The sequence below is a fragment of the Aquicoccus sp. genome, assembly GCF_041686535.1.
Classification (GTDB): Bacteria; Pseudomonadota; Alphaproteobacteria; order Rhodobacterales; family Rhodobacteraceae; genus Aquicoccus.
Genome location: NZ_JAWLDS010000018.1, coordinates 1 through 52,655, shown reverse-complemented (window position 1 = coordinate 52,655; position 52,655 = coordinate 1). Strand labels below are relative to the sequence as shown.

General features: G+C 63.8%; 53 protein-coding genes. 26 read left to right on the top strand and 27 right to left on the bottom strand.

The window, feature by feature from the left end:
- Positions 1 to 4: 4 nt before the first annotated feature.
- Genes ACESL9_RS06575 through arcC form a run of 4 tightly spaced genes read left to right on the top strand, consistent with a single transcriptional unit; the run spans position 5 to position 3,316 of the window.
- Positions 5 to 163: a hypothetical protein gene (locus ACESL9_RS06575; RefSeq protein ID WP_372674628.1), complete on the top strand. Its 159-nt coding sequence runs from the start codon at positions 5 to 7 to the stop codon at positions 161 to 163.
- A complete protein-coding gene (locus ACESL9_RS06570; RefSeq protein ID WP_372674626.1) occupies positions 160 to 1,389 on the top strand; it encodes an arginine deiminase in 1,230 nt (409 codons plus the stop codon). Before ACESL9_RS06575 ends, ACESL9_RS06570 begins: the two co-directional genes overlap by 4 nt.
- A 9-nt stretch (positions 1,390 to 1,398) precedes the next feature.
- Positions 1,399 to 2,400: an ornithine carbamoyltransferase gene (gene argF, locus ACESL9_RS06565; protein ID WP_372609576.1), complete on the top strand. Its 1,002-nt coding sequence runs from the start codon at positions 1,399 to 1,401 to the stop codon at positions 2,398 to 2,400.
- A gap of 4 nt (positions 2,401 to 2,404) precedes the next feature.
- Positions 2,405 to 3,316: a carbamate kinase gene (gene arcC, locus ACESL9_RS06560; protein ID WP_372609574.1), complete on the top strand. Its 912-nt coding sequence runs from the start codon at positions 2,405 to 2,407 to the stop codon at positions 3,314 to 3,316.
- A 391-nt stretch (positions 3,317 to 3,707) separates the two neighbouring features.
- On the opposite strand, the gene ACESL9_RS06555 is transcribed toward arcC, so the two are convergent.
- Positions 3,708 to 4,181, bottom strand: coding sequence for a host attachment protein (locus tag ACESL9_RS06555; protein ID WP_372609572.1), 474 nt, complete (start codon positions 4,179 to 4,181; stop codon positions 3,708 to 3,710).
- 286 nt (positions 4,182 to 4,467) lie between these two features.
- Between ACESL9_RS06555 and ACESL9_RS06550 the strand changes: the two genes are divergently transcribed.
- The 4 genes from ACESL9_RS06550 to ligD (ACESL9_RS06535) all read left to right on the top strand — a co-directional run bounded on the left by ACESL9_RS06550 (position 4,468) and on the right by ligD (ACESL9_RS06535) (position 7,618).
- Entirely contained in the window at positions 4,468 to 5,046 is a 579-nt protein-coding gene (locus ACESL9_RS06550; RefSeq protein ID WP_372609570.1) for an HPF/RaiA family ribosome-associated protein, read from the top strand.
- Between the two features lie 81 nt (positions 5,047 to 5,127).
- Entirely contained in the window at positions 5,128 to 5,733 is a 606-nt protein-coding gene (locus tag ACESL9_RS06545) for a DNA polymerase ligase N-terminal domain-containing protein (RefSeq protein ID WP_372609568.1), read from the top strand.
- Positions 5,730 to 6,725 carry a non-homologous end-joining DNA ligase gene (ligD, locus tag ACESL9_RS06540; RefSeq protein WP_372609566.1) on the top strand — a complete coding sequence of 332 codons (996 nt, stop codon included), beginning with the start codon at positions 5,730 to 5,732 and terminating at the stop codon, positions 6,723 to 6,725. Before ACESL9_RS06545 ends, ligD (ACESL9_RS06540) begins: the two co-directional genes overlap by 4 nt.
- The gene (gene ligD / locus ACESL9_RS06535) at positions 6,722 to 7,618 is read left to right on the top strand and encodes a non-homologous end-joining DNA ligase (RefSeq protein WP_372609564.1); all 897 of its coding nucleotides are present in this window, start codon (positions 6,722 to 6,724) and stop codon (positions 7,616 to 7,618) included. The genes ligD (ACESL9_RS06540) and ligD (ACESL9_RS06535) overlap by 4 nt, the downstream gene beginning before the upstream one ends.
- 92 nt (positions 7,619 to 7,710) lie before the next feature.
- On the opposite strand, the gene ACESL9_RS06530 is transcribed toward ligD (ACESL9_RS06535), so the two are convergent.
- From ACESL9_RS06530 to ACESL9_RS06460, 15 genes are all read right to left on the bottom strand, one after another.
- Positions 7,711 to 7,947, bottom strand: coding sequence for a hypothetical protein (locus ACESL9_RS06530; protein WP_372609562.1), 237 nt, complete (start codon positions 7,945 to 7,947; stop codon positions 7,711 to 7,713).
- Positions 7,948 to 8,310: 363 nt separating this feature from the next.
- The gene (locus ACESL9_RS06525; RefSeq protein ID WP_372609560.1) at positions 8,311 to 8,997 is read right to left on the bottom strand and encodes a TetR family transcriptional regulator C-terminal domain-containing protein; all 687 of its coding nucleotides are present in this window, start codon (positions 8,995 to 8,997) and stop codon (positions 8,311 to 8,313) included.
- A gap of 94 nt (positions 8,998 to 9,091) precedes the next feature.
- Positions 9,092 to 10,540, bottom strand: a complete 1,449-nt coding sequence (locus ACESL9_RS06520) for an amidase (protein WP_372609558.1) — start codon at positions 10,538 to 10,540, stop codon at positions 9,092 to 9,094.
- Between the two features lie 81 nt (positions 10,541 to 10,621).
- Complete coding sequence (locus ACESL9_RS06515; RefSeq protein WP_372609556.1) at positions 10,622 to 11,686, bottom strand: extracellular solute-binding protein; 1,065 nt, start codon at positions 11,684 to 11,686, stop codon at positions 10,622 to 10,624.
- Positions 11,687 to 11,688: 2 nt separating this feature from the next.
- Entirely contained in the window at positions 11,689 to 12,819 is a 1,131-nt protein-coding gene (locus tag ACESL9_RS06510; RefSeq protein ID WP_372609554.1) for an ABC transporter ATP-binding protein, read from the bottom strand.
- A gap of 7 nt (positions 12,820 to 12,826) precedes the next feature.
- Positions 12,827 to 13,636: an ABC transporter permease gene (locus ACESL9_RS06505; RefSeq protein WP_372609552.1), complete on the bottom strand. Its 810-nt coding sequence runs from the start codon at positions 13,634 to 13,636 to the stop codon at positions 12,827 to 12,829.
- Positions 13,633 to 14,448: an ABC transporter permease gene (locus tag ACESL9_RS06500; RefSeq protein ID WP_372610067.1), complete on the bottom strand. Its 816-nt coding sequence runs from the start codon at positions 14,446 to 14,448 to the stop codon at positions 13,633 to 13,635. The genes ACESL9_RS06505 and ACESL9_RS06500 overlap by 4 nt, the downstream gene beginning before the upstream one ends.
- An 82-nt stretch (positions 14,449 to 14,530) precedes the next feature.
- Positions 14,531 to 15,922 carry an aminotransferase gene (locus ACESL9_RS06495; RefSeq protein ID WP_372609550.1) on the bottom strand — a complete coding sequence of 464 codons (1,392 nt, stop codon included), beginning with the start codon at positions 15,920 to 15,922 and terminating at the stop codon, positions 14,531 to 14,533.
- A gap of 170 nt (positions 15,923 to 16,092) precedes the next feature.
- Positions 16,093 to 17,007, bottom strand: a complete 915-nt coding sequence (locus ACESL9_RS06490; RefSeq protein ID WP_372674625.1) for a CobW family GTP-binding protein — start codon at positions 17,005 to 17,007, stop codon at positions 16,093 to 16,095.
- Positions 17,004 to 18,506, bottom strand: coding sequence for an amidohydrolase family protein (locus ACESL9_RS06485; protein WP_372609546.1), 1,503 nt, complete (start codon positions 18,504 to 18,506; stop codon positions 17,004 to 17,006). The genes ACESL9_RS06490 and ACESL9_RS06485 overlap by 4 nt, the downstream gene beginning before the upstream one ends.
- The gene (locus ACESL9_RS06480; RefSeq protein ID WP_372609544.1) at positions 18,503 to 19,969 is read right to left on the bottom strand and encodes a M81 family metallopeptidase; all 1,467 of its coding nucleotides are present in this window, start codon (positions 19,967 to 19,969) and stop codon (positions 18,503 to 18,505) included. The genes ACESL9_RS06485 and ACESL9_RS06480 overlap by 4 nt, the downstream gene beginning before the upstream one ends.
- Entirely contained in the window at positions 19,966 to 20,490 is a 525-nt protein-coding gene (locus ACESL9_RS06475) for a TRAP transporter small permease (RefSeq protein WP_372609542.1), read from the bottom strand. The genes ACESL9_RS06480 and ACESL9_RS06475 overlap by 4 nt, the downstream gene beginning before the upstream one ends.
- A gap of 3 nt (positions 20,491 to 20,493) precedes the next feature.
- A complete protein-coding gene (locus tag ACESL9_RS06470; protein WP_372609540.1) occupies positions 20,494 to 21,465 on the bottom strand; it encodes a TRAP transporter substrate-binding protein in 972 nt (323 codons plus the stop codon).
- Between the two features lie 33 nt (positions 21,466 to 21,498).
- Complete coding sequence (locus ACESL9_RS06465; protein ID WP_372609538.1) at positions 21,499 to 22,782, bottom strand: TRAP transporter large permease; 1,284 nt, start codon at positions 22,780 to 22,782, stop codon at positions 21,499 to 21,501.
- Positions 22,779 to 23,921: an NAD(P)/FAD-dependent oxidoreductase gene (locus ACESL9_RS06460; protein ID WP_372674624.1), complete on the bottom strand. Its 1,143-nt coding sequence runs from the start codon at positions 23,919 to 23,921 to the stop codon at positions 22,779 to 22,781. Before ACESL9_RS06460 ends, ACESL9_RS06465 begins: the two co-directional genes overlap by 4 nt.
- A 150-nt stretch (positions 23,922 to 24,071) precedes the next feature.
- Here ACESL9_RS06460 and ACESL9_RS06455 point away from each other — a divergent pair, with 150 nt between their 5' ends.
- Positions 24,072 to 24,686, top strand: coding sequence for a helix-turn-helix domain-containing protein (locus tag ACESL9_RS06455; protein ID WP_372609534.1), 615 nt, complete (start codon positions 24,072 to 24,074; stop codon positions 24,684 to 24,686).
- A gap of 24 nt (positions 24,687 to 24,710) precedes the next feature.
- Here the strand turns inward: ACESL9_RS06455 and ACESL9_RS06450 are convergent, their stop codons facing one another.
- From ACESL9_RS06450 to ACESL9_RS06435, 4 genes are all read right to left on the bottom strand, one after another.
- Positions 24,711 to 26,222: a sugar ABC transporter ATP-binding protein gene (locus ACESL9_RS06450; protein ID WP_372609532.1), complete on the bottom strand. Its 1,512-nt coding sequence runs from the start codon at positions 26,220 to 26,222 to the stop codon at positions 24,711 to 24,713.
- Positions 26,219 to 27,220 carry an ABC transporter permease gene (locus ACESL9_RS06445; RefSeq protein WP_372609530.1) on the bottom strand — a complete coding sequence of 334 codons (1,002 nt, stop codon included), beginning with the start codon at positions 27,218 to 27,220 and terminating at the stop codon, positions 26,219 to 26,221. Before ACESL9_RS06445 ends, ACESL9_RS06450 begins: the two co-directional genes overlap by 4 nt.
- 13 nt (positions 27,221 to 27,233) lie before the next feature.
- On the bottom strand, positions 27,234 to 28,208 hold the full coding sequence (locus tag ACESL9_RS06440; protein ID WP_372609528.1) for an ABC transporter permease: 975 nt from the start codon (positions 28,206 to 28,208) through the stop codon (positions 27,234 to 27,236).
- A 258-nt stretch (positions 28,209 to 28,466) separates the two neighbouring features.
- On the bottom strand, positions 28,467 to 29,417 hold the full coding sequence (locus ACESL9_RS06435) for a sugar ABC transporter substrate-binding protein (protein WP_372609526.1): 951 nt from the start codon (positions 29,415 to 29,417) through the stop codon (positions 28,467 to 28,469).
- Between the two features lie 257 nt (positions 29,418 to 29,674).
- On the opposite strand from ACESL9_RS06435, the gene ACESL9_RS06430 reads away from it, so the two are divergent.
- The 8 genes from ACESL9_RS06430 to ACESL9_RS06395 all read left to right on the top strand — a co-directional run bounded on the left by ACESL9_RS06430 (position 29,675) and on the right by ACESL9_RS06395 (position 39,318).
- Positions 29,675 to 31,453: an extracellular solute-binding protein gene (locus tag ACESL9_RS06430; protein ID WP_372674623.1), complete on the top strand. Its 1,779-nt coding sequence runs from the start codon at positions 29,675 to 29,677 to the stop codon at positions 31,451 to 31,453.
- A 10-nt stretch (positions 31,454 to 31,463) separates the two neighbouring features.
- A complete protein-coding gene (locus ACESL9_RS06425; protein WP_372609522.1) occupies positions 31,464 to 32,273 on the top strand; it encodes an SDR family NAD(P)-dependent oxidoreductase in 810 nt (269 codons plus the stop codon).
- 57 nt (positions 32,274 to 32,330) lie between these two features.
- A complete protein-coding gene (locus tag ACESL9_RS06420) occupies positions 32,331 to 33,641 on the top strand; it encodes a M24 family metallopeptidase (protein ID WP_372609520.1) in 1,311 nt (436 codons plus the stop codon).
- A 105-nt stretch (positions 33,642 to 33,746) separates the two neighbouring features.
- On the top strand, positions 33,747 to 34,724 hold the full coding sequence (locus tag ACESL9_RS06415) for a thiamine pyrophosphate-dependent dehydrogenase E1 component subunit alpha (protein WP_372609518.1): 978 nt from the start codon (positions 33,747 to 33,749) through the stop codon (positions 34,722 to 34,724).
- Between the two features lie 11 nt (positions 34,725 to 34,735).
- Entirely contained in the window at positions 34,736 to 35,731 is a 996-nt protein-coding gene (locus tag ACESL9_RS06410; RefSeq protein ID WP_372674622.1) for an alpha-ketoacid dehydrogenase subunit beta, read from the top strand.
- Entirely contained in the window at positions 35,721 to 36,989 is a 1,269-nt protein-coding gene (locus ACESL9_RS06405; RefSeq protein ID WP_372609514.1) for a biotin/lipoyl-containing protein, read from the top strand. The genes ACESL9_RS06410 and ACESL9_RS06405 overlap by 11 nt, the downstream gene beginning before the upstream one ends.
- Positions 36,990 to 37,005: 16 nt before the next feature.
- Entirely contained in the window at positions 37,006 to 38,430 is a 1,425-nt protein-coding gene (locus ACESL9_RS06400; RefSeq protein WP_372609512.1) for an NAD-dependent succinate-semialdehyde dehydrogenase, read from the top strand.
- A 12-nt stretch (positions 38,431 to 38,442) separates the two neighbouring features.
- The gene (locus tag ACESL9_RS06395) at positions 38,443 to 39,318 is read left to right on the top strand and encodes a 2-oxo acid dehydrogenase subunit E2 (protein ID WP_372609510.1); all 876 of its coding nucleotides are present in this window, start codon (positions 38,443 to 38,445) and stop codon (positions 39,316 to 39,318) included.
- A gap of 36 nt (positions 39,319 to 39,354) precedes the next feature.
- On the opposite strand, the gene ACESL9_RS06390 is transcribed toward ACESL9_RS06395, so the two are convergent.
- The gene (locus ACESL9_RS06390; protein WP_372674621.1) at positions 39,355 to 40,263 is read right to left on the bottom strand and encodes a transglycosylase SLT domain-containing protein; all 909 of its coding nucleotides are present in this window, start codon (positions 40,261 to 40,263) and stop codon (positions 39,355 to 39,357) included.
- A 124-nt stretch (positions 40,264 to 40,387) separates the two neighbouring features.
- On the opposite strand from ACESL9_RS06390, the gene ACESL9_RS06385 reads away from it, so the two are divergent.
- Positions 40,388 to 41,677: a hypothetical protein gene (locus ACESL9_RS06385; RefSeq protein ID WP_372674620.1), complete on the top strand. Its 1,290-nt coding sequence runs from the start codon at positions 40,388 to 40,390 to the stop codon at positions 41,675 to 41,677.
- 23 nt (positions 41,678 to 41,700) lie between these two features.
- Here the strand turns inward: ACESL9_RS06385 and ACESL9_RS06380 are convergent, their stop codons facing one another.
- Positions 41,701 to 41,877: a hypothetical protein gene (locus tag ACESL9_RS06380; protein ID WP_372609504.1), complete on the bottom strand. Its 177-nt coding sequence runs from the start codon at positions 41,875 to 41,877 to the stop codon at positions 41,701 to 41,703.
- A 158-nt stretch (positions 41,878 to 42,035) separates the two neighbouring features.
- On the opposite strand from ACESL9_RS06380, the gene gatB reads away from it, so the two are divergent.
- The 4 genes from gatB (at position 42,036) to ACESL9_RS06360 (ending at position 45,394) form a co-directional block, all read left to right on the top strand.
- The gene (gene gatB / locus ACESL9_RS06375; RefSeq protein ID WP_372609502.1) at positions 42,036 to 43,547 is read left to right on the top strand and encodes an Asp-tRNA(Asn)/Glu-tRNA(Gln) amidotransferase subunit GatB; all 1,512 of its coding nucleotides are present in this window, start codon (positions 42,036 to 42,038) and stop codon (positions 43,545 to 43,547) included.
- Positions 43,548 to 43,880: 333 nt separating this feature from the next.
- Positions 43,881 to 44,294 (top strand): CopD family protein, encoded by a 414-nt coding sequence (locus ACESL9_RS06370; RefSeq protein WP_372609500.1) that lies wholly within the window; start codon positions 43,881 to 43,883, stop codon positions 44,292 to 44,294.
- 5 nt (positions 44,295 to 44,299) lie between these two features.
- Positions 44,300 to 44,779: a thioesterase family protein gene (locus ACESL9_RS06365; protein WP_372609498.1), complete on the top strand. Its 480-nt coding sequence runs from the start codon at positions 44,300 to 44,302 to the stop codon at positions 44,777 to 44,779.
- Positions 44,780 to 44,995: 216 nt separating this feature from the next.
- Positions 44,996 to 45,394, top strand: a complete 399-nt coding sequence (locus tag ACESL9_RS06360) for a DUF4177 domain-containing protein (RefSeq protein WP_372609496.1) — start codon at positions 44,996 to 44,998, stop codon at positions 45,392 to 45,394.
- Positions 45,395 to 45,397: 3 nt separating this feature from the next.
- On the opposite strand, the gene ACESL9_RS06355 is transcribed toward ACESL9_RS06360, so the two are convergent.
- The gene (locus ACESL9_RS06355; RefSeq protein WP_372609494.1) at positions 45,398 to 45,652 is read right to left on the bottom strand and encodes a BolA family protein; all 255 of its coding nucleotides are present in this window, start codon (positions 45,650 to 45,652) and stop codon (positions 45,398 to 45,400) included.
- 77 nt (positions 45,653 to 45,729) lie between these two features.
- Between ACESL9_RS06355 and ACESL9_RS06350 the strand changes: the two genes are divergently transcribed.
- Entirely contained in the window at positions 45,730 to 46,356 is a 627-nt protein-coding gene (locus ACESL9_RS06350) for a J domain-containing protein (RefSeq protein ID WP_372609492.1), read from the top strand.
- 88 nt (positions 46,357 to 46,444) lie between these two features.
- Here ACESL9_RS06350 and msrB read toward each other — a convergent pair whose 3' ends face one another.
- The 4 genes from msrB to ACESL9_RS06330 all read right to left on the bottom strand — a co-directional run bounded on the left by msrB (position 46,445) and on the right by ACESL9_RS06330 (position 48,942).
- Positions 46,445 to 46,915, bottom strand: coding sequence for a peptide-methionine (R)-S-oxide reductase MsrB (gene msrB, locus ACESL9_RS06345; RefSeq protein ID WP_372609490.1), 471 nt, complete (start codon positions 46,913 to 46,915; stop codon positions 46,445 to 46,447).
- A 143-nt stretch (positions 46,916 to 47,058) separates the two neighbouring features.
- Positions 47,059 to 47,601: a fasciclin domain-containing protein gene (locus tag ACESL9_RS06340; RefSeq protein ID WP_372674619.1), complete on the bottom strand. Its 543-nt coding sequence runs from the start codon at positions 47,599 to 47,601 to the stop codon at positions 47,059 to 47,061.
- Between the two features lie 88 nt (positions 47,602 to 47,689).
- The gene (locus ACESL9_RS06335; RefSeq protein ID WP_372609486.1) at positions 47,690 to 48,388 is read right to left on the bottom strand and encodes an anti-sigma factor domain-containing protein; all 699 of its coding nucleotides are present in this window, start codon (positions 48,386 to 48,388) and stop codon (positions 47,690 to 47,692) included.
- A complete protein-coding gene (locus ACESL9_RS06330) occupies positions 48,385 to 48,942 on the bottom strand; it encodes a sigma-70 family RNA polymerase sigma factor (protein WP_372674627.1) in 558 nt (185 codons plus the stop codon). The genes ACESL9_RS06335 and ACESL9_RS06330 overlap by 4 nt, the downstream gene beginning before the upstream one ends.
- 179 nt (positions 48,943 to 49,121) lie before the next feature.
- Here ACESL9_RS06330 and cobS point away from each other — a divergent pair, with 179 nt between their 5' ends.
- From cobS to ACESL9_RS06315, 3 genes are all read left to right on the top strand, one after another.
- Positions 49,122 to 50,108, top strand: coding sequence for a cobaltochelatase subunit CobS (gene cobS / locus ACESL9_RS06325; protein WP_372609484.1), 987 nt, complete (start codon positions 49,122 to 49,124; stop codon positions 50,106 to 50,108).
- Positions 50,109 to 50,193: 85 nt separating this feature from the next.
- Positions 50,194 to 52,068: a cobaltochelatase subunit CobT gene (gene cobT / locus ACESL9_RS06320; protein ID WP_372609482.1), complete on the top strand. Its 1,875-nt coding sequence runs from the start codon at positions 50,194 to 50,196 to the stop codon at positions 52,066 to 52,068.
- 195 nt (positions 52,069 to 52,263) lie between these two features.
- On the top strand, positions 52,264 to 52,655 hold a 392-nt coding region (locus tag ACESL9_RS06315), incomplete at its 3' end, for an aminopeptidase P family N-terminal domain-containing protein (RefSeq protein WP_372674618.1).

Genomic DNA, 52,655 nt, shown 5'->3' with positions numbered 1-52,655 from the left:
GAACCTGATCAACCCGACATTCGCGGTGGTGATTGGCGGGCTGGCCATCGGGCGGGTGCCCTATGACCGCTGGATCGTCTTCATCTGGCCGCTGCTGGTCATCCTGACAGTGTTCATCATGGGTGCATTGGCGGTTGGTGCCGCAATGGGAGGTGCGGCATGAGCGATCTGGAACTTGGCGTGCATTCGGAAACCGGCCGACTGCGGCAGGTGATCGTCTGCAAACCCGGTCGCGCGCACCGGCGTTTGACACCGGAAAACTGCGAGGATCTTCTGTTCGACGATGTGTTCTGGGTCAAGCAGGCGCAGAAAGACCATGACGTCTTTGCCGACCTGATGCGTGGCGAGGGTGTCGAGGTGCTCGATACCGGACTGCTGCTGGGCGAGGTGATGGATATGCCGGAAGCGCGTGGCTGGGTGCTCGATCACCGGGTCACGCCGCAGGAAATCGGAGTCGGCATGCTCGACGATCTGCGCGGCTGGATGGACGAATTGCAGGGACCGGAGCTTGCCGAATTCCTGATGGGCGGGTTGACTGTAGACGATCTGCCGTTCGAGCCGGCAGGCATGTTCGGATCGTATCTCGGGCGACTCGGCTTCGTGCTGCCGCCGCTGCCCAACACGCTTTTCTCCCGCGACAACAGCGCCTGGATCTATTCGGGCGTCACCCTCAATCCGATGTATTGGCAGGCGCGGCGGCCCGAGACGCTGCTGACCGCTGCGATCTACCGGTTCCACCCCAAATTCGCGGGCCGGGCCGAAGTGCTCTGGGGCGATCCCACGCACGATTTTGGCCGTGCCACGCTGGAAGGCGGTGACGTGATGCCGGTGGGCGATGGATTGGTCCTGATCGGCATGGGTGAGCGAACCTCGCCACAGGCCGTGGGTCTTCTGGCCGAGGCGCTTTTCGATCAGGGCCGTGCGACCCGCGTTCTGGCCTGCCAGCTTCCAAAATCGCGCGCCGCGATGCATCTCGATACGGTCTTCACCTTTTGCGGCGGCGAGGTGGTGACCAGCTTTACCGAGGTCGCCGCCGAAATGACGGTCTACGACCTGCACCCCGGCGAGGGGCGCGCGCCGCTTGATATCCGCCGCATCGACCGGCCGCTGTTCGACGTTCTGGCCAAGGCGATGGGCCTGAAGAAGCTCACCGTCGTGCCGACCGGCGGCGCCGACACGTTCGAGGCATCGCGCGAGCAGTGGAACGATGGCAACAACGTACTGGCGCTGCGACCCGGTGTCGTTGTCGGCTATGATCGCAATGACGACACCAATGCCGCACTGCGCGCCGAGGGCATCGAGGTGCTCGAGGTGCCGGGCGCCGAACTTGGGCGCGGCCGCGGCGGGGGGCGCTGCATGAGTTGCCCGACGATCCGTGACCCCGCATAGGAGCATCCCATGGCCTACAATCTCAAGAACCGCCATTTCCTGACCCTGCGGGATTTTACACCCGCCGAGATCGCGTTTCTGCTGAAGCTTTCAGCGGACCTCAAGGCCGCGAAATACGCCGGCACCGAGCGCGAATTGCTCAGGGGCAAGGAAATCGCGCTGATCTTCGAAAAGGACAGCACCCGCACCCGCGCGGGGTTTGAGGTGGCGGCCCATGATCAGGGGGCGAATGTCACATATCTCGGCCCCTCGGGTTCGCATATCGGGCGCAAGGAGACGGTGAAGGACACCGCCCGCGTTCTGGGCCGCATGTTCGACGGGATCGAGTATCGCGGCTTTGGCCAGGAGGTTGTGGACGAGTTGGCCAGACATGCCGGCGTGCCGGTCTGGAACGGGCTGACGGACGAGTTCCATCCGACGCAGATCCTGGCAGATTTCCTGACGATGCAGGAACACGCACAGAAACCCTGGCGAGAGATTGCCTTCTGCTTTCTTGGGGATGCGGCCAACAACATGGGTGACAGCCTGCTGATCGGCGGGGCAAAGATGGGCATGGATGTGCGCCTCTGCGCGCCGCGTGCGTGCTGGCCCGACAAGGCCATCGAGGCCGAGGCGCGCAGCATCGCAAAGGAGACCGGCGCGCAGGTGCTGATCTCCGAGGACGTGGCCGAGGCGACGCTGGGGGCAGATTTCCTCTATACCGATGTCTGGGTGTCGATGGGCGAGCCCAAGGAGAAATGGGCCGAGCGGATCGAGATGCTGATGCCCTATCAGGTGACGGCGGATGTGATGGCAAACACCGGCAACCCCCGCACCCGGTTCATGCATTGCCTGCCCGCCTTCCACAACGCCGAGACCGAGATGGGCGCACAGATCGAAACTGAATTCGGAATTTCCGCAATGGAAGTGACTGACGAGGTTTTCGAAAGTGCGGCCTCCATCGTCTTCGATCAGGCCGAGAACCGGCTGCATACGATCAAGGCGGTGCTTGTCGCCACATTGGGGGGCTAGGGCCATGCTCGTCGTGATCGCCTTGGGCGGCAATGCGCTGCTCCGCCGGGATCAGAGCCTGACAGCCGAGAACCAGCGCGACAATGCCCGCACAGCCGCCCGTGCGCTCGCCGAGGTGGCACGCGCCGGGCATGATCTGGTGATCACCCACGGCAACGGTCCGCAGGTCGGGCTGCTGGCGCTGCAGGGCATGGCCTACAAGCCAGATGAGACCTATCCGCTCGACATGATGGGGGCCGAGACCGAGGGCATGATCGGCTATCTGATCGAGCAGGAACTGGAAAATGCCCTGAACCACGATCGCACCGTGGCCTCGCTGCTGACACAGGTGCGCGTTGATCCGGACGACCCGGCCTTTGCCAGCCCGACGAAATTCGTCGGACCGGTGTATGACCGCGACGAGGCCGAACGCGTGGCAGAACGGCACAAATGGTCCATCGCGCAGGATGGCGAGAAATGGCGCCGCGTCGTGCCCTCGCCCGCGCCCGTCGAGATCCCCGATCTCAAGGTGATCCGCCTGCTCTTGCTACATGGCACGATCGTGATCTGTGCGGGCGGCGGCGGCATCCCGGTGATCGAGAACGCTGACGGAGCCCTTACTGGCATCGAGGCGGTGATCGACAAGGATGCAACAAGCGCCCTGCTCGCCGAGGGGCTGGGGGCTGACGCGCTGCTGCTGCTCACGGATGTCGATGGCGTTTATAAAGGCTTCGGCACCGACGCGGCCGAGCGGATCGCGCAGCTGACCCCGCAGGAGGCCACGGCGCTGGACTTGCCCGCAGGCTCCATGGCGCCGAAGGTGACGGCGGGGGCGCAATTCGCGCGCGGCGGCCAGCGTTGGACCGGCATCGGCAAGCTGAGCGATGCTCTGGCGATCATCGAGGGCCGCTCGGGCACTCGCATCGCGGCATCCTGAGCCGAACACTATGCCGGGTGCGCGGTCGGGCTGGCGCGCCTGCGGCGCTCACTCGGCGCTCACTGCTCGTGGGCCTCTTCATCACGGAGTCGTACGGACGTGAATGCCGTGGAACACCGATACGATTGAATGCCGCACGGCTTCTGGCTGTTCTTCGATCGCTATTCACAGCGCGCGAAGATCGCTGCGGGTCTTCCAGCCCCATCATTCAAATACACCGCAACTGAAGTCACGGGCAACCAGTGCGCGAGACCGCGACCTGCGGATTTGCTCAGCTATAGGAGGCTGATCCGGGGATTGCCTTGCTTTGGATCAATCACGCTTGGGATTGCGACAAGAGATCGGTTTTTGTATTGCTGGCCAGTCACGTGGTCTTTGGTGTGTTACGTCGTCAGCTGGCGTCCCACGCCTTGATCGACGCCTCGATCCTGTCGAGCGGGAGGTTCGTCAGGTCCTTGTCGATCTCTGCCACGATAGCCGAAGCGAGGCGGTCGTCATAGGCATTGCGCATCGCACCGAGCGAGCGCGGATCCGCAATCACGAGCAGATGATGAAACCGCCCCGCCGATCTCCATTCCAATAGTTTTTCGGCAACGGCTTCCGCAAATCGCTCTTCGGCGACACGGTGCCAGTCGGTCTCCTGCATGGCGCTTTTTCCCCAGGATGCGACGCCACCACTTACCTTGCGCTTGGCGTCTTGCTGGCGTCCTGCGCGATCACTTGCAAGCTCGCGTGCCGGTGCGTTGGTGCTGGTTTCGTGATCGAGGACTTCCAGATGCATGAACTCCTGATCGCCGATGTTCCGCAGCAAAAGATACTTCTCGCCATCGGCCACAACCACCCAGGTGCCATATTCGAGTTTCATCGGTGTCTCCCTTGCAAAGGTTGGCCTGTCGTCTCAACTACCCGTCCCGCATCTGTGCGATGCGCCTTGCCGGCCCCAGGCGGCTTCGACATCTTCTCTTCCGGAGCCGTTAGAGTTCAAATTCGGCATGGCATTCTTACGGCAGGAAAAAACAATACCCACCATGCCAACCGTATTAAACAATTGATCACCACACCTTGACGCAGGTTAAGGCGTATCCGGATCGAGAAGTGGCATACATCCTGCGGACCAATGGCAGGTGCCAGGAAACGAGAGAAGTCGGTCAATGCAGACACCTATCGAAATTGCGTTCAAGCATGTCGAACCGACGGATGAGATCAAGGCGCTGATCTCGGAAAAGGCTGCACGGCTCGAGAAATTCCATGATGGCATCACCAGTTGCCATGTCTATATCCGTGCCCCGCATCAGAACCAGAAAACGGGAAATCTCTACGAAGTCACGATCGAGGTACGCGTGCCGGGTCAGGAACTGGTCGTGCGGCGTCATCAGGATGACAAGCCAGAGCGCGCGCATTTGAATGTCGCGATCCGGGACGCTTTCGATGCGATGCAGCAGGAGTTGAAAAGCGCCGCGCGCAAAATGCAGGGTGACGTCAAGCATCACGACGGCCCATTGCAGGGCAAGATTGTCGAGATCCGTCACGACCAAGGCTATGGCCAGATCATTGCGACCGACAACCGGTTGATCTATTTCCATGAAAACAGTGTCGTGGATGGCGACTTTGCCGATCTTGCACAGGGTGACCCGGTTGAAATGGTCGTGCAGACCGAGGAAAGCGCGATCGGACCGCAGGCAAGCACGGTCCGCCCGATCGGCGGATTGGAATACGACCCAGGACAGTGACGGCCCCGCATGCCGGGGCGATGCGGTTGCCTCACCTTGGCGGCATGGGCATGGGCCCCTTGATGTGGAAGGGACGTGAGCATGGTGAAACACCGGCAGGGACGTGGTGCGCTGGACCAGTACCACGAAAGACGTGACTTTTCACGCAGCACCGAACCCAGGGGCGATTTCGGCAGCACGTCGGGAAACCCCGTTTTCGTCATCCAGAAGCACGACGCCAGCAACCTGCATTACGATTTCCGGCTGGAGGTACAAGGCGTGCTGAAAAGCTGGGCGGTCCCGAAGGGGCCGTCCACCGATCCGCGCGAGAAACGGCTCGCCATCGCAACAGAGGATCATCCGCTTGACTATGCCGACTTCGAGGGGGTGATCCCGGAGGGCGAATATGGCGCAGGGGCCGTGCTGATCTGGGATCGTGGCATTTATGAGAACATCACTGAAACGGAGAATGGCCCACGCCCGATGTCCGAGGCACTGGCAAACGGCCACGCTCTGGTCCGGCTCTCCGGTGAAAAGATCCATGGCGGTTACGCCTTGCAGCGGATCGATGATGACGCGGATCAGTGGCTGCTGATCAAGATGGACGACGAGGCGGCGGACGCACGGCGAAACCCCGTTTCCACCGAACCGAAGTCGGTGGTCTCGGGCTGCGATCTTGACGAGATCGCGGCGGGCGAGGATGGATGAGTGACAACGAAGATATCGCGGCGCTGGTCGCGGACCTGCCCGAGAGTTCTCATCCGGAGTGGATAGCACCCATGCTCGCCGTATTGACCGACGCGCGGTTCTCCAGCTCGGACTGGATCTTAGAACGCAAGCTCGACGGTGTGCGGCTGTTGGTATTTCGCTACGGCGATCGGATCAGGTTGATGACGCGGAACTGCAACGAGGTGAGCGATACCTATCCCGAACTGGTCAAGGCGCTGGCCAGGCAGCCTGCGCGTGACTTTGTCGCCGATGGCGAGGTTGTGGCCTTCGATGGCAACCTGACCAGCTTTTCACGCCTGCAAGGCAGGATGCAGATCACCGACCGGGACAAGGCCAGCGCCAGCGGCATCGCGGTGCATCTCTATCTTTTCGACCTGCTTCATCTTGCCGGCCATGACCTAACCGACCTGCCGCTGCGACGAAGGAAATCGCTGCTCCGCCGGGCGCTGCGCTTCGACGATCCGCTCCGCTTTACGCCGCACCGCAACGCGGATGGCGAAGCGTTCTTCGAGCGGGCTTGCGCGAGGGGGTGGGAAGGTCTGATCGCCAAGGACGCGACGTCACGTTACAGCCACGGCCGCTCACGAGACTGGCTCAAGTTCAAATGTGCGAAGGGGCAGGAACTGGTGATCGGCGGGTTCACGGAGCCCAAGGGGAACCGCGTGGGCTTTGGTGCGCTCTTGCTGGGGTATTTCGAGGATGGCGAGCTAAGGTATGCGGGAAAGGTGGGCACCGGGTTCGACGATGCCTTCCTGGAGGGCTTCCGCGAGACGCTGGAGGCGCGCCGCCGCGAAACGTCACCCTTTGAAGATGTGGTCGACGAACAAGCGATCTGGGTCCGTCCCGACCTGGTGGCCGAGATCGGGTTTACAGAATGGACCGAAGCGGGACGGCTGCGCCACCCGCGTTTCCTTGGCCTGCGGCAGGACAAGCCCGCCGGGGATGTCATCCGCGAGGTGCCGGACGCATGAGCACGAAAACCCTCACGGTCGGCGGGCGCGATGTCGAGATTTCCAATGCGGCCAAGATTCTTTTCCCGGACGACGGTATCACCAAGTTTGATCTTGCCGAATTCTACGCGAAGATCGCCGAGACCGCACTGCCCCACTACCGCGAAAGGCCCGTTACCATGCAGCGTTTCCCCGACGGGATCGAGGCGGACGGGTTCTTCCACAAGAACGTTCCCGAACACTTCCCCGACTGGATAAGGCGGGTGGAAGTGCCCAAGGAAGGTGGTATCGTCACGCATGCCGTCGTGACCGAGGCAGCCACCCTCGCCTATCTGGCGGATCAAGGCTGCATCACACCGCATCTTGCGCTGGCCCGGGCCGGGGCACCGCGCAAGCCTGACCGGATGGTCTTCGACCTGGACCCCTCGGACGACGATTTCGGCAAGGTGCAGGAGGTGGCGCGGGCGGTCAAGCGGGCACTCGATCAGCGGGCCTTGCCCAGCTTCGTGGCCACAACCGGCTCGCGCGGGCTGCACATCGTGCTGTCGCTCGATGCCTCGGTCGAGGTCGCGCGGCTGCGGCCCTTCGCCCGCAGGCTGGCCGAAGAGGTCGCCGCGGCACATCCGGCGCTCGCCACCACCGAACAGCGCAAGGCGAAGCGGGGCGACAAGGTTCTGATCGACACATTCCGAACGGCCCACGCCCAGACCGCCGTCGCACCCTATGCCGTGCGCGCCAGAAAGGGCGCGCCCGTGGCGACCCCCCTGCGCTGGCCCGAGGCCTTCTCCTCGGAAATGACACCGGATCGCTATTCGATCGCGTCGATCTTCCGGCGTCTTGGCCAGACCATGGACCCCTGGGCCGACATACATGACGATCCGCAGGACGCCACAAAATTGGCCGAAGCCTCTTGAACGCGGTGTCGACGTGAGCGCCGCCGCCGCCATCGCAAATACACTGCAGGGCGGCACTCATGATCCGGCAAACACCGAATTCTGACCGCCACTCATGGCGGCTTGAAGTTCCCGACCGGAATTTTCAGGTAGCTGTGCCCATCCGCCTCGACCTCGGGCACGCACCCGCCGCGGATATTGACCTGAAACGCCGCGAGCATGCGCGCGGGCAACGTCAGTGTTGAATCGCGGGCGCGGCGCATGGCGATGAACTCGGCCTTGCCGATCCCATCACCGTGAAATCCGGGTTCGCAAATGGAATCTACCTGACCTTTTGAAAGCTTCGGCATGTGTACTCACCCAAGATCTATACCAATATCCTGCATAAGAAGCGGAGGAGGGAAGCGGTAGGTAGCAAAAATCCATGGGTCAATTCCTGCCCAGAGTTCAGTGGTTTATTGTATTAGGTGGTAGGTGCCGGGACATGCTTGCAAGAGACCTACGGGCTACCACCTTGCTACCTTGTTTCTTTAAGAAATACGCGCTTGACGGCCCGGGTTGCCCCGGTTGCAAATCCAGGCCCCCAAGGTGCGACGGGTGTTCACTTCTTCTTCGCTCGCATGCGGACCGCCTCCGCGCGCGCCGGCCTTGGGCGATCCATGCGCCGGACCGTCAAGTAAACCCGCCTCGCTGCAACGTCGCGCGGGCACGGGTCAGCCACCGGTCTCCCGGGTGCGGTCCTCGGCCTTCGGCGCGATCGGTCCAAGCCATTCCGATTCCGCGATGTCCGGGAACAGGCGTCGCGCAACGAGCAGACAAGCCTCGAGCGCGACCTCGCGGTCAAACTGGGCCTGGTTGAGAAGGAAATCCGTCCACATGCCCTCAAGCACCGCGGTCAGGGCGTTTGCGGCCAGGACGGCCTCCTCTTCGAGGTTTGACAACTCGCGGCAGGTCTTGATCAGGGCGTCGCGAAAGTCGGACTCGCGCGAGTCCACGAAGGGGCGATATTCGGGGTGGGAGTTGATTTCCGCGCGAAAGGCAAACCATATCGCGATGTTTCGCGGGTTGAGCACGTCAGGCGAAAAATCGGCTGCTATGATCGCACGAAGCCTGCGTGCCGGGTTGGCGTCGTCGGGTCCGACGGCGCGGCGCCAGTTTCGGGTATATTCTTCCGAAAGTTCCTTCAGCATCGCGAGGAGCAGGTTTTCCTTGGACCCGAAGTGCAGGCTTATCATGCCGCGCGAAAGGTTCGAGATTTCCTGGATCCGGGCGACGGTCACCCCCCGCACACCAAACCGATAGACCGCATCGGCCGCGGCATTGAGCAGGACCCGGCGATGGCGCGATTTGCTGATTTCACGCGCGTTCGGTTGGTCGGCGGCGGTGGTGCGCTTGTTCATGTTCGACTTCCAACAGATTCCGACCAACCCAGGGGAGCGGAGTTCCAGTTATAAGGCGCGACACGCCAGTTTGTCACTGCCGGCATATGGGCCCCTACGACACATTTGATTCGAACGGCCAGATCACCGGCCGCTTTGCCCTCGTGTCATACCATCCCGATACGGCCTGCTGATACGCGTGAGCAACGCCGAATATGTCCTGCTCCCTGTAGGTTCGTCCAACGATCTGCATGCCGGTGGGCACGCCGTTCGTCGCCTGCCCAGTCGGGACAGAAAGAACCGGGCAACGGCTCAGCATGTTGAACGGCAGGGTGAGAAACCATCCGAAGTCGGGATCCGTTTCGCGCCCGTTGATGCAAAGCGTCTCTCGGGACGGGTCGAAATCCGCACGCACCGCGGGCAGCCCGTTGGTCGGGCAGATCAGCACGTCGTGATCCTCGAGCACGGCCCCGAGGCTTTGATACATGTGACCCGCGGCCTCGTAGCATTGCAGCAAGGCATCGGGAGAAATCTTCATCGCGTCTTCTGCGAACGCCCGGGCATAGGTGGTCATGTCGTCCGCATGATCTTCGAGGGTCCGGGCGATGAAACGACCGAAAAGCAGCTTCAGATACTGCAGGCCGGCATCGAGCCATTCGCTTTTCCAGCCCAGGTCCACGGTTTCGACCGTTGCCCCGAGGTATCTCAGGATGTCCACGGCCTTTTGGGTGTTTCGACGCACGTCGGGGTCGATCTCGAACAGGCCGAGATCGGGGGAATACGCCACGCGCAGCCCTTTGATCGCGCCTGTGGTTTCGGCAAGAACGGCCCCGTCGCGCAGCGTCGCGATGTCCGCGGGGTGCGGTCCAGCCATGATGTCCTGCAAGAGCGCGGTATCGCCAACCGAGCGCGCCATTGGACCTTGATGGGCAAAGAAATCAAGGTTGAAGGGGGCTTCCTCGGGGTTGCGCCCATAGGACGGCTTGAGGCCGACAACCCCACAGGCCGAGGCCGGAATGCGGATCGAGCCACCAATGTCGGACCCCGTCGCCAGGCTGCACATTCCGGCGGCCAGTGCCGCACCGGAGCCGCCCGACGACCCGCCGGGCGTGCATTCGGTGTTCCACGGGTTGCGCGTGACACCCCAAAGGCGTGACCACGTGAGACCCGCGCAGGAAAACTCGGGCGTGGCCGTGCGAGCGTGAACAATCCCGCCCGCCGCGAGAACACGCGCGTTCACCGGTGAGCTGTGCTGCGCAACCATGTCACGCATGGTCAGCGAGCCGTTCGACGTGGGTTTGCCCTCGATGAACCCCTCATCCTTGACGGCCACCGGCAAACCATCGATCGGCCCGGCGGACGCCCCCCTTGCATAGCGGCTCTCGGCCGATCTCGCCAGGTCCATCGCCTCGTCGAAATGTGTGTAGGTCAAGGCATTGATCGCGGGCTGGACTGCTTCGGAGCGGTGGATGACCGCATCCATCAATTCCACCGGCGACAGCTCGCGCGCGCGAAACAGGCGCAAGGCTTCGGTCGCAGGCAGGTAACAGAGATCATCGCCCATGTTCCGCTCTTTCATCAGCAAGCAAGGGGAATGGCGCTTTTCGGACCAAGAGACCGAAAAGCGCCGTCTGGCAAACCGGGATCAAAAGCCCGACTTGATCCGTTCATACTCTTCGCGCAAGCGGCGTTCGAGCGCGGGATCGAGGGGAACACCGAAAAGGCTTCCGGCAAAGAAGGAGTCGGGGTCCGAATACCCGTATGCCTCGACAAGCTCGGGATCGGCCATGTCGAATGCCTTGGCATTGGAATGGGCATAGCCCCAGCTTTCGATAATGTATTTCCCGCTTTCCGGAGCGGTCAGCGCGTTCAGCATGTCATATACCTGTTCATCGGGCACGTCGGAGTCCTGCATGTGGACATAGCCGCAGACCCAGGACACCACGCCCTTGTCCACGTCGCGCATCATCTCGGCGGGCACGCCGTTGCTGACCAGGTTGACCTCGGTCTGGTTCCAGCCCCACCCCATCAGGACCTCGCCACTGGCAAGGGCCTGATCCAGTTGCGTCGCGTCGGACCAGTAGAAGCGAACATTCTCATGCACGTCGCGAAGGAAATCGAGCACCGCCTGGAATTCCTCTTCGCTCAGATCAGGATAGGAATCCTGTGCGCCGGTCGCGAGCACACCCAGGGTCACGGCTTCGAGCGCCCCTCCGGGCAGGGAAATCTTGTTCTTGTAGGCCGGATCGGTGAGCATCTGCAGCGAAACCTCTTCGGACGAAAACTCGTCGCTGCGATAAATCAGCCCGGTATTGCCCCAATCAAAGGGAACCATCCATGTCTCGCCCCCAAAGTTGATCCCGTCAACCGACGAGATCCCGGGCAGAAGATCGTCCCAATGATCCAGCCTGGAGGTGTCGATGGGCTGCAGCAGCCCGGCATCCGCCCATTTCTGGGTGACATAGTTGCACGGATGGGACAGATCGGCACCGAAGCCCGACTGCAGTTTCGCAAACGCTTCGTCTTCGTCCCCGAAATAGGAGTAGCTCGGCCCTTCGCCATAGGTCTCGACATAGTTCCCGTAAAAGCCCGGATCCTCGTAGCCGGACCAGTCGAACACGGTGAGATCCGATCCATCGGCCATCGCGGTGCCGGCGGCCAGCCCCGCGATCGCTGCATGGGTCGCAAGTCGTGTGAATGTGCGAGTCATTGTCATACCTTCCTTTCTTGCTTGGTTGGTTCGTTGTCTGACCTGGTGCCCAGGTCGATCACGGAGGCGCCCTGCGCAGCGATCCAGACGGCATCGCCACGCTTGAAGTCGACCGTGTGGAAATAGTTGGGAACGGAAACCGAGACAGGCTCCGGCACGCCATTGATCTGGACGTGATAGCGCACGCTCTCGCCGTAGAAGGCGATGTCGGTCACGGTGCCTTGTGCCGTGACATCGTAATCGGTCGGCACGTCGCGTCCGATGTAAAGTTGCTCGGGACGAAGGCCGACGAGCAGATCGCGCTCATGGCGTGTCACTCCCGGGTTCATCCCGATATCGAGCGATCCAAGCCCGGCTATCTCGATCGAAAGCGTTGCGTTTCGTTCATTCAGAAGCGTGGCGGGCAGGAAATTCATGCCACCAATGAAAGAGGCGACCTTGGGATTGGCCGGAAAGGCATAAAGAGCGGAGGGCGCGTCAACCTGTTCGAGGCGGCCATCGAACATCACGCCGATCCTGTCCGACATCGTCATCGCTTCGTACTGGTCATGCGTGACCATCACGAACGTGATACCGATGGATTGCTGTAGCCGGCGCAATTCAAACTGCATCGACTCGCGCATGTTCTTGTCGAGTGCCGAAAGCGGCTCATCGAGCAAAAGCACCTTGGGTCGCATGACGAGCGCCCGGGCGAGGGCAACGCGCTGCCGTTGCCCGCCGGACAGTTCATGCGCATTACGGCGCTGCAGCCCGTCGAGTGCAACCATCTCGAGCGCCTCGCCGATCCGCTGTTTGCGCTCCGCGCGGGACAGGCCCGACTTGGCCAGGCCAAAGCCCACGTTGTCGGCGACATTCAGGTGCGGAAAGATTGCATAGCTTTGAAACACCATGTTGGTCGGGCGCCGGTTGGCCGGGATCGCACGCATGTCCTGCCCGCCGATCCGGATCACGCCCGAGGTCGGCTCCTGGAACCCTGCGATGATGCGCAGGGCGGTCGTCTTGCCGCATCCTGACGGTCCGACCAACGAGAAGAACTCGCCTTCTTTCAGATCGAGACTGAAATTCGAAAGCGCGACGAACGAGCGAAAGTGTTTCTCGACGTCGATGAGTTCAATGATCGTGTCTCCGGTCATGTCGGTGTCACCCTTTCACCTTGGCGATCGCATTTCTCGATTTGCGGCGGAAGAACTCGGCGGCGATCAGCAGCAGCACGGAAAACCCGAGCAGCAGCGAGCCAAGCGCCAGCGTGTTGGGCAGTTTCGCGGGAAAGCGGATCTGGCTCCAGATATAGACCGGCAGCGTTGGCTGATCGCCCGACAGAAAGAACGCCAGGACGAATTCGTCGAAGGATACCGTGAAGGTGACCAGCAGGCTCGAAACGATACCCGGCGCCACGATCGGCAGGGTCACCCGCCGGAACGTGCCCCAGACGGATTCCCCCAGGTCATAGGCGGCCTCTTCCAGCGACGGATCGAATTCCTCGAAGGCCGATTTGAGGATGGAAACGGCAAAGGGAACCGTCAGGAATGTATGGCCGAGAATGACTGTCAACAGCGACGGCCGCAGCCCGATCAGCAGGAACAGCGCCAGCATTGCCGAAGCGACGATGATCACCGGGGTCACCAACGGCAGCATCACCAGACCTTCGGAAGCCCTGCGCCCGGGGAAATCGTGCCGAATATAGGCCCGCGCGGCGAACAATCCCAGCGACGTGCTGAGCACCGCCGTCCCCGCCCCCACGATGGCACTGTTGACCAGCGATTGCAGCAGGGTGTCCTGTGTTGCGAGTTGCCCGTACCACTTGAAGGTAAAGCCCGAGATCGGGAAGGCCACAACCGTGCCTTCGCTGAACGAGAACAGCGGAATCAACAGGACGGGCAGGTAAAGAAACAACAGGTAAATGACCGCATAGGCCCTCAGGCCGGGGGCAAATCTTGCAAGACGTGTCATCGAATTGCCTTTCCGGCGCCGCGCACGAGCGCCACGAAGCTAATGGCCACCGCCCCCACGGAAACCATCGTCATCAGCGACAGCGTCGCGCCCAGCGGCCAGTTGTTGGCGGAACCGAAATAGACCTGGATCAGGTTGGCAACCATCTTGCCGTCCGAGCCGCCCACCAATGCCGGGGTCACGTAATCGCCGACTGTCGGGATGAAGATGATCAGGCAGGAGGCAATGATGCCCGGCACCGTCAGGGGCAGCGTCACCCTCAAGAAACGTCCGAGTTTCCCGCACCCCAGATCGGTGGCCGCTTCGAGCAGGCTCCTGTCGATCTTCTGAAGCGACACGTAAATGGGAAGGATCGCGAAGGGTGCCCAAGCATGTGCCAGGGTGATGATGACCGCAAGTTCATTGTAGAGCAGGAAGTCGAGCGGCTCGTTTATCAGCCCAAGGCTGGCGAGGCCGCTGTTGAGCAATCCGTTGAACCCGAGGATCAGTTTCCACGCAAACACACGCAGCAGGTAACTTATCCAGAACGGAATCGTGATCAGCAAGAGCCACAACATCTTGCGCCTGGCGCGAAAGGCGACAAAATACGCGATCGGATAGGCCAGCAGCACGGTCAGCAGCGTGACCAGGCCCGCCATCCAGACCGAGCGCACCAGCAGCTGGCGAACCAGGGGATCGCTGAACGCGGCGCGGTAGTTTTCCCAGGTGAACGTTCGGTCGATGTCGACATAGGTCTGTGTCCAGAAGCTGTACATGACCAGAACACCGAGAGGCGCCGCGACAAGCAGCCCGACATAGACCGTGGCCGGCATGGCGAGAAAAACACCGCTTCGGTCGCTTCCGAGCGTCACACTACCCCCCTTCCATTGGGCAAAGGATCACGCGGCATGTCGCTCATGCCCCGCGCTTGCGTTGCCGCGCGACATCGTCCGCCGCACGGCGAATACCCTCGCCGAGGATGTCGAACATCAGGTTGACATCGTCCTCGGCGATGATGAGCGGCGGTGAAAACACGCACATGTTGATGATCGGGCGCAGCAACAGGCCCAGCCTCTGGCAATGCGCATCGATACGCGCACCGATCTCGGTGTCGAGTTGCAGGGCATCCTCGCCATCCATGCCATCCACGTTGCATTCCACGCAGCCCACGAGGCCCATTCCGCGGGTATCGCTGACCATCGGCAGCCCCGACAGATCCGCGAGCCGCTCCTGGAACAGCGGTGAAATGCGGCGCACATGGTCGAGGACTCCGTCGCGCTCCATGATCTCGATGTTCTTCAAGGCGACGGCGGCGCTGACGGGGTGACCGGAATAGGTGTATCCGTTGGAGAACGTGGCGCCTCGCGACGCATTCCCGGAGATGTCCTGCATCAAGCGATCGGAGATGATGCAGGCGCCCATCGGCGCATAGCCTGATGTCAGCCCCTTGGCGCAGGTGATGATGTCCGGCACGATATCGAACACGGTTTCCGATGCGAACCAATGGCCGAGACGCCCGAAACCGGTCACCACCTCGTCGCAGATATAGAGAACATCGTGCCGGCGGCAGATGTCGAGACAGCGCCGGTGGTATCCTTCGGGTGGCACCACGACCCCGCCGGAGGCCAGAATCGGTTCGGCGATGAAGGCGGCGACCCGGTGCGCCCCGATTTCCAGTATGGCGTTCTCAAGATCCGCAACCTTGGCGTCCAGGAACTCTTCGACAGTCGTGCCGGCCGGGCGCCTGTAGGGGTTCACGTCGGGCAGGAAATGGGTCAACTCGTCCGCCTGATCGAACCAGTTCTTGTCCCGTTCCTTGCCGCTGACACTTGCGGCAAGATAGGTGGACCCATGATAGGCTTTCTCGCGCGAGATCACGATCTTCTTGTCGGGTTTGCCCAGCAGGTTGTTGCGAAACTGAACGAAGCGCAGCGCGGTATCCACGGCGGTGGACCCGCCGGTGGTAAAGAACACCCGGTTGAGGTCACCCGGCGTGCGCAAAGCGATCTCGTGGGCAAGTTGGGCGCTGACGGAATTCGACGCGGTAAACGGAGAGAAATAGGCCATCTCGCGGGCCTGCCGGGCCATCGCCTCGGCAAGCTCGGAATTTCCGTAACCGAGTTGCACGCACCACATGCCACCCGGCCCGTCTATCAACCGCTCTGCGTTCTCGGTCGTAACGCGCACACCATCGGCGCTTTCGACGAAGCTCCTCTCCCCGGCGCCAAGCCCTTCCATATCCTCCCAAGGATGGACGAAGTTCTCCTGATCCCAGGAAAGAGTCGCGGCAAAGTCACGATTACGCATGGTCAAATCCTGCTGCTACCATTTGGCTCGCATTAATGAATGGCCGTTCATTCAAAGTCAAGCAGGAAATCGGAAGACGCGATGCAGAACCCGATCAGGAACGAAAAGCGCCCTGCTCGCACCCGGTGCGTGCCGCGGTGCGAAAGCCAAGCGCAAGGCACGAATGTCGATTACTGCCCGGCGTCGCGTGTCCGGAGTGCGTCAAGGGCACGCAGCGCCGCATCTGGATCGAACTCGCCGCGTTCGCCGATCAGTACGAGCTTGCAACCCTCTTCCCCGTCCGAGGGCTCGGGCGACAGGGCGGCACGGGTGCCGACAAGCTGGAAAAGCATACGGCCGGTCCTGCCCCTGAAGCTGACGAACCCCTTTCCGCGCAAGAGCGTGTGGGCAAGCCGTGACATGGTCTCCTGGAAGGCGTGCAACTCGAGCGGGCCGTCACATTTCCATTCCAGATGAAGGAACCGGCTGTCGTCATGCGGGCGTGCCGTCAGACTGTCCCGCTCGTGACCGGCCTCGATGAACAGCGCGGCCAGCGGAAGCGGCGCCTCCATGTCGAAGATGTGCTTCTTGCCCTGAACGCTCAACGCGGCCCGCAGCGCGGTCACATCTTGCGGCGTCGTGTCGGCCGTCTTCGACAGGAAAAGGATGTCCGCCCCGCGCAACTGGGCTTGCCAAAGCGGGTCGTCCTTTCTCCGGAGCGCGTCGGGTGCATCCACGATCCCGATCACGGTCTCAAGCCGTGCCTGCGACCAGATGACGGGGTCCATCAGGGACTGCACGATACCGGCCGGATCGGCCACGCCGCTGGCTTCGATCACGATCAGTTCGGGTTTCGGCGCGCGGGCCATGACCTGTTTCAGCGTGCGCATCAGATCGCCCTGCAACGAGCAACAGATACAGCCGTTCCTGAGCCCGATAACTCCTTCGGCCGAGGCGTCGAGCAAGGCCGCGTCGATGTTGATGGACCCGAAATCGTTGACGATCGCCGCGATCCGAAGCCCGTGCTCGCCGTGCAGCATCCGGTTTATGAACGTGGTCTTTCCCGCGCCCAGGAACCCCGTGACGAGAAGGACCGGAACACTCAATTCATTGTGCGCCGGATCGGGCGCCCCGGTGCCGCATCCGTGTTCAACACGCCGTTCGAGATGACGAATTCACCGCCCACCAGCAGATGCCTCACCCCTTCCGAGGGTCTGTTCATCGCGGTGAACTCGGCCTTGTCGGTCAGGGTCTCCAGGTCGAATACCACGATATCCGCATCGCAGCCCTCCTGCAGGCGCACCTTTTTCGCAATCTGCGGTGCACAGCCCTCGATCACCTTGCCGGGCAGGGTCGTGCATTTGGCCAATGCATCCATCAGGGGAATCGTCCCACGCTCGCGCACATGTTCGCGCAGGAACCGCGTGAACGTCCCCGAAGAGCGCGGATGCGCCGAAAGCGCATCGGGCAGCGGCCATTCGAGCCCCTCGTAGATGCTGCCATCCTCGTTGATCCAGGGCATCGCATCCGACGCGATGGACCCACCCGGATAGGTGACCGACAGATCCAGCAGGCGCCGGTGCTCATCATTCGCGTCCACGTCGAGGAAATGCCACATCACCAGGTCGGTCGGCGAAGCCTCGCGTGCCGCGCGCATGTCCTCGCGGCCGGTGAAGCGGTGGTGATTGTGGACCAGTTCGATATTGGAATAATCGCTGCCGGTGCGCTTGGTGAAATCGGGGTCCATGAAGAACCCCGCGCTGACCACGGTCGCACCGGTGCCATAGGGGTAGGCCTCGGTCGTGACCGGAAGGCCCTGTTCCTGGGCCTTCGCGACGAGTTCGACCACGCGCTCGATGTCCATCAACGATGTCGAATTGAGGTGGCAGATATGCATATGCGCCCCGGTCGCGCCGGCCAAACCGATCAGCCGAACATAGCTGTCAACCGAGCTTTGCGGGTCGATATTGCTGAGATAGGCGATATGGGTAAAGGTCGGCGTGCCGTATTCGAAAGCCAGATCGCAGATCTCTGCCATCTCCTTGACCCCCGCACCGGGGGCATAGCCATTCGGCAGACCGATACCGATCGCACCCTCGTCGAGCCCCTGCTGCACATGGGCGACGATCTCGCGCGTCTGCATGGCATCGGCGGCCTCGGTCGACCAGCGCATGTCTTCCGACCCGGCGCCCATCTGGTCGATCGGATGCACCTCCGCGTCAAGCTTGATCGCGCCGAAGGCGGCCTTGCGCCCGAAGATCCATGCCGCGGCCGTGCCGTAATGCAGCGCGCGCGGAACCCTGGCCTGCCTGTCATACCATCCGGCAACCGGCATGGCGCCGACCTCCAGCTCCAGCGTCGTGGTGACACCGTCAAAGGCCTGCATCCGGTCGGCGGCGACCGATTGGCCATGTGCATGCAGATCCAGAAAGCCCGGCGCGACGATCAGCCCCGTGGCGTCGATCTCGCGCGTGGCGGTGCCGTCGATCGTTCCGATCCGGGCGATCCCACCCCCCGAAACGGCTAGGTCACAGACCGCGTCAAAGCCGGTTTCGGGGTCCATCACGCGCCCGTTTCGCAGGATGATGTCATATGCTTCGGTCATTGGTCCGCCCTTTCGCCGGCAAAGGGGTTTTCCGTCTTGGGCCAGTAATTGGCGTCCCGTTTCGTAAAGGGAATGATGCTGAAATCCGGGGTGATCGCCCCCGGGGTGGCCAGGTGGATGACCTCGGCGGCAATCGGGGCGAACCCGTCATAGAAATGCTGCGAGGATTTCACGACCACGTATTTCATCTTCGACAGGTCGATCCCGAGGTTCTCGAACGCCTCGGGGTGGAATGTCTGGGTCCGCTGCGTGTTGACCACGATGTGAACACCGTCAGCCTCAAGCCAGACGCAATCGCCCATCTTCATCGCGGCCCGGCCCAGATGCTGCACAGCGTCGCGGGCAATGCCCCGCACCGTCACCAGCAGGTCCACGGGGTCACCCGACATCGGCCCGATCTTGCCGCCCACGCGCACAGCCATCTCGGCGCCCAAGCCCGCGTCGATGCACATGCTCACCAGCACCGGATCCCAGAAGGTTCCGATCGCGATATCCTTCAGCCCACGGTCCAGCGCCGCGCGCAACACAAAAGTCGAATCCGACGGCGCACCGCCGCCCGCGTTATCGGCGAAATCGGCCAGCACGATGGGCGCCGCGTTGAGGGCAATCGCACGGTCCAGACCGTCATCGAGGCTGGGAAACCGGCGCAGATCGTTGCGCATCTCCCAAAGCTCTTTCCCCAGTTCCTCGGCACGACGCGCGGCCAGCGCGGCGTCGCCATCGGTGATCACCAGCGTGCGGGCGCCGCAACGCGGATTGTCCCCCCACGGAAACCCGTGCGCCAGCGAGATCGACAGGACCCCCCCCTGCCCCTCCATCGCCGACATGCGATCCACGTAGCTGCGCACCGGCTCGAACGGCGTGTGATACATCGCCATCATCCGGCAATCGTAATCGCGCATCACCGGATCGATCCGCCCCTCGGCCGCGTCGGCGCAAATGGCAAAAAGCTCCTCGGCGCGCTCCACCACATCGATATGCGGATATTCCTTGTAGCAGATGATCGCGGTCGCCTTTTCGAGCATCAGTTCCGTCAGGTGGCAATGCGGGTCGAGCTCCAGCCCGATCTTGACCTGCGGCCCCACGATCTCGCGGATGCGGGCCATCATGTCGCCCTCGCAATCGTCGTAACCCTGCGCGATCATCGCGCCATGCATGGACATCAGAACCACATCCACCGGCATCGCGGCGCGCAGATCGGCGAGGATGTCGTCGCGCATCGTCTCGTAGACCGCGCGCACCGTGGGGCCGGCGGGTTGCGCAAAGGTGCAAAGCCCCTCGACGACCTCCCATCCCCGTGCCTCGGCCATTGTGCGCCAGCGTGCCAACGCCGCCGCGTACAACCCTGCTTCGCCGCGCGAGGCGGTCTTGGAGTAGAGATGTTCCTTGAAACCGCTCCACCCTGTCGGGATGGGCGAAAAGGAATTGGTTTCCGTTGCCAGCGAGGCCATGAAGAGTTTCATTCGTCATTCCCGAGATTTGAAAGCGCGGTCACGATATCCGCCAGGACATGGAAAAGGATCAGCGTAAACGCCAGCGGGATCGCGATGCCGAACACCACCATCGGCAGGTCCATCGTTTCGGTTTGTCGTCCGGCCAGCCGCGCGAGGTATCCGCGTGCGGGGTTGACGCCCGGGCCGAAAAAGCTGAACCACAGGATCGGCAGGACAAAGCACAAAACCCCGAAGGATCGCACCAGTGTAAAGACCAGCCCCCGAACACCGCGGGCCTGCAAGGCATTCGGGAACAGGTTGGGATCGCGCTGAAAGCGATACGCGCAGGACGCGCCCAGAAGCCCGCCCCAGACCATGGAAAACCGTGCAAGCTCCTCGGTCCAGGTGGGCGGTTGGTTGAGCAGGTAGCGGGCGATCACCTGCCAGCCGGCAGCGGCCAGCATGAGCGCGACGGCAAGCGCCGCGCCCACCAGAGCCACCCGGTTAAGTCCCCAGGAAAGCCGGTTGATCGTATCGGAAATCGCCCGCATCGGTCAGTTTCCGATCGCCGCTTTCCAGGCCTCCAGCGCGCCTTCCGGCATGTCCGTCGTCTCATAGATCGGCTGGCTGGCGTCGCGGAACTTGGCCCGCTCTTCCGGCGACAGCTCGATCACCTCGATGCCGGCTTCCTCCAATTGCTCCAAAATGGCGGAATCGTCGGCAATGAGCGCACGGTTGGCGTCATGTGCCTTGTCCACGGCCGCGTGAACGATCTCGCGTTCCTCGTCCGTCAGTGCCTGGTACCAGTCCTCTGACGCGATCGCGACGCGCACCGACTGGCTCATCCGGGCGTTGGTGAAATAGTTGATGAAGGCCGTGTGGCCATATGTGAGCGGCACGAAGGCGGGGTTGATATAGCCCCCCGCGACGCCGGTCTGCAACGCGTTGGGCACCTCGGACCAGGACACGATGGTGCCTTTCGATCCCCATTGCTCGAACGTGTTGATCTGCGACGAATCAAGTGCCCGCATACGCACGCCTTGCATGTCCTCGAAGGTGCGGATCGGAACTTCGGTGGTGAAGATGCCCGACGCCGTGCCGGTCATCACCACGTCCAGCACACGCACGCCCTCGGGGGTCGTGCCGGCGTTGATCCGCTCGAGCATCCCGCCCTCGTCCAATGCACGGTCAAGCTCTTCGAGGTCCTTGAAGAAATACGGCATAGACGCGCCAAAGATCGTCCCGTCCAGCGTACCGGCGGATTTCGCGTCCGACATCGACACTTCGAGCAGCCCCTGGCTGACCTGGTCGAGCCGTTCGGCCTCTTCGCCCAGCGCGTTGCGCTCGTATTCCACCGCGTCCAGGCCGTTGGCCTTGAGATGCTCGGCAAAGGTGTGCGCCCAGACATAGGTGCCGGATTTTTCAAGATCCGGCGGGCTGTCGAGTGCGATCTTCACCTCGGCCGTCGCCGGCAGCGCAAGCGCCGCCGCAACCGCGGAGGCGGTCAGAATTCCGGTGAGTTTCATTTCAGTTTCCTTCCCTTTTGATTGGTTGTCGCATCATTTCCAAAGCCCCAGCGTCCGGGGCAGCCAGAGGCTGATCTCGGGGACGGAAACCAGTATTCCCAACACGATGATTTCCGCGATGATGAAGGGGGCGATCGCCCTGGCCAGTTTCCAGTAGTTGACCCCCGTGACCGTCGACACGATCAGCAGGCACCCCCCCAGCGGCGGGGACACCAGTCCGATACACAGGTTGAAGCAGATCACGATGCCCAGATGAATCGGGTCCGCCCCGTTGGCCAGGGCAACCGGCGCCAGCAGCGGCACGAGTAGCGCAAGGGCGACGGGCACATCCATGATCATACCCGCGATGATGAAAAGCAGGTTCATGGCGATCAGGAACCCGACCGGACCGAGGCCCAGGCCATCGACCAACCCGGCAATCGCCTGCGGAATTCGCTCAAGCGCGGCAAGATGGCCGAACGCCGCGACCGCGCACAGGATCATGAAGATCGACCCGGTCAGAACCGCCGTCCGGGAGAAGCTTTCCCAGATGTCGTCACGCGTGAGCGGAGAATAGAAGAACGCGGCGCCCCCCGCGGCAATGACCGCGACGGCAGCGGCTTCGGTCGGCGTCATCCAGCCCAGGACGATCCCTCCGACGATGATGATCGGCAGGGCGAGCGCGGGCAGCGCGACAAGGATCGCCGGCAAAAGCGGCGGTGCCTCGCCCTTTTCGACCCGCGGATGATCCTCGCGCCACGCGAACCAGCCGTTGACCATGAAAAGCGCGGACGCCAACAACAGCCCCGGCAGGATACCGGCCACGAAAAGCGCCGCGACCGATGTCTGCATCAGCGCGCCATAGAAGATCAGGATGATCGAGGGCGGCACGATCGGGCCGATGATCGAGGACGCCGCCGTGATGGCCCCGGCATACTCGGCCGTGTAACCGCGCTCGCGCATCGCCGGAACCATCGTGTTCGACAGGGCGGCCGCGTCGGCGACCGCGGATCCCGATATGCCGGCAAAGAACACCGAGGTCATGATGTTCACGTGCCCCAGCCCGCCGCGCAGGCGCCCGATCAGCGCCATGGACAGGTCGATGAGCGATCTGGTCACGCCTCCCCTGTTCATGAGCTCGCCGGCCAGGATGAAAAGCGGCATCGCCAGCAGCGAGAAGATGCTGATCTGCGAAAACACCTTTTGCGGCAGCACGGCGAGATAGCGCGTGTTGTCGGTCAGCACGAAGGTCAGAACGGCCGCACCGCCGATCACATAGGCAAGCGCCAGCCCAGAGGCCAGCAGCGCGACCGCAATGACGGGAATCACCCAGATCATGCCGCACACGCCATGCGGTCGGGCGCGACGCGCGCAGGATCAAGGCCCTGATCGGCAATATGCCCCGGAACAGGCTTGCCTTGCACCAATGCGGCCGCAAGATCCGCCGCCGCCGGGGCCGACTGGATGCCATAGCCCCCCTGCCCGGCCATCCAGAAGAAACCGGGAACGACCCGGGAAAAGCCGATCACCGGCTCCTTGTCGGCGACGAAGCTGCGCAGCCCCGCCCATTTGCTCTCGATCCGCCGGATATCGAGGTCGAAGGCTGTCATGATCCGGTCGGCACAAACCGCCACGTCGATCTCTTCGGGCTGTGCGTCGCACGGGTCGGTCGGCGTCTCGTCCGCCGGCGAAATCAGCAAGCGCCCGGCGTCGGGCTTGAGGTAGAATTCTTCCTGGACGTCGATGGTGATGGGCGCATCGCGGCGCGTGAACCCATCCGGCTCGGCCACCATCATCGCGGTTCGGCGCTTCGGCACCAGACCGATTTCTTCCGCCCCGGCAAGGCGACCGATCGCACCGGCCCACGCCCCGCCGGCATTGACCACCAGCGGCGCCGAGAGCGTGCCGGCTTGCGTCTGCACCTGCCAGCCGTCGGCTTCACGGGCCAATTCCTGCACCGCGGCGTTGGTCAACAACATGCCGCCACGCGCCTTGAGCAGGCGCAAAAACCCCTGGTGAAGTGCGGCGACGTCGATATCCTGGCCGCCCGTGTCGAGCATCCCGGCCGCGGCGTAGCCTTCTCTCAGCAACGGCTGGTGTTCCTTGAGCGCCGCCGCGCCCAGCCGCGCCACCCGGGCCTCCCCGGACATCCTGTCGATGAGCGCGTCAAGCGACTCCAGTTGGTCCTCTCTCGCGATCATGAGGATCTGGCGCGGGGTCAACAGCGGCACATCCGTGAACCCCTCCGGCACCGCATCGAAGAAGGCGCGAGAGGCCCGCGTCAGGGCGCGCACACCGTCGGGCCCATAGCTCGGGGCGAACACGGCCGCCGATCGTCCGGTGGTGTGGTAGCCGGGCTGCGCCTCCATCTCGGCCAGAACGACCTTCATCGTCCGCGCCAATCCCGCAGCGACCGAAGCGCCAGCCATGCCTGCGCCGATGACGATGACATCTGCTGAAATGGCGCGCTCTGACATCAGGTTCATTTCCTTCCGCATCGTGTCCGTCGCGGTCACGCTATCTAAGAAATTTCGTAATGCAATAATTTTTTATCGTATACGAAAATATTTCCATTCTCATGGGGGGCTGATAAGCTCTTCCTGCACCAAAAGGAGGATCGAACGCCCATGACCACAGCCCAGGATATGGGGGCACGGCTAAGACATTTGCGCAAAGCCCGACAGCTCACGCTGAGCGGTCTTGCCTCGCTGTCCGGCGTCGCGGTTTCCACCATCTCGAAGATCGAAAACGGGACGCTCTCGCCAACCCTCGACAAGGTGCTGCGACTCGCCGAAGGGCTGGATCTGACGATCGGGCAGTTGATCGGGGATGACGAAAGTCAGGGCGCATCGCCCAACAGCCGCTTTGCGCCATCGCGTGAGGGCGAGGGTATCGTGATCGACACCAGCAATTACGTATACAGGTACCTCTGCGCGGAACTGACCAACAAGCGGATGGTCCCGATTCATGCGCGCATCAAGGCGTCATCGCTCAAGGAATTCGGCCCGCTCGAACGGCATGGCGGCGAAGAATTCCTGATCGTGATGGATGGCGAGATCGAGGTGCATTCGGAATTCTATGCGCCCGTCACGCTCAAACGCGGCGAGAGCATTTACCTCGACAGCACGATGGGCCATGCCTATGTCAGCGCCGGAGAGCGGGATGCCGAGGTGTTTTGCATCTGTACCGAAGCCCAGCGCCTGGAAAAGAACGCCGAGAACGACCCGTCGCCGCCCGGATGACAGGCGCCCCGGGCGCCTTGCCCCTCACGCCACCTTCTCGGCCCCGATGCCCGAGATCGCCTGGATCAGGTTGTCCTCGGTCACTTCTTCGGAGGTGAATTCGCGCATCACCCTGCCTGAGTACATCGCCACGATCCGGTCGGAAACGTGCAGCACCTCGGGCATTTCCGAGCTGATGACGATGACCGCATAGCCCTGTGCCGCCAGATCGCGGATCAGGTTGTGAATCTCCGATTTGGACCCCACGTCGATGCCGCGTGTCGGTTCGTCCACGATCAGCACCTCGGGCCGCATCGAAAGCCATTTGCCGATGACAACCTTCTGCTGGTTGCCACCCGAGAGATTGCCCACGATCTGGCGCCAGCCAGGGGTGCGGATGTCGAGCTTGTCACGATACTGATCGAAGATCGCGATCTCGGCGCCGTCGCTCACAAAGGGGCCGGCGGTCAGGTCATCGACCTGTGGAAGGGTCATGTTGTCGCGGCAATTCATGCCCAGCACCAGACCCTGCGACTTGCGGTTCTCGGGCACGAGCGAAATGCCATGACGCAGCGCGTCGATCGGCGAGGAGATGTAAACCTCCTGACCGTCGAGCAGGATCTCCCCGGCCGAGGGGGTGCGCAATCCAAAGATCGTCTCGGCAATCTCGGTACGACCGGCACCGACGAGGCCATAGAAGCCCAGCACCTCGCCGCGTCGCACGGAAAAGTTCACATCCTGGTAAAGCCCGCCGCAGCTGAGCCCGCGCACTTCGAGCGCGACATCCCCCATTTCGTGATGGCTTTCGTTGCGCGAAAGGTCCAGCTTGCGGCCGATCATGAGCTGCGTGACCTCTTCCTCGTCCGTCTCGGCCGTGATGAGCGTGCCGCGATACTGGCCATCGCGCAGAACGCTGATCCGGTCGGTGATCCTGAAGATCTCTTCCATCCGGTGCGAGATGTAGACAATGCCCACACCCCGCGATTGAAGATCCGCGATCACGTCGAAAAGCACCACCTTTTCCGCATCGGTCAGCGACGCGGTCGGCTCGTCGAAGATCACCGCGCGGGGGTTCACGGTCAAGGCGCGGCCGATCTCGACCATCTGCTGATTGGCGATGGACAGATCGCCCACGCGCGTGGTGGAATCGAAACCGACATTGAGCGTCTTGAGGATCGCATCGGTATCGTCATGGAGTTTCTTCCAATCGACGCGGCCAAATCCCTTGAGCGGCAGTTCACCCAGAAAGATGTTCTCGGCCACGCTGAGTTCGTCCCCAAGGCTGAGTTCCTGATGGATGAACACCACGCCACTGGCCTTGGCCTGCATGGGCGAGGTCATCTCGACGGGTTCCTCGCCGATGAATATCTGCCCTGAATCGGGGGCGTGAATGCCGCCCAGCACCTTCATCAGGGTGGATTTCCCGGCGCCGTTTTCCCCCATCAGGGCATGGACCTCGCCGGGCATGACGCTGAAGGATACATCGTCGAGGGCACGCACGCCCGGGAATGTCTTGACGATGCCCTCAAGGCGCAGAACGGGTGTCTGGTCGGTCATATCTTCAACTCCTCCTTGCCCTGGCGGTTCAACTGGCGGTCGAGAAACAGCACCCCGATCAGGATCAGGCCGATCACCAGGTTCACGGTCTGCGTATCGGCGCCGATATGGCCCAGCCCCTTGCGCAAGAGCTGGATCGCGATGACCCCGCCGAGGGTCGAGATGATCGAGCCGTATCCGCCCGCCAGCTTGGTTCCGCCCAGAACGACGGCGGTGATGGCCCAGAGCTCGTAAAGCATCCCGTCATTGGGATTGACCGAGCCGCTTTCGGAATAGAAGATCACCGCCGACAGCGCGGCGAGAAAGCCGATCAACATGAAATTCAGCATGAAATGCGGACCCACGCGGATACCCGCGTTGATCGCGGCCTCGCGGTTGTTGCCGATGGCATAGGCATTGCGGCCATGCACGGTCTTGGTCATCACCAGCCACAGGATCAGCGCCACCCCGAGCAGGAACCATGTCGCCGTGTGCAGCCCCAGGAATTGCGCCTCGGCGAAATCGACGAGGGTCCAGTTCAGGTGGCTCGTCGGCTGTTCCCCGTTATACATGAAGACCAGCCCGCGAAAGCCCAGCATCGAGGCCAGCGTGACGATGAACGCATCGACGCCGGTTTTCCACACGATCAAACCGTTGATCGCCCCCAGCACGACACCGGTCATCAACGCGAAGCCCCAGGCCAGTGGAATGGCCCAGTCGCCAAGCGCCTGCATGAACGGCCAGGTCAGGCTGTCGAGCAGGACGATGGCGGCCAATGCGAATGTCGCGCCCACGCTCAGGTCGATATTGCCGTTGATCATGATGATCGTCATGCCCAGCGCGATGATCCCGATCGGCGCGGATTGCTTGAGCAGCAACAGCATGTTGTCCAGACTGAGGAAGGTCCTGTCAGAGACCGACATCACGTCGCCGACGATGGCAAAGAACGCCAGTTCGACCACGATGAAGCCCCAGATCGCGCTGCGCTTGATATAGTCCTTGCGGTTCAGTGTTGCCATGACCGATGCTCCCTCAGGCGATCGGGGACCACAGGCGGCCCCGCTTGGCTGCGACATCCAGCCAGACGGCGAGGATGATGATGATCCATGTCACGATATACTGGACATAGAAGTCGAGACCCACCAGCAGCAGGCCACTCTGGATGAAGCCGAGGATCAGCACACCGACCACCGTCTTGAACACCGTCCCCGATCCGCCGAGGAGCGACGCGCCGCCGAGAATGACCGCGGCCAGAACCTCGAGCTCCATCCCCTGGCCGACCGTGTTCTGACTGCCCATGCTGCGGCTGGCCTGCAAAAGGCCCGCCGTCGCGACGCAGAATGCCGACATGAGATAGGTCATGAACACAACCCGCGCGCGCGGGATGCCCGAGAAGGTCGCCGCCTGGCCGTTGCCGCCCACGGCATAGACCTTGCGCCCGAACGGCGTTTTCGCCAGCAGCAGGCTCAGCAGCACGGCCAGCAGGGCAAAGACCAGGATCGGCACCGGGATGCCCATCACACGCGCCTGCCCGAAGATCGCGAACCAGGTGCCCGACTTGTCGGCGATATCCATGTTCTTGCCGCCCGACCACGTCAGCGTCAGGCCGTGGATGGCCGACAGCATCCCCAGCGTGACGATCAGCGAATTGAGCTTGAGATACCCCACCAGGAACCCGATGAAGGCCCCCAGTGCGAGGGTCAGGGCGAACATCGCCACGATGGCCAGCCCCGGGCCAAGCTTGTCGTGCAGGTCGAGCACCACGATCGTGGAAAACGACATCATCGAGCCGACCGAGAGATCGAGGTTGCCCCCGATCACCACGAAGGTCACGCCGAGCGCCATCACGCCCAGGATGGCCGAAGAGCGGATCACACCGGAGACGTTGTCGAGCTCGATAAACCGCGGATTGGCCAACGCAAATCCGATCATGAAGACCGCGAAGGCGATCAGGATACCCTGTTTCGCAAGTAGCGCGCCAATGTCCGACTTGTTGAATTGTGCCATGGTTTCCCCTCCCCGATGGCGGCCCGGGCCGCTGCACCGACACCATACTTGAGCCGCGCACGTCGGTCTGGCCAGTCTTAATCGCTCCCCGACCTTGCTCCGGGTCATTCACGCGGATGTGAATGTCCCTGCCACGCGGTGCGACCGGTCCGGTCGCGCCAGCATGTCAGCCCGCGTGTCGCGCCGGGCCAGGTGTCGTGTCGGGGATCAGAACACGCGGCGCGGGTTCTTCCCGCACCGCGTGACCCGGGAGATGAATCAGAAAACCGGCTTTTCGAACTCGTCCATGTTCTCCTGGGTAATCTTCGGCGTGTCGAAATAGTTCAGGAAAGGCAGATCCTCGCCATTGAGGATGTCGATCGCGGTCTGCAGCGCGGCCTCGGCGTCATCGACCGGCGACTGGTAGATCGACCCCCAGTAATCGCCATCCGCCATTGCCTCGTAGCCCACCGCGAAGTTGGTGGCACCAACGAAGACGATGCCGTCGCGATCCGCATCCTTGGCCGCGTTGAGCGCGCCGACACCCATGTTGTCATCGCCCGCGTAAACCCCGTCGATGTCGTCGTACTTGACGAGGAAAGCCTCCATGACCTGCTGCGACTTCTCGCGGCTCCAGTCTCCGGGCTGGGTTTCGACCAGGGTCACGTCGGGGCAGACCTCCGGAAGGCGGTCCTCGAAGCCCTTGGCGCGCTCGATGGCCGTGGTATAGCCCGGCTGGCCGGAAATCTGCACCACGCGGGCCTCGCCCTCGACGCCCATGTCGGTGAACTTGTCGCACATGATCTCGGCCGCGCGCGAGCCCTGGGTGATGTTGTCGGGCCCTGAGAAAGACGCAACGAAATCAAACCCCTGCTCGGCGATGTTCGAGTTGGTCACGACAACGGGGATGTTGGCCTGATGCGCCTTGCGCACGGCCGGGATGACGGCCTCGCCATTGGTCGGCCAGATGATGATGGCATCCACGTCCCGCTGGATCAGGTCCTCCATCTGCGCGATCTGCCGGGCGACATCACCCCCGGCGTCGAGCACAACGGCCTCGACGTCTGGATTGGCTTCCGCCGCGGCGATGAACGCCCTTTCATAGGTCGTCTGATAGCTGTCGACGCCCACGTTGTTTTGCGTGATTCCGATGGTCATCGTTTCCGCGGCGGCCGCACCGCCCAGCATGGCGGTGGTGCAGGCCAGGGCCATTCTTGTCGTCATGTTCATTACTGGGTCCTCCCGTAAAGCATTCGGTCTTGATTGCCGGCTTCCTCCAGGCCGCGGGTTCGCGCCCCGAGCAATCTGAAAGTAACGTCGCGCGTTTCCGGTCGCCGGACATCGGCAAATTTATCCATATTGGATTTACTTGTATCCTTTTCGGATAATTTCGCCATACGAAATGGATATCAATCTCAATACGGATGGAGGGTGACGAGATGAACGGGAGGCGAGGACGCGGGAACGCATCCGGAAAACCAGGCGCCATGCAACAGGGCACAGTCAGAAATATTCAATCCGGATATTCGGCTCCGGCCGGGGCCGTGCCCGCGTCGGTGGTGAAGGTCAGCCCCGAGCTCGAACGGGTGGTGCGGTTCCTGATGGCACTGTCGATGGAACTCGACACCGCGATCGAGCCGAGCACGCCGAAACCGCATCTCAACATGATCCTTCACCTGATGCTCAGCCACTCCGAAGGGCGGATCGTCTCGCCCTCGTCGCTGGTGTCGGCCTCGGGTGTGCCCTATGCGACCGCGACCCGGAAACTTGCCGAGATCGAGCGCGCCGGCTTGATCGAACGGCGGCCGCGCACCCGCACCGGCAAGACATATTCGCTGCATCCCAGCCCGGGATTGCTTCAGAGTTTCAGCCAGTTATCCGACCGGGTCGATCGCCTGGTGCGGAATTCATTCGACGAGGCCGGCAAAACCACCGAAAGCACCGACTATTACTTCGGCGGCTCGTATCAACCCGGCCGCGCCGCCATCGCGCCGCCCGGCGCGCTGCCCCAGCCACTCAAGCTGCCCGGCGGTTTGCGCATCCTCGTGCATGGCGATCCGACCTTCATGGTCATGGAGGGGCTCAAGCGGCAGTTCGAGCAGATGGTCGGTACCGACATTCATCAAAGAGCCTTCTCGATCGACCGCCTGCACGAAGAGGCGTCGCGCAACGCCGAGCGCGGCAAGAGCCGCTATGATCTGATCGCCGTCGACCTGCCCTGGATCGGGGAATTCGCCGAGAAGGGCTTCATCCGGCCCCTGTCGGAGGTCATGGATGTCGAACGCCTCGATCCGAGCGATTTTCACACCGCCGGGTGGCGCGCGGCCCATTGGGGCGGGCGGCCCTATGGCGTGCCGAGCCAGACAACGCCCGAGCTGATGTTCTATCGCAAGGACTGGTTCGCCGACGAGGGGTTGGAGCCGCCGGTGACCACCGATGACGTGATCGCCGCCGCGCGGCATTTCCACGATCCGGCGCATGACCGGTATGGCGTGGCGTGGAACGCGGCACGCGGCACGGCGCTGGGCCACACCTTCATGATGACCTGCGCCGCCTTCGGCCAGCCGATCATCGACCTTCCCGAAATCGCCGGCGGCTATGATGCCGACACGCTTGCCGGGCGCAGCCTCCGGCCGATTCTGAACACCGATCGCGCCCTCGCCGCGGCGGAGTACCTCTTGCAATTGCTGCAATTCTCGCCGCCCGACATCCTGTCGATGTCGTGGTACGAGCGCGTGCGCCCCTATGGCGCCGGGCGGGTCGCGATGGCCTATGGCTATACCCTGCTGGCCCCCTATTTCGAGCTCGACGAAAGTTGCCCCGCGCATGGCAACACCGGCTACCTGCCACATCCGCACGGGCCCGAGGGCTGTCCCATCGCGCCGGTGGGGGGATATGTCCTGTCGATCCCCGCCAACCTGCCCGAGGAACGCATCGACGAGGCGGTCGAGGCGCTTGTCGCCTTCACGTCGCCCGGCGCGCAGAAACTCTATGCCCAGAACGGAAGCCGCACCGCACCGCGCTATTCGGTGGGGGCCGACCCCGAAGTACGGCGCCTGTCGCCGATCTTCGAACTGGTCGACCAGATGTCGTGGCGGGACGAGCTGCAATTCTGGCCACGCCCGCCGATCCCGCAAATCTCGGAGATCATCAGCCTGTGCGGCCATGAGCTGCACGACATGCTGCGCGGGATCGTCACCCCGCGCGACGCACTGGCCCGGATCCAGGGCCAGGCCGAAACCATTCTGAGAACCACGGTCACTTAGGGAGGAAACCATGGACCCCAACCGCCTCAAGGGCAAGAACATCCTGATCACCGGCGCGGCCCGCGGCATGGGCGCCGCCAACGCCGAGAGCTTTGCCGCGCAGGGCGCGAATGTCTGTCTGGGCGATCTGTCACTGGACGAGGCACAGGTTGTCGCCGAGCGCATCAATGCCGCCGGAAACGGCAAGGCCATCGCGGTCAGCATGGATGTCACCAAGCGCGAGGACAACGCGAGCGCCGTCGCCGCCACGGTCGAGGCCTTCGGGTCCATCAATGTCGGCCTCTTCAATGCCGGCCTGAACAAGCCCCGGTTCTTCATGGATATCGACGAAGACAACTGGGACATGATCATGAACGTCAACACCAAGGCGATGTGGCTGGGGATGCAGGAAACCGCCCGCCAGATGATCGCCCAGGGCCCGATGGAGGATCATCCCTACAAGCTCATCAACGTGGGCAGCATCGCGTCGCGCAAGCCGCTGGTCGATGTCACCGTCTATTGCACCTCGAAATACGGCTGCCTGGCGCTCACGCATTGCGGGGCCATCGGCCTTGCCGAGCACAACATCACCGTCAACGGTTATGCACCGGGTGTGGTCGTCACCCCGCTCTGGGAACAGCTCGACAAGGATCTGGTGGACATCGGGTTCAAGGAACGCGAGGGCCAGGCCTATGACGACATCGTGCGCGACGCGTTGCAGATCAAGCGCGTGTCCTATCCCGACGACATCACCGGCACCGCGTCTTTCCTGGCCTCGAATGACAGCGACTACATGACCGGCCAGATGATCCACGTCGATGGCGGCTGGTGCATCCAGTAACCCCGCTTCCCGATCCATCCCAGAAAGACGGGGCAACATCCCCGCAAGGAGTTTTCCATGTCTGACCGTCCCGCCTCGGCACTGATGCCGAACCTGCTGACGCCGCAGGATCTCGAACCCAACTGGCGCTGGGAAGGGCGCCTGCCGGCCTGGGGCCACACCTCGGTCGATTTCGAGCGCCGCATCGACCACGACCGGCTGCGCCGCTATCGGCTGGCGCGGACCCGACAGGCCCTTCAGGCCTCCGGCGCGGGCACGCTTCTGCTCTTCGACGTCAACAACATCCGCTATGTCAGCGCCACCAAGATCGGCGAGTGGGAACGCGACAAGATGTGCCGCTTCTGCCTGCTGACCGGGGACGATTCGCCCTATGTCTGGGATTTCGGCTCGGCCGCCGTCCATCACCAGAAATACTCCGACTGGCTGGAGCCCGATCACTGCCTGGCCGGCGTCGTCGGGATGCGCGGCACGATCCCGCCCGAATTCGGACTAATGCGCAAATACGCCAGGCAGATCGCCCAGCTGATCAGGGAGGCCGGCATGGCCGACATGCCGGTGGGCGTGGACTATGCCGAAACCGCGATGTTCCACGCCTTGCAGGAAGAAGGGATCAAGGTCGTGGACGGCCAGCAGATCATGCTGGCGGCGCGGGAGATCAAGAACTGGGACGAGATCCAGCTTCTGACCCAGGCGGCCAGCATGGTCGATGGCGTCTATCACATGATCTACGAGGAGCTGAAACCCGGCATCCGCGAGAACGACATCGTCGCACTGTCCAACAAGATGCTCTACGAGATGGGCAGCGACGACGTTGAGGCGATCAACGCGATCTCGGGCGAGCGGTGCAACCCGCATCCGCACAATTTCACCGATCGCTACTTCCGCCCCGGCGACCAGGCGTTTTTCGATATTCTGCAAAGCTACCAGGGCTATCGCACCTGCTATTACCGGACCTTCAACATCGGCCGCGCGACACCCGCGCAGAACGATGCCTATGTAAAGGCGCGCGAATGGATCGACGCGTCGATCGCGATGATCAAGCCGGGCGTGAGCACGGACAAGGTCGCCGCCGTCTGGCCAAAGGCCGAGGAATTCGGCTTTCCCTCCGAGGACGCGGCCTTCGGCCTGCAATTCGGGCACGGGCTTGGGCTGGCGCTGCATGAGCGGCCCATCATCAGCCGCGCCGTATCGCTCGACCACCCTATGGAAATCCAGACAGGCATGGTCTTTGCCCTCGAAACCTATTGCCCGGCGGCCGACGGCTATTCGGCCGCGCGGATCGAGGAAGAGGTCGTCGTCACCGATACCGGTTGCGAGGTGATCAGCCTCTTCCCGGCTGAGGACCTGCCGATCGCCAACCGCTATTGAACGCCCATGTCGGGGCGTGCCGCCACCCAGGGGGGCGGCGGCGGCTCCGGCGGGAGTATTTCAGGCAAGATGAAACTGGGGCGCCTGCCCTGAAAGGACCGCGCCATGGCAAAGGCCAAGACCAATACCGAAGACTACCTTCGCATGTATGCCCAGATGGTGCGCATCCGCACCTTCGAGGACAACGCCAACCAGCTTTACCTCTCGGCCAAGATGCCGGGCCTCACGCACATGTATTCCGGCGAGGAGGCCGTCGCGGTAGGCATCTGCGAGGCACTGACCGACGATGACCGCATCACCTCGACCCATCGCGGCCACGGCCATTGCGTGGCCAAGGGGGCAGAGTTTCGCGAGATGTTCTGCGAGCTTCTGGGCAAGGAAGAGGGCTATTGCCGCGGCAAGGGCGGCTCGATGCATATCGCCGATCAAAGCCACGGCAACCTTGGCGCCAATGCCATCGTGGGCGGGTCGATGGGCATTGCCACCGGCTCGGCGCTCAGGGCGAAACTGCAGGGCAGCGACGATGTGACGGTATGTTTCTTTGGCGACGGGGCGACGGCGCAGGGGCTTTGGTACGAGGTGATGAACATGGCCGCGCTGTGGAACCTGCCGGTCATCTATGCCTGCGAGAACAACGGCTATTCCGAATACACCAGGACCGAGGAGATCGCCGCGGGTTCGATCACCGCGCGGGCCGAAGCCTTCGGAATCGAGGCGCACCAGGTCGACGGGCAGGACGTGCTGGCGGTCAACGAGCTGACGCAAAAGCTGGTGACGCGGGCGCGCAAGGGCGAGGGGCCGTTTTTCATCGAGCTGATGACCTATCGCTATCACGGGCACCATGTGGGCGACATCAACCGCGAATACTACCGCTCCAAGGACGAGGAAAAGGACTGGAAGGAAAACCGCGACCCGATCGTGCGGTTCCGGTCGTGGCTGGTGGCCGAAGGCATCGCCAGCGAGGCGGAGATCGAGGCGATGAATGCCGAGATCGAGACCGATGCGCGCGAGGCCGTCGCCTATGCCGAGGCCGCTGCCTATCCCGATGTGTCCGAAGTGGACATGCATGTTTACGCGGACTGAGGAGAGAGAAGATGCGCGAGATTACCCTGTCGCAGGCCGTGAACGAGGCGATTGCCGAGGAAATGCGCCGTGATCCGACCGTTTTCCTGATGGGCGAGGACGTGGCCGAGGCGGGCACACCGTTCAAGGTGCTGTCGGGCCTGGTCGAGGAATTCGGCACCGAGAGGGTGCTCGACACCCCCATTTCCGAACCGGGTTTCGTCGGCATGGCCGTGGGCGCCGCGATGACCGGCGCGCGGCCGATCGTGGACCTGATGTTCGGCGATTTCATCTACCTCGTGATGGATCAACTCTGCAACCAGGCGGCCAAGCAGCATTACATGTCGGGTGGCAAGCTGACCGTGCCGATGGTCTTGCGCACCAACATGGGGGCAACCCGGCGCTCGGCGGCGCAGCACAGCCAGTCCTTGCAGGCGCTGGTCGCCCATATCCCGGGGCTCAAGGTGGCGATGCCCTCATCGGCCTACGAGGCCAAGGGCCTGATGAAAACCGCCATCCGTGACAACAACCCGGTGGTGATCTTCGAAGACAAGCTCATGTACCAGGACAAGGCCCCGGTGCCGGAAGAGGAATACCTCATCCCCTTCGGCGAGGCGCATATCAAGCGCGCGGGCTCGGACATCACGCTGATCGCCACTTCGTCGATGGTGCAGGTCGCCGAGACCGCCGCCGAGATGCTGGGCCGGGAGGGCATCAGCGCCGAGGTGATCGACCCGCGCACCATCGTGCCGCTCGACGAGGCGACGCTCCTGGAGAGCGTGAAGAGGACCAGCCGCGCGATCGTGATCGACGAGGGCCACCAGAGCCACGGGGTGACCGCCGAGATCGCCAGCCGCCTGAACGAAAAGGCATTCTATCATCTGGATGCGCCGGTGCTGCGCATGGGGGCGATGGATGTGCCGGTGCCGTTTTCACCGGCACTCGAGGACATCACCGTGCCGACCCCGGAAGGCGTGGTTGAAAACGCGCGCAAGCTCTGCGCGGGGGAGATGATTCATGCCGCATGACGTGACGATGCCCCAGCTGGGCATGGCACAGGATGCGGGCAAGATCGTGTCCTGGCTCAAGGCGCCGGGCGACGCGGTGGTCAAGGGCGACCTGCTGTTCGAGGTCGAGACCGACAAGGCCACGATGGAGGTCGAGGCACAGGCCAGCGGGTTCCTGACCGGCGTCTTGGCGGATGCGGGCGATGACGTGCCGGTCGGTGCGGTGATCGCGCGGATCAGCGAAAGCGCCGAGGATGGGAAACCCGCAGCCGCCGGCGATGCGCCCCCTGCCGACGACCTGCCCACGGGTCACTCCATCACCATGCCGCAGCTTGGCATGGCACAGGACAGCGGCGTGCTGGTCAGCTGGCAAAAGGCGCCGGGCGATGCCGTGGCCGCCGGTGACGTGCTCTTCGAGGTCGAGACGGACAAGAGCACGATGGAGGTCGAGGCCGGGCGCGACGGCTACCTCGCCGCGACGTTGGCCGAGGCGGGCGAAGAGGTGCCGGTGGGCGAGCCGGTGGCGATCATCAGCGCCGAGGCCCCGGCGAACCCCGTGGCCCGGTCGGTGGCGTCCGCCCCACCGGCCCCTACAGCCAGGCCAGAGGCCGAGGCGGAATCCGATCCCGAGACAAGCCCCGAAACCGCCAGCCCCGCGCCGCAGGCCGGCAACGGGCGCATCCTCGCCTCGCCCAAGGCGCGACGGCTGGCGCTGGAACAGGGGCTTGACCTTGCGCGGCTGGTCGAGGCCGGTCATCAACAGCCGTTTCATGTGCGTGACCTCGAAACGCTGCGGGCGCTGCCGTCCGCAACGCCCGCCGCCGAGGGCACGACGGCAGCGACGCGCATGCTGACCGCCGAGATCGGCACCGACGGCCTTGCCGCCTTTGCCGACTGGGCCGCCGAGGCGCGTGGGTTGACGGATGCCGATGCGCTTCTGGCCGGTCTGGCCGGGGCCAGCCTGTCGCCCCCCTGTATCGTCGCGGTCGAGCGGTTCGGACACGCGCGCCATTTCGCAGTTCCGGCGGGCCGGGCGCTGTCGGCGGTAAACGAGACCGAGGACGCGCCGGACCTGATCCTGCGCGACCTTCGCGGCACGGCGATCCGCGGTCTTGCGATGGGCGCCGAGGCCAGCCCCGTCCTGACCCTCATGACCGGCGGGACCGGGCTGAGCGTGACGCTGGAATGCGGCCCCTCGCAACTCGACGCGCAAACCGCCATCACCCTTTTGAGCGATTTTGCAGGCCGCGTGGAGCAGCCGCTCCGCCACCTGCTCTGACCCCCCGGAGGCCGACATGGACCATACCGATCTTTACATCAACGGCGCATGGCACGACACGGCCGAGCGTTTCGACGTGATCAACCCCGCCACCGAAGAGGTGCTGGCCTCGGTCGCCTCTGCCGGAATGGCCGACGCCGATGCCGCGCTTGACGCGGCCGAGGCCGCCATGGCCGACTGGGCCGCGCGCACGCCGCGTGAACGCTCCGAGGTGTTGCGAAAGGCGTGGGAATTGATGACCGCGCGGCTCGATCATTTCGCGCATCTCATCACTCTGGAGAACGGCAAGGCCGGCCTGGACGCACGCGGCGAGGCCACATATGCCGCCGAGTTCTTCCGCTGGTTCGCGGAGGAGGCGGTGCGCGCCGACGGGATGATCACCCACGCGCCCGCCAGCGGCGCACGGATCATCGTGCAGCACAAGCCCGCCGGGCTGGCCGTGCTGATCACCCCGTGGAACTATCCGGCGGCTATGGGCACGCGCAAGATCGCGCCCGCATTGGCGGCAGGTTGCGGCGTCATCATCAAACCCGCCTCGGAAACGCCTCTCACCATGCTGGCCCTGATGCCACTTCTGGAAGAGGCGGGCGTGCCGCCGGGGCTCGTGAACGTGCTGCCATCGAAACGCACCGGCGCACTCGTTGATCACATGCTGCATGACCCCCGCGTGCGCGTGGTGAGCTTCACCGGCTCCACCGGCGTCGGCCGCACGCTGCTGAAGGGGGCCGCCGACCAGGTTCTGAAACCGGCGATGGAACTGGGCGGCAACGCGCCCGTCCTGGTGTTCGAGGATGCCGATATGGACGAGGCGATCGAAGGCACGATGCTGGCCAAGATGCGCAACCTCGGCGAAGCCTGCACGGCAGCCAACCGGATCTACGTGCATGAAGACATCGCCGAGGACTTCACCAAGCGCCTTGCCGAACGCATGGGCGCGCTCAAACTCGGCGACGGCACCGACCCATCGGTCGATGTCGGCCCGCTGGTCAACGCCGACACGCGCGACAAGGTGGCCGCCTTCGTGGCCGACGCCGTGGCCAAGGGGGCCGGGGTGGAATGCGGCGGCACCGTGCCCGAGGGTGTCGGCTACTTCTACCCGCCCACGGTCCTGTCGAACGTGCCGGAGACGGCCGATTGCGTGCATGACGAGATCTTCGGCCCGGTCGCGGCGATCCAGACCTTCACCGATCAGCAGGACGTGATCGCCCGCGCCAATGCCACCGAATACGGTCTTGTCGCCTACGTGTTCTCTGGCGATTTCAAGCGCGGGATGCAGGTCTGCGAACGGCTGGACTATGGCATGGTGGGGTTGAACCGCGGGCTGGTCAGCGACCCCGCCGCGCCCTTCGGCGGCACCAAGCAATCCGGCCTCGGCCGCGAGGGTGGGCACGAGGGGATGCTCGAATTCATGGAAACGCAATATATCTCGGCCAGTTGGTAAGTGGGGGGCATCATGTCGGACATCATCGCAAGCCCCAGCACGCGGCGCATGGCACTGGAACAGGGCGTCGATCTCGATGCCCGCGCGCAGGAACTGGGACGCACCACGCTGGGGCCGGAAGATCTGCACGCCTCCGCTGCCCCCGCGGCGGCCGGCGACACCGGTTTGTGGGACGTGGATCACGCGGCCCATGGCCCGGTCCAGGAGGAACCCATGAGCCGGTTCGCCCAGGTGGCCGCGCGCAATCTCGGCGCCGCCAACGCGCTGATCCCGCAGGTCACGCATCACGACCGCGCCGATCTCACCGCGATCGAAGGCTTGCGCTCGGCATGGCGATCCGAAGCCCGGGCGCGCGGGGTCAAGCTGACGGCGCTGGCCTTCCATGTGATGGCCTTGGCGCGCTGCCTGCGCGCCGCCCCCCGGTTCAACGCATCCCTTTCACCGGACGGGAAAACCCTGATTCTGAAGGATTATGTCCATGTCGGCATCGCCGTGGACACGCCCCATGGGCTGATGGTGCCGGTCATCCGCGATGCCGACTGCAAGGGGCTGTGGGACCTGTCCGCCGAAATAGCCGAGCTTGCCGATCGCGCGCAGGCGCGCAAGATCGCCCCGGACGAGATGGGCGGCGCTTCGATGACGATCAGCAACCTGGGCGGCATCGGCGGCACGGCCTTCAACCCCATCGTCAACCCGCCCGAGCTCGCGATTCTCGGCATCACCCGGACCGAGACCGTCACCGTCTGGGAGGGCGACAGCCCGCGCCCGGTGCCGATGGTGCCGCTTGACCTGTCCTATGATCACCGCGTGATCAACGGCGCCGACGCGGCACGCTTCCTGGCCCGCTACGCCCGGTTCATCGCAGAGCCCCGGCGCATGATGCTCTGAATTCGCATCCAGCGCCATTCGCGTCGCCCCCGGTTCTCACTCCACCGGGGCAGCCAACCCCTCGGGGCGCGGCTTCGGCCGCAGATGTGAAAGGGGCTGGCAATAGCTCTGCGCGCGCAGCCATGACGCGATGTCTACCCGCTTGGCGCCCGAGCGCATCGGCCCCCAATCCGCCGAAACCCCGCGCCACGCGCGTCCCGATCGCTCCGAATGACCATGGATCACCCCGTCGCGCGGCACGGTTCGCGCCATGATCCGCAGCGCACAGCTCAGGTTGTCGGCCCCGTTCTTCAACGCCGCACCGCTGCGCGCCCGACAGCCATAGCCGCGCGCCGTCGCCGGCAGGATCTGCATCAGCCCATACCAGCGCCCGCCGCCGCCTACCGCGTCGGGCCGATAGGTGCTTTCATGCTGGGTCAGCGCCGAAACAAACCCCACCCAGAACGCCGCACGCGTCCGCGCGTCGGCCTGCGGATAGGCCGGGCACCATGTCTCGATATCATCGGGCACCATCCTGACCAGCGGCGCGGCATGATCGCCCAGCGCCGACAGGGCCGCCCGGGTCCAGAGCGGCGCCTCGGCCCGGTGTGACCAGCGCGCATGGGGCACCGCCGCGGGACGCAACTGCGGCCGGACCTGCACGGGATCATCCGCGGGAGCCGTGGTCGCGTCTCCATCCATTGCCGTCAGCTGAAGATCCCGGTCGATCCGCTTTGCAGCCGCCAGCGGGTCGTGCGGCGACGGGGCTTCGGCCCAACCCTGCCCGGCCAGGCCCGCACAGGCCAGTGCGGCAAGCGCGACACGCCGTGCCATTTCGGTCCCCCGGATCATGGGCCGATGAAACCCCATATCGCCGCGAGGGGCAAGCCGCGCGGCGACCGCGGCAAGCGCAATGGGCGGCGCCTCGCCGGCGGACATCGACAATGCGATGCGGAAAGCGGGCATTGTTCCCGCCCCGGAAATCGCCCGGCAATTTGCCGCCGCATTTCCCGCAAAACACCGCGCCTCTGCCCGGATTCGGCCCGAAAGCGGCACGATGTTGGCTTCAGATCAATCACCGGGAGGGGACATGAAACGAGCTGCGGGATTTTCCGTCACATTGACACGCGCGTTGAACGGCCTGCGCCCGACACCGTTGCGCCGCCTTGCGGCCAGCAACACCAAGGCACGCGACCGCGCACTGGCCGACCGGCTTGAACGACAGCTTATCCTGCCTGCCGCCGATACCCCGAACGAAGAGCGCGCCCGCGCCGCGATGCAGGACCGCGGACAATTCCTGGCCCGCCAGGAACGCTGGGAGGATCTGTCCGATGAAATCCGGGCCGCCGATGCCGCGCGCGATGCCACGCCCTGCGCCATGCCCCATGCCGAGTTGCTCAGCTATGGCGCCCGCGCCGATGTGGTCCACGCCACCGAAGAGGCGCTGGCCGACGGCGCCAACCCGTCGGTCGCGGGAATCGAGGCGCTCGAAGAGATGCTGGCCGAGTTTCCCCGGGATCACGCCGTCGCCGCGACGGTGGCCCTCGCCCATGCCGATATCGGCTGGGCCTGGCGCGGCACCGGCTGGCCGCATGAAATCCCCGACCGCAATCAACAACTCTTCGCGACCCATTTCGAGCGTGCGGCGCGGATTCTCGAACCGTTCTTCGACCAGAAGCCCGAGTCGCCGCTGCTGGCCGCGGCACGTTGCACCCTGCTGAGTGGCGATCCCGACCCGGGAAAGCGCCTTGCCGATGATTACGAACGCCTGATCGACCTCAACCCCGGCAATCCCCGCCCGATGCGCGCCCTTGGCAATCACCTCCTGCCGCGCTGGTTCGGTTCCTACGATGCGCTCGAACTCGAGGCGCGGCGCACCGCCGCGCGCAGCGGCACGATCTGGGGCAACGGCGCCTATGCCTGGGTCTACATGGACGCGCTCGCGGTCGATCCGGGTGCGGCGCGCGCGCTCGATCTCGATTTCTTTCTCGATGGGATGCGCGACATCCTTGCCAACCGCCCCGATCAGCACATCGCCAACATGCTCGCGGCCTATGCGGCGATCACGATGGACCCGAACCGGACACCGCCGGACGCTCCGCGACCGTTGCGCGAAACCCGCCTCGCGATCCACGCGGCGCTGGACTGGATCCTTGCCGAATACCTGTTCGAATTGCACCCGCTCGTCTGGGCCGAGGCCAGCATCGGCCCGGACCTTTCCGACGCGCGCAGCGCCCAACTGCCGATGCGCTCGGCGCTTCTGCGCCGCGGCACGATGACCGCGCGCATGACCATCGCGCGCCATTTCGCCGACGAATTGCTGGCCGGAACCACGGTCGCCTTTTCACGCCACGGGTTGCGGCTCTACCCGCCGCAATAGACGCCGCGCGGGGCTTGGGCGCCTTATATGCACCGGCACCAGCCGTTCCGGTCCACCCCGATCAGCGCCTCGCCCTGGGCCAGCCACCAGCCCGGGTCGGTCAGCACCGGGGCGGACTCTTCGGCCGTGATGATTCCGGCCCCTGCGCCAAACGCCGTGATCGCCAGCGCCGCGAAAATGATCTTGCGATGAAATGCCATGCGGAAATCCTCCCGATATGGCTCGATTGCATCACATCTCCCCGCGGCCGCGACAGTCAGGGAATCCTTACCTGGCCGTGGCGCGGGCCCCTGCGCCCCCTTGCCCAGACCCCGCCCCTGCCCTAGAAGACAGCCATTGCCAGCAAGGAGCCGGACCGATGCTCGATCTCACCCATGAACCCCCCAGGCCCAAAGTGATCGCGGGCGCGAAACACGATTGGGAACTGGTGATCGGTTTGGAGGTGCACGCACAGGTGGCCTCGAAAGCCAAGCTCTTCTCGGGCGCCTCCACCCAGTTCGGCGCCGAGCCCAATTCCAACGTCGCCTTCGTCGATGCGGCGATGCCGGGCATGTTGCCGGTGATCAACGAATTCTGCGTCGAACAGGCGGTGCGTACCGGGCTTGGTCTCAAGGCGAAGATCCACCTCAAATCGGCCTTCGACCGCAAGAACTATTTCTACCCCGACCTGCCGCAGGGTTACCAGATCTCCCAGCTTTACGAGCCGATCGTGGGCGAGGGCGAGATTCTCGTCGACATGGCCCCGGGCATCGCACGAAAGGTGCGCATCGAGCGCATCCATATCGAACAGGACGCGGGCAAGAGCATCCACGACATGGACCCGACCATGTCCTTCGTCGATCTCAACCGCACCGGCGTCGCGCTCATGGAAATCGTCTCGCGCCCCGACATCCGCGGCCCCGAAGAGGCCGCCGCCTACGTGGTGAAACTGCGCCAGATCCTGCGCTATCTCGGCACCTGCGACGGCGACATGCAGAACGGCAACCTGCGCGCCGACGTCAACGTCTCGGTCTGCCGCCCGGGCCAGTACGAGAAATACCAGGAGACCCAGGATTTCTCGCATCTCGGCACCCGCTGCGAGATCAAGAACATGAACTCCATGCGCTTCATCCAGGCCGCGATCGACTTCGAGGCCCGCCGCCAGATCCGCATCATCGAGGAAGGCGGCGAGGTGGTGCAGGAAACCCGCCTCTACGATCCCGAGAAGGGCGAAACCCGCTCGATGCGCTCCAAGGAAGAGGCGCATGACTATCGCTATTTCCCCTGCCCAGACCTGCTGCCGCTCGAGATCGAGCAGGCCTGGGTGGACGAGATCGCGGCAAACCTGCCCGAACTGCCCGACGAGAAGAAGGCGCGGTTCATGGCCGATTACGGCCTCACCGAATATGACGCGAGCGTGCTGACCGCCGAAACCGATGCCGCCGGCTTTTTCGAAGAGGTGGCCAGGGGCCGCGATGGCAAGCTCGCCGCCAACTGGATCATCAACGAGCTCTTCGGCCGCCTCAAGAAGGAAGATCACGACATCACCCAAAGCCCGGTCAGCCCCGCGCAGCTTGGCGGGATCATCGACCTGATCGCCGCGGACGTGATCTCGGGCAAGATCGCCAAGGACCTTTTCGAGATCGTCTATACCGAAGGGGGCGACCCGGCGCAGATCGTCGAAGAGCGCGGCATGAAGCAGGTCACCGACACCGGTGCGATCGAGGCCGCGCTCGACGAGATCATCGCCGCCAACCCCGCGCAGGTCGAAAAGGCCAAGGTGAACCCGAAACTCGCCGGCTGGTTCGTGGGCCAGGTGATGAAGGCCACCGGCGGCAAGGCCAACCCCAAGGCGGTGAACGCGCTCGTGCAGGACCGGCTCGGGCTCTGACCGGACGGCGGCACTTGCCCAGCCGCTGGGGGTTTCACCCCCAGACCCTCAGGATATTCGGCGCCAAATGAAGACATGGCCGCGCAAAAGTCAGCCCCCCGCCACATAGCGAGGGGCCTTCACTTGGCACGGTCATCGGCGTCCCCGCCTGTACCGTAAAGCCAAGCTGACATGGCAAGGTTAAGATTCCGTTTCCTTATCTGTCCCCGTCCCTTCATTTGGCCCCAAATATCCCCGCCGGAGGCATCCGGCATCTCGGACTGCGCGCAGGATGACGCGGCAAGGCGCGGCTGCACTCTTGCGCCCGGCGGAGCAATGGGCCATCCATCGCGCATGGACTGGGTCAAGATCATACACCTGCTTTGCGTCATGGGCTGGATGACATCCGTCTTTGCCGTGCCGCGTGCGCTGATCTACTGGAAGCGTGAGTACGCGAGGCTGGGCGAATTCGGCCCGACCGGCGATCTGACCGTGCGGCTTTACCGCTTCTCCGCAGGGCTGGCGGTGATCGGCGTGATCACCGGGCTATGGCTCGCCTGGTCGGTCTGGGGTTTCGCCCCCTGGACCCATCTCAAGACCGCGCTCGTGGCCCTTCTGGCCTTGCATTACGCCTGGACCGGGCGCCTCGTGATTCGCGCCCGGCGCGGCGAATTTCGCGAAAGCGACTTCTTCCTGCGCATCTTCAACGAAATCTCCGTCATCGCCACCATCGCCATTCTCTGGGTCGTGGTGGTCAAACCGTTCTGAGACACATGACCGAAAACACCCCCTTCATCTCGACACCAATGCGGGTCGAACCGGACTGGATCGACTACAACGGCCACCTCAACCTCGCCTTCTACCACGTGCTCTTCGACCGGGGCGTCGACCAGATCTGGGAAGAGCTGGGATTCGGCCCCGAATACCGGACCGAACGGGGCTTCACCACCTATGCCGCCGAATCCCATGTCCGTTACCTGCGCGAGATTCACGAGGGCGACATGGTGCGCGCGAGTTTCCAACTGCTCGACCATGACGAAAAGCGGTTCCATTTCTACCAGGAACTCATCCACTCGGACGGCTGGGTCTCGGCCAGCGCCGAAGGTCTGACCCTGCATATCGATACGTCCGGCCCCCGCGTCGCGCCGATGCCACCCGACATCCTGGCCAATGTCGGTGCTCTCATGGCCCGCCACCGCGATCTGCCGCGCCCCGCCTCCGTCGGCCGCGCCATCGGCATTCGCCGCAAGTGACCGCGCGCCGGGTTTACACTTGGCCCCGACCATTCGCAGAGCACGACCCGGCAGCCGGCGGGCAGCCGGTCGGTGCACGGTTGGCACCCCCCGATTCCTCGGCGAAGATTCGTGTTAACCCGGCGGGGCGGTCGTGACACCATGGGGTAACCCGCGCTGGAAACCCCTGCGCCGGCCTGCTAGGAAAGGCGGACGCGACACCATGGACAGCACCCGATGACAGGTTACGAATACAAGGTCGTCCCGGCCCCGCGCAAGGCGCGCAAGATCCGGCGCCTCAAGACCCCGGAAGCCCGGTTTGCCCATGTATTGCAAGAGGTTATAAACGAGCACGCCGCGGATGGCTGGGAGTTTCAGCGCGTCGAAACCCTGCCCGTGGACGAACGCCAGGGCCTGACCTCCACGCAGACCGTCTTTCGCGACCTGCTGATATTTCGCCGCCCGCACGATACCCAGCGCACACAAACACAAGAAAGCGTTCACGCCGAGGCGCCAGAATCGGCAGATACGACCGAAATACCCGACGCCGATCCCGAAGACGACATCACCAGCCCGGCACCCGACGACAGCGACACCGCGCCCGACGTCCCCTCCGGCGACACCGAACGCAGCTGACCCCTATCCCAGGTCCAGAGAAAGCGCATGGATCGAGGCCACGAGGTCCGGCCCGAGCGCACGATGCACCGCCCGGTGACGCGCGACCCGGCCCAGACCGGCCAGTTCGGCGGCACGCAGACGTAGCGCAAAATGGCTCTCGCCCGAGCCGTCATCGCCCGCATGACCCGCGTGAAGCGAAGATTGATTAACGATTTCCAGCTCTTCTATGTTGAACGCCGCCTCGATCGCGGCACGGATCTCCGCTTCTTTCGTCAATTTTTCTCTCCTGCCCTCTTTCGGTTTTCGCCCAGAAGGGTAAACTCCCGGGTCCGAGTCGAAAAGGTGCCTCAATCATGCGAAAACCCGACCCCTTCGGTTTCGATATTTCCGTTTCGTCGGCCAAGAAGAAGAATCCGCGCGGGCGGCGCGGCATGTCCGGTGCGTCCGAGACATCAACCCGGATCTGCGATCACGAAGGATGCAACGAGCCGGGCAAGTTCCGCGCGCCCAAGGCGCCGGACGTGCTCGATGACTACTACTGGTTCTGCAAGGAGCATGTGCGCGAATACAATCTCAAGTGGAACTTCTTCGACGGCACCACCGAGGCCGAGATGAACGCCCAGGCCACCAAGGACAAGGTCTGGGATCGTCAGACCCGGAGCTTCCGCGACCCCGAGGCCCGCGCCTGGGCCCGGCTCGGAATCGAGGATCCGCACCAGGTCCTTGGTGCCAATGCCACGCAAAATCCCGGCAAGCGCGGCAAGTCCACGGGCCGGCGCCTGCCGCCCACCGAACGCCGCGCGATCGAGATCCTCGAAGTGAAGGACAGTGCCACGAAAACCGAGGTGCGCAAGGCGTACAAGGCCCTCATCAAGGTCCTGCACCCGGACATGAACGGTGGCGACCGCTCGCAGGAGGAACAGTTGCAAGAGGTGATGTGGGCCTGGGAACAGGTCAAGGACAGCCGCAATTTCAAGTGAAGATCACGGCCCGCGAAATGCGCCTGCTCGCCCGGGCGCGGCGCCGTTCGGTGGCGTTCACATTTCGTAACCTTTCGGGCGCATCCTCTCACGCAGCCCGGAAGACCAGGCTCACACCGTTGATGCAATGCCGCTTGCCCGTGGGTTTCGGGCCGTCATCGAAGATATGGCCCAGGTGACTGCCGCAACGTGCGCAGTGGCATTCGGTGTGGGTGCCAAAAAGGGTCCGGTCCGGTTTGGTGCCGATGGCGCCGCTTTTCGCCTGCCAGAAACTGGGCCAGCCGGTGCCGCTGTCGTATTTGTGCTCGCTTGAATAAAGCGGCCGGTCACAGCCACGGCAATGATAGGTGCCGTCGCCATATTCCTTGTCGAGCGGCGAGGAAAAGGCCCGTTCGGTCCCGTCCTTGCGCATCACCTTGTATTCCAGGGGGCTCAGCATTGCGCGCCATTCGCGGTCGGTCCGCGTCACTTCGAAGGCGCGCGCCGATCCGGGGGCAAAGCCTGCCACCATAGCCGCCGGCGCGGCCAATGCGAGTTGGAAAAAATTCCGTCGTTGCATGAGAAACTCCTTTTCCGGCCCCTGTTCTGCGCGACATGCCGGGCCCATGCAATCACGTGCCGCGCAACTTCGCGTGAAGCCAAGCGCATCGCGCAGGGCCACCAGCCGTTGACCGGCAGCCCCACGGCTTGGCGCTATCTGCCTCACATCGCCGGCAGGATCAGCCGGTCAACCACGTGGATCACGCCGTTCGATTGCTCGACATCGGCGATGGTCACGTTGATCGTGCGTCCACGCTCGTCTTCGAGCATGATCCTGTCGCCGTCATAGGTCACCTCGAGCATGCAACCGCCCAGTGTCGGCACCATGTGCGCACCGCCATCATCGTCGATCATGCCCTTGATCGCGCCCGACATCGCGTCGGCCCCGACCACGTGGCAAGTCAGGATCTTGGTCAACTGGTCCTTGGCCTCCGGCTCGAGCAGCGCTTCGACCGTGCCAGCCTTGAGCCTGTCAAAGGCCGCGTCGGTGGGCGCAAAGACAGTGAACGGCCCCTCGCCCTGAAGCGTCTCGACCAGCCCGGCCGCCTGCACGGCAGCCACCAGCGTGGTGTGATCGGCCGAATTTACCGCGTTCTCGACGATGTTTTTCGACGCGAACATCGGTGCGCCGCCCACCATCGGATTGTCGGCCTGTGCGCCCCCTGCGACGAGGGCGAACGCGGCGGCAAGTGCAATCTTTTTCATGTCTTGGTCCTTTCATGTTGCGTTTTCCCCGCCCGTTTCAGGCAGGTCACAGGCAGACACGTCAGGACCGGCAATCGGGTTTCACCCCTCACGAACCTGTGATCACCTGCCCCATGGCCAGAACCTCGCCGGTCGGTTGCCCGGTCGGCGATCCGCCCGCCGGTTCATCGGAAATCGCAAGCATCGCCCCGGCCATCCGTGGGCCCAGCGCCTCGGGCACCGACAGCACACCACGCTCCTGCTCCGGCAGAATGCCCAGCGAGACCGGCGCCGCGTCGCCCGCGATCAGCCAGAGCTCGAACGACCGCCCGGGCGCCGGCGCACCTTCACGCCGCGCTACTTCGAGCTGGCCCGTTGCCTCGTCATATCCCGCCAGAACCCGCACATCTCCGCTCTCGGCCTCGATCCGCGCGGTCAGGTCGGCGCTTGGCTCTGTCGGCGGTCCGAATGGTCCCAGGTAGAGCAAAAGCACCGCCAGTACCGCCGCCAGCGCCGCGCCCAGCCCCCAACCGCGCCAGTAGCGCCAGCGCGCGCGGCCCGCTGGCGCCTGCACAGTCTCGAAGAGCCCCCTCTCGATGCCCTGCCAGACCCGAGCAGGCGGCGTCGCCTCCGCACCATCCGCCAGAGTGGCCAGATGCTCGGCCCAGAGCGCATATTCCTCCCGCAATTCGGGATCATCGCGCAGCCGCGCGGCAAAATCGGCGGCCTCGGCCTCGTCCAGCAGGCCGAGCGCGTATTCCGCCGCGCGGATACGGTCGTCTTCGCGATCTGGCCCCCCTTCGCTCATCGGTTCAGGCACTCCCTCAGTTTCAAGAGGCTGCGGCGCAGCCATGTCCGCATGGTGTTGAGCGGCACCTCGTGACGCGCGGCCAGTTCAGCATAGCTCAACCCCTCGAGATAGGCCCCGCGCACGGCCACCGCCCGCACGGCCTCTAGCTCATCCAGGCAAGCGTCGATACGCGCCCGCTCTCCGGCCGCGACAACCTGCGCCTCGGGGCCGGGGGCGGAATCGGCCATTTGCGCCGCGGCCTCACCCGGATCACCCACCTGAACCTTTCCAACGGCTTTGATCCGGCGCAACCGGTCGATGCTCAGGTTCCGCGTCACCGTGATCAGCCATGTCATCGGACTCAGCCCGTTGGCGTGATAGCGGTCGGCCTTGTCCCAGATCCGCACGAACACCTCCTGCAGCACCTCTTCGGCCTCGCCCCTGTCATTCAATATACGCCACGCGACCCCGAGAAGTTTCGCCGAGGTCGCCCGGTAAAGCCCGGCAAACGCCGCCCTGTCGCCCAGGGCGGTGCGGGCCAGCATGTCCTCGATATCCGCGCGCGTCACCATCGACGCGAGACTGGCACGAAACCGCCCGATCGTCACCCGGCACACTGCCACCCCGGGAATTATTTCAACTTGTGCCCTTCGCGCCCCCGCGTCAGACTGCCCCGCCCCTTGCCCTTGGGCGCGAATTATTGCACCACGTGCGGGTTGGCATTTTGGCCGGGCTCAGAGGACGACAGAACATGGCGGACGGATCGATCGACATCAACGCGAAACCCACCGAGGAAATCTCGGTCCGCGAGGTCTTTGGCATTGATACGGACATGACGGTCAAGGGCTTTTCCGACCGTTCCGAGCGGGTGCCGGATATCGATTCGACCTACAAGTTCGACCCCGACACCACGCTGGCCATTCTCGCAGGCTTTTCGCACAATCGCCGGGTGATGATCCAAGGCTATCACGGCACCGGCAAATCCACCCATATCGAGCAGGTGGCCGCGCATCTCAACTGGCCCTGCGTGCGCGTCAATCTCGACAGCCATATCAGCCGGATCGACCTCATCGGCAAGGACGCGATCAAGCTCAAGGATGGCAAGCAGGTCACCGAGTTCCAGGAGGGCATCCTGCCCTGGGCGCTGCGCAATCCCACCGCCATCGTGTTCGACGAATACGACGCGGGCCGCGCCGACGTCATGTTCGTGATCCAGCGGGTCCTGGAAACCGACGGCAAGCTCACCCTGCTCGACCAGAACGAGATCTTGACCCCGCACAAGTATTTCCGCCTCTTTGCCACCGCGAACACCGTGGGGCTGGGCGACACCACCGGGCTTTATCACGGGGTGCAGCAGATCAACCAGGCCCAGATGGACCGCTGGAGCCTCGTGGCCACGCTGAACTACCTTTCCCACGACGCCGAAACCGCGATCGTTCTGGCCAAGAACCCGCATTACAACACCGAGAAGGGCCGCCGTATCGTCAGCCAGATGGTCACCATCGCCGACCTCACGCGCACCGCTTTCATGAACGGCGACCTTTCGACCCTGATGAGCCCCCGCACGGTCATCACGTGGGCCCAGAACGCCGAGATCTTCCGCAACGTGGGCTATGCCTTCCGCGTGACCTTCCTCAACAAATGCGACGAGCTCGAACGCCAGACCGTGGCCGAGTTCTACCAGCGTTGCTTTGACGAGGAACTGCCCGAGTCGGCCGCCAGCGTGAGCCTGGGATGACGCAGAGCCGCTCATCCCGCCCTGACCTGCAGGCCGCGCGATACGGCCCTCAAGGGCCGATGAGCGCCCTGCCGAGGACACCACGATGAGCAAGCCCACCGACAACCCCGCCGATCCCTTCAAGAAGGCCCTGGCCGAGGCCACCAAGGTCATGGCCGACGATCCCGATCTCGCGGTCTCCTATTCGGTCGATCCCGCGGGGATTTCGGGCGATGCGATGCGCCTGCCACAGGTTTCGCGCCGGATGACCCGCGATGAGGTGCTGCTCGCCCGCGGCACGGCCGATGCGCTGGCGCTCCGTCACAAGTTTCACGACGACGCCACCCATGCCAAATTCGCCCCCCCCGGCGACATGGCCCGCGACATCTACGAGGCGATGGAAACCGCCCGCTGCGAGGCGATGGGCGCGCGCGAAATGCCCGGCACCTCGGGCAATATCGACGCCAAGATCGCCGACGAGGCCCGCCGCCGTGGCTATGAGCAGATCACCGACAGCGCCGACGCGCCGCTGGCCGCCGCCGCGGGCTATCTGACCCGCCACCTTGCCACCGGCCGCGACCTGCCCCCGGGGGCCGACAACATCATGAGGCTCTGGCAGGGCTTCATCGAGGAACAGGCCGGCGGCACGCTCGAAAACCTCCAGGAAAAACTCTCCGATCAGGCCGAGTTTGCCCGCTTCGCGCGGCAGGTCATCACAGACCTGGGCTATGGCGACCAGTTGGGCGACGATCCCGACGCACCCGATGACGACGAGGACGATCAGGACGACGAGGCCCAGGAAGAGGAAAACCCCGAGGACGCAGGCCAGGAAGAGAGCGAGGACCAGTCCGGCGAGGCAGAACCAGACCAGACCCAGGACGATCAACAGGACGCCTCCGAGGCCCAGGTCTCGATGGACGAGATGGCCGAGGACGAGATGGGCGACGAAGCCGAAATGCCCGACGGCGAGGCCCCGCTCGACCCGCCGCCGCCGCCACCGCTCTCGGATGCCGACCCCGATTACCGCGCCTACGAGACCAATTTCGACGAGGAAATCGCCGCCGAGGATCTCGCAGAACCGGCCGAGCTCGAGCGGCTCCGCTCCTATCTCGATCAGCAACTGGACCCGCTCAAGGGCGCGGTTGGGCGGCTTGCCAACAAGCTCCAGCGCCGTTTGCAGGCCCAGCAGAACCGCTCGTGGGAGTTCGACCGCGAAGAGGGTATCCTCGATGCAGGACGGCTTGCGCGCGTGGTGGCGAACCCCACGACGCCGCTTTCCTTCAAGGTCGAGAAGGATACCGAGTTCCGCGACACGGTGGTCACGCTGCTTCTGGACAATTCCGGTTCGATGCGCGGCCGCCCGATCTCGATCGCCGCGATCTGCGCCGATGTGCTTGCCCGCACGCTCGAGCGTTGCGACGTCAAGGTCGAAATTCTGGGCTTCACAACCCGCGCATGGAAGGGTGGCCAGAGCCGCGAGAGATGGCTGGGCGAAGGCCGCCCCGCCCAGCCCGGCCGCCTCAACGACCTGCGCCACATCATTTACAAGGGCGCGGATGCGCCGTTGCGCCGGGTGCGGCCCAACCTCGGGCTGATGATGAAAGAGGGGCTTCTGAAGGAAAACATCGACGGCGAGGCGCTGGAATGGGCGCATCGCCGGATGCTGATGCGCCCCGAAGCGCGGCGCATCCTGATGGTGATCTCCGACGGCGCGCCGGTCGATGATTCGACCCTCTCGGTCAACCCGGCCAATTACCTCGAAAAGCACCTGCGCGACGTGATCGCGATGATCGAGAAGAAAAAGATCGTCGAGCTTCTGGCCATCGGTATCGGCCATGACGTGACCCGCTATTACGACCGCGCGGTAACGATCACCGATGTCGAACAACTGGCCGGGGCCATGACCGAACAGCTTGCCGCGCTCTTCGACATGGACGCGCGGGCGCGGGCGCGCTTCCTCGGCATCAAGAAGGCCAGCTAGACCGTCCCGCACCAGGCCGATCCTGCCACCCCAAGAGGCCCATCCCCGATTCTTCGCAGGGGAATTGTCTTGCCAGCGGCGCGCTCGTGCCAGAATGCACGTGCGACCGACACCACGCCATCGGATATCGCGCCATTGCCTGTTGCGCATGGACGGGTTTCCCTGTTCGATACGGCCAAACCACAGGGGAGTTGCATGTTTCAGAGTTTCAAGGACAGCGCGGACCCGTCCCAAGGGCCCGAAAGACTTGCCACGCTGCGCGCGCTGATGCGCCGCGAAGGGCTGACCGGTTTTCTCGTGCCACGCGCCGACGCCCATCAGGGCGAATACGTGGCCGACCGCGATGCCCGGCTGGCATGGCTCACCGGCTTCACCGGATCGGCCGGGTTCTGCGCGGTGCTGCCGCACAAGGCCGGGGTGTTCATCGACGGGCGCTATCGCACCCAGGTCAAGCGACAGGTCGATCCGGGTCATTTCACCCCGGTCCCCTGGCCCGAGACCCAGCTTGGCGATTGGCTCGTGGCCGAGCTGCCCAAGGGGGGTACCGTGGCCTATGACCCCTGGCTTCACACCCCCGACGAGATCGC

Coding starts and splice junctions, on each gene's coding strand:
- ACESL9_RS06430 (WP_372674623.1), top strand. CDS start 29,675: ATGCAACAGGGCACAGTCAGAAATATTCAATCCGGATATTCGGCTCCG.
- ACESL9_RS06555 (WP_372609572.1), bottom strand. CDS start 4,181: ATGAAACTCGAATATGGCACCTGGGTGGTTGTGGCCGATGGCGAGAAG.
- ACESL9_RS06475 (WP_372609542.1), bottom strand. CDS start 20,490: ATGCGGGCGATTTCCGATACGATCAACCGGCTTTCCTGGGGACTTAAC.
- ACESL9_RS06470 (WP_372609540.1), bottom strand. CDS start 21,465: ATGAAACTCACCGGAATTCTGACCGCCTCCGCGGTTGCGGCGGCGCTT.
- arcC (WP_372609574.1), top strand. CDS start 2,405: ATGCTCGTCGTGATCGCCTTGGGCGGCAATGCGCTGCTCCGCCGGGAT.
- ACESL9_RS06395 (WP_372609510.1), top strand. CDS start 38,443: ATGTCGGACATCATCGCAAGCCCCAGCACGCGGCGCATGGCACTGGAA.
- ACESL9_RS06340 (WP_372674619.1), bottom strand. CDS start 47,601: ATGAAAAAGATTGCACTTGCCGCCGCGTTCGCCCTCGTCGCAGGGGGC.
- ACESL9_RS06530 (WP_372609562.1), bottom strand. CDS start 7,947: ATGCCGAAGCTTTCAAAAGGTCAGGTAGATTCCATTTGCGAACCCGGA.
- ACESL9_RS06380 (WP_372609504.1), bottom strand. CDS start 41,877: ATGGCATTTCATCGCAAGATCATTTTCGCGGCGCTGGCGATCACGGCG.
- ACESL9_RS06570 (WP_372674626.1), top strand. CDS start 160: ATGAGCGATCTGGAACTTGGCGTGCATTCGGAAACCGGCCGACTGCGG.
- ACESL9_RS06360 (WP_372609496.1), top strand. CDS start 44,996: ATGACAGGTTACGAATACAAGGTCGTCCCGGCCCCGCGCAAGGCGCGC.
- msrB (WP_372609490.1), bottom strand. CDS start 46,915: ATGCAACGACGGAATTTTTTCCAACTCGCATTGGCCGCGCCGGCGGCT.
- ligD (WP_372609564.1), top strand. CDS start 6,722: ATGAGCACGAAAACCCTCACGGTCGGCGGGCGCGATGTCGAGATTTCC.
- ACESL9_RS06400 (WP_372609512.1), top strand. CDS start 37,006: ATGGACCATACCGATCTTTACATCAACGGCGCATGGCACGACACGGCC.
- ACESL9_RS06440 (WP_372609528.1), bottom strand. CDS start 28,208: ATGGCACAATTCAACAAGTCGGACATTGGCGCGCTACTTGCGAAACAG.
- ACESL9_RS06515 (WP_372609556.1), bottom strand. CDS start 11,686: ATGACTCGCACATTCACACGACTTGCGACCCATGCAGCGATCGCGGGG.
- ACESL9_RS06510 (WP_372609554.1), bottom strand. CDS start 12,819: ATGACCGGAGACACGATCATTGAACTCATCGACGTCGAGAAACACTTT.
- ACESL9_RS06455 (WP_372609534.1), top strand. CDS start 24,072: ATGACCACAGCCCAGGATATGGGGGCACGGCTAAGACATTTGCGCAAA.
- ACESL9_RS06365 (WP_372609498.1), top strand. CDS start 44,300: ATGACCGAAAACACCCCCTTCATCTCGACACCAATGCGGGTCGAACCG.
- cobT (WP_372609482.1), top strand. CDS start 50,194: ATGAGCAAGCCCACCGACAACCCCGCCGATCCCTTCAAGAAGGCCCTG.
- ACESL9_RS06520 (WP_372609558.1), bottom strand. CDS start 10,540: ATGGGCGATGATCTCTGTTACCTGCCTGCGACCGAAGCCTTGCGCCTG.
- ACESL9_RS06485 (WP_372609546.1), bottom strand. CDS start 18,506: ATGACCGAAGCATATGACATCATCCTGCGAAACGGGCGCGTGATGGAC.
- ACESL9_RS06335 (WP_372609486.1), bottom strand. CDS start 48,388: ATGAGCGAAGGGGGGCCAGATCGCGAAGACGACCGTATCCGCGCGGCG.
- ACESL9_RS06410 (WP_372674622.1), top strand. CDS start 34,736: ATGCGCGAGATTACCCTGTCGCAGGCCGTGAACGAGGCGATTGCCGAG.
- ACESL9_RS06385 (WP_372674620.1), top strand. CDS start 40,388: ATGAAACGAGCTGCGGGATTTTCCGTCACATTGACACGCGCGTTGAAC.
- ACESL9_RS06480 (WP_372609544.1), bottom strand. CDS start 19,969: ATGAAACTCTTCATGGCCTCGCTGGCAACGGAAACCAATTCCTTTTCG.
- ACESL9_RS06405 (WP_372609514.1), top strand. CDS start 35,721: ATGCCGCATGACGTGACGATGCCCCAGCTGGGCATGGCACAGGATGCG.
- ACESL9_RS06390 (WP_372674621.1), bottom strand. CDS start 40,263: ATGCCCGCTTTCCGCATCGCATTGTCGATGTCCGCCGGCGAGGCGCCG.
- ACESL9_RS06460 (WP_372674624.1), bottom strand. CDS start 23,921: ATGTCAGAGCGCGCCATTTCAGCAGATGTCATCGTCATCGGCGCAGGC.
- ACESL9_RS06495 (WP_372609550.1), bottom strand. CDS start 15,922: ATGCGTAATCGTGACTTTGCCGCGACTCTTTCCTGGGATCAGGAGAAC.
- ACESL9_RS06525 (WP_372609560.1), bottom strand. CDS start 8,997: ATGAACAAGCGCACCACCGCCGCCGACCAACCGAACGCGCGTGAAATC.
- ACESL9_RS06450 (WP_372609532.1), bottom strand. CDS start 26,222: ATGACCGACCAGACACCCGTTCTGCGCCTTGAGGGCATCGTCAAGACA.
- ACESL9_RS06445 (WP_372609530.1), bottom strand. CDS start 27,220: ATGGCAACACTGAACCGCAAGGACTATATCAAGCGCAGCGCGATCTGG.
- gatB (WP_372609502.1), top strand. CDS start 42,036: ATGCTCGATCTCACCCATGAACCCCCCAGGCCCAAAGTGATCGCGGGC.
- ACESL9_RS06420 (WP_372609520.1), top strand. CDS start 32,331: ATGTCTGACCGTCCCGCCTCGGCACTGATGCCGAACCTGCTGACGCCG.
- ACESL9_RS06350 (WP_372609492.1), top strand. CDS start 45,730: ATGCGAAAACCCGACCCCTTCGGTTTCGATATTTCCGTTTCGTCGGCC.
- ACESL9_RS06465 (WP_372609538.1), bottom strand. CDS start 22,782: ATGATCTGGGTGATTCCCGTCATTGCGGTCGCGCTGCTGGCCTCTGGG.
- ligD (WP_372609566.1), top strand. CDS start 5,730: ATGAGTGACAACGAAGATATCGCGGCGCTGGTCGCGGACCTGCCCGAG.
- ACESL9_RS06545 (WP_372609568.1), top strand. CDS start 5,128: ATGGTGAAACACCGGCAGGGACGTGGTGCGCTGGACCAGTACCACGAA.
- ACESL9_RS06435 (WP_372609526.1), bottom strand. CDS start 29,417: ATGAACATGACGACAAGAATGGCCCTGGCCTGCACCACCGCCATGCTG.
- ACESL9_RS06500 (WP_372610067.1), bottom strand. CDS start 14,448: ATGCCGGCCACGGTCTATGTCGGGCTGCTTGTCGCGGCGCCTCTCGGT.
- ACESL9_RS06425 (WP_372609522.1), top strand. CDS start 31,464: ATGGACCCCAACCGCCTCAAGGGCAAGAACATCCTGATCACCGGCGCG.
- ACESL9_RS06550 (WP_372609570.1), top strand. CDS start 4,468: ATGCAGACACCTATCGAAATTGCGTTCAAGCATGTCGAACCGACGGAT.
- argF (WP_372609576.1), top strand. CDS start 1,399: ATGGCCTACAATCTCAAGAACCGCCATTTCCTGACCCTGCGGGATTTT.
- ACESL9_RS06415 (WP_372609518.1), top strand. CDS start 33,747: ATGGCAAAGGCCAAGACCAATACCGAAGACTACCTTCGCATGTATGCC.
- ACESL9_RS06330 (WP_372674627.1), bottom strand. CDS start 48,942: ATGGTGACGCGCGCGGATATCGAGGACATGCTGGCCCGCACCGCCCTG.
- cobS (WP_372609484.1), top strand. CDS start 49,122: ATGGCGGACGGATCGATCGACATCAACGCGAAACCCACCGAGGAAATC.
- ACESL9_RS06370 (WP_372609500.1), top strand. CDS start 43,881: ATGGACTGGGTCAAGATCATACACCTGCTTTGCGTCATGGGCTGGATG.
- ACESL9_RS06505 (WP_372609552.1), bottom strand. CDS start 13,636: ATGACACGTCTTGCAAGATTTGCCCCCGGCCTGAGGGCCTATGCGGTC.